Origin of the sequence: Parvibaculum sp. (genome assembly GCF_002684405.1) — a bacterium.
Lineage (GTDB): Bacteria > Pseudomonadota > Alphaproteobacteria > Parvibaculales > Parvibaculaceae > Parvibaculum.
The window spans coordinates 1-46,889 of sequence record NZ_NYVD01000027.1; the positions used below are offsets into that span (position 1 = coordinate 1).

The 46,889-nt window shown below is 62.0% G+C and carries 40 protein-coding genes; 25 read left to right on the forward strand and 15 right to left on the reverse strand.

Annotated elements, in window-relative coordinates; translation table 11 throughout:
• On the forward strand, positions 1-985 hold a 985-nt coding region (locus CMI59_RS02285; RefSeq protein ID WP_293324151.1), incomplete at its 5' end, for an amidase family protein.
• Between the two features lie 57 nt (positions 986-1,042).
• Here the strand turns inward: CMI59_RS02285 and CMI59_RS02290 are convergent.
• The gene (locus CMI59_RS02290; protein ID WP_293324154.1) at positions 1,043-3,310 is read right to left on the reverse strand and encodes a PQQ-dependent dehydrogenase, methanol/ethanol family; all 2,268 of its coding nucleotides are present in this window, start codon (positions 3,308-3,310) and stop codon (positions 1,043-1,045) included.
• A 626-nt stretch (positions 3,311-3,936) separates the two neighbouring features.
• On the opposite strand from CMI59_RS02290, the gene CMI59_RS02295 reads away from it, so the two are divergent.
• The 14 genes from CMI59_RS02295 to CMI59_RS02360 all read left to right on the forward strand — a co-directional run bounded on the left by CMI59_RS02295 (position 3,937) and on the right by CMI59_RS02360 (position 22,651).
• Positions 3,937-5,280 carry an ammonium transporter gene (locus tag CMI59_RS02295; RefSeq protein WP_293324157.1) on the forward strand — a complete coding sequence of 448 codons (1,344 nt, stop codon included), beginning with the start codon at positions 3,937-3,939 and terminating at the stop codon, positions 5,278-5,280.
• Between the two features lie 476 nt (positions 5,281-5,756).
• Positions 5,757-6,095: a P-II family nitrogen regulator gene (locus tag CMI59_RS02300; RefSeq protein ID WP_167095723.1), complete on the forward strand. Its 339-nt coding sequence runs from the start codon at positions 5,757-5,759 to the stop codon at positions 6,093-6,095.
• 58 nt (positions 6,096-6,153) lie between these two features.
• Entirely contained in the window at positions 6,154-7,473 is a 1,320-nt protein-coding gene (locus tag CMI59_RS02305; RefSeq protein WP_293324164.1) for an ammonium transporter, read from the forward strand.
• A 434-nt stretch (positions 7,474-7,907) separates the two neighbouring features.
• Positions 7,908-9,161: an ammonium transporter gene (locus CMI59_RS02310; RefSeq protein ID WP_293324167.1), complete on the forward strand. Its 1,254-nt coding sequence runs from the start codon at positions 7,908-7,910 to the stop codon at positions 9,159-9,161.
• 254 nt (positions 9,162-9,415) lie between these two features.
• A complete protein-coding gene (locus CMI59_RS02315) occupies positions 9,416-10,672 on the forward strand; it encodes an aminotransferase class I/II-fold pyridoxal phosphate-dependent enzyme (RefSeq protein WP_293324170.1) in 1,257 nt (418 codons plus the stop codon).
• 194 nt (positions 10,673-10,866) lie between these two features.
• Positions 10,867-13,455, forward strand: coding sequence for a DNA translocase FtsK (locus tag CMI59_RS02320; RefSeq protein WP_293324173.1), 2,589 nt, complete (start codon positions 10,867-10,869; stop codon positions 13,453-13,455).
• Between the two features lie 143 nt (positions 13,456-13,598).
• On the forward strand, positions 13,599-14,336 hold the full coding sequence (locus CMI59_RS02325; protein ID WP_293324176.1) for an outer membrane lipoprotein carrier protein LolA: 738 nt from the start codon (positions 13,599-13,601) through the stop codon (positions 14,334-14,336).
• A 191-nt stretch (positions 14,337-14,527) separates the two neighbouring features.
• Entirely contained in the window at positions 14,528-15,439 is a 912-nt protein-coding gene (locus CMI59_RS02330) for a gamma-glutamyl-gamma-aminobutyrate hydrolase family protein (RefSeq protein WP_293324178.1), read from the forward strand.
• On the forward strand, positions 15,381-16,757 hold the full coding sequence (locus CMI59_RS02335; protein ID WP_293324181.1) for a glutamine synthetase family protein: 1,377 nt from the start codon (positions 15,381-15,383) through the stop codon (positions 16,755-16,757). The genes CMI59_RS02330 and CMI59_RS02335 overlap by 59 nt, the downstream gene beginning before the upstream one ends.
• 236 nt (positions 16,758-16,993) lie before the next feature.
• Positions 16,994-18,373: an aspartate aminotransferase family protein gene (locus CMI59_RS02340; protein ID WP_293324184.1), complete on the forward strand. Its 1,380-nt coding sequence runs from the start codon at positions 16,994-16,996 to the stop codon at positions 18,371-18,373.
• A 149-nt stretch (positions 18,374-18,522) separates the two neighbouring features.
• Positions 18,523-19,776 carry a glycosyltransferase family 39 protein gene (locus CMI59_RS02345; protein WP_293324187.1) on the forward strand — a complete coding sequence of 418 codons (1,254 nt, stop codon included), beginning with the start codon at positions 18,523-18,525 and terminating at the stop codon, positions 19,774-19,776.
• Positions 19,777-20,144: 368 nt separating this feature from the next.
• Positions 20,145-20,882 carry a hypothetical protein gene (locus CMI59_RS02350; RefSeq protein ID WP_293324189.1) on the forward strand — a complete coding sequence of 246 codons (738 nt, stop codon included), beginning with the start codon at positions 20,145-20,147 and terminating at the stop codon, positions 20,880-20,882.
• A gap of 36 nt (positions 20,883-20,918) precedes the next feature.
• A complete protein-coding gene (locus CMI59_RS02355; protein WP_293324192.1) occupies positions 20,919-21,725 on the forward strand; it encodes an exodeoxyribonuclease III in 807 nt (268 codons plus the stop codon).
• Between the two features lie 302 nt (positions 21,726-22,027).
• Positions 22,028-22,651, forward strand: a complete 624-nt coding sequence (locus CMI59_RS02360) for a TetR/AcrR family transcriptional regulator (protein WP_293324194.1) — start codon at positions 22,028-22,030, stop codon at positions 22,649-22,651.
• On the opposite strand, the gene CMI59_RS02365 is transcribed toward CMI59_RS02360, so the two are convergent.
• Positions 22,642-23,154, reverse strand: coding sequence for a PaaI family thioesterase (locus CMI59_RS02365; RefSeq protein ID WP_293324197.1), 513 nt, complete (start codon positions 23,152-23,154; stop codon positions 22,642-22,644). The two genes, CMI59_RS02360 and CMI59_RS02365, sit on opposite strands and share 10 nt — an antisense overlap.
• Complete coding sequence (locus CMI59_RS02370) at positions 23,141-23,668, reverse strand: cyclic nucleotide-binding domain-containing protein (protein WP_293324199.1); 528 nt, start codon at positions 23,666-23,668, stop codon at positions 23,141-23,143. Before CMI59_RS02370 ends, CMI59_RS02365 begins: the two co-directional genes overlap by 14 nt.
• A 150-nt stretch (positions 23,669-23,818) precedes the next feature.
• Between CMI59_RS02370 and CMI59_RS02375 the strand changes: the two genes are divergently transcribed.
• Both CMI59_RS02375 and CMI59_RS02380 read left to right on the forward strand, forming a co-directional pair.
• Positions 23,819-24,292, forward strand: a complete 474-nt coding sequence (locus CMI59_RS02375; RefSeq protein WP_293324202.1) for a thioesterase family protein — start codon at positions 23,819-23,821, stop codon at positions 24,290-24,292.
• Positions 24,293-24,404: 112 nt separating this feature from the next.
• Entirely contained in the window at positions 24,405-24,569 is a 165-nt protein-coding gene (locus CMI59_RS02380) for a hypothetical protein (protein ID WP_293324204.1), read from the forward strand.
• A gap of 14 nt (positions 24,570-24,583) precedes the next feature.
• On the opposite strand, the gene CMI59_RS02385 is transcribed toward CMI59_RS02380, so the two are convergent.
• The gene (locus CMI59_RS02385) at positions 24,584-25,270 is read right to left on the reverse strand and encodes a response regulator transcription factor (protein ID WP_293324207.1); all 687 of its coding nucleotides are present in this window, start codon (positions 25,268-25,270) and stop codon (positions 24,584-24,586) included.
• A 13-nt stretch (positions 25,271-25,283) separates the two neighbouring features.
• Complete coding sequence (locus tag CMI59_RS02390) at positions 25,284-27,083, reverse strand: tetratricopeptide repeat-containing sulfotransferase family protein (RefSeq protein ID WP_293324210.1); 1,800 nt, start codon at positions 27,081-27,083, stop codon at positions 25,284-25,286.
• A 378-nt stretch (positions 27,084-27,461) separates the two neighbouring features.
• Here CMI59_RS02390 and CMI59_RS02395 point away from each other — a divergent pair, with 378 nt between their 5' ends.
• Together CMI59_RS02395 and CMI59_RS02400 are read left to right on the forward strand one after the other, a co-directional pair.
• On the forward strand, positions 27,462-28,292 hold the full coding sequence (locus CMI59_RS02395; protein ID WP_293324212.1) for a hypothetical protein: 831 nt from the start codon (positions 27,462-27,464) through the stop codon (positions 28,290-28,292).
• Between the two features lie 40 nt (positions 28,293-28,332).
• A complete protein-coding gene (locus CMI59_RS02400) occupies positions 28,333-28,866 on the forward strand; it encodes a L,D-transpeptidase family protein (RefSeq protein WP_293324215.1) in 534 nt (177 codons plus the stop codon).
• On the opposite strand, the gene CMI59_RS02405 is transcribed toward CMI59_RS02400, so the two are convergent.
• Entirely contained in the window at positions 28,863-29,561 is a 699-nt protein-coding gene (locus CMI59_RS02405; RefSeq protein ID WP_293324218.1) for a YggS family pyridoxal phosphate-dependent enzyme, read from the reverse strand. The two genes, CMI59_RS02400 and CMI59_RS02405, sit on opposite strands and share 4 nt — an antisense overlap.
• A 31-nt stretch (positions 29,562-29,592) precedes the next feature.
• Here CMI59_RS02405 and CMI59_RS02410 point away from each other — a divergent pair, with 31 nt between their 5' ends.
• Positions 29,593-30,258, forward strand: coding sequence for a thiamine phosphate synthase (locus CMI59_RS02410; RefSeq protein WP_293324220.1), 666 nt, complete (start codon positions 29,593-29,595; stop codon positions 30,256-30,258).
• Here the strand turns inward: CMI59_RS02410 and CMI59_RS02415 are convergent.
• From CMI59_RS02415 to CMI59_RS02425, 3 genes are all read right to left on the reverse strand, one after another.
• A complete protein-coding gene (locus tag CMI59_RS02415; protein ID WP_293324222.1) occupies positions 30,249-31,088 on the reverse strand; it encodes a sulfotransferase domain-containing protein in 840 nt (279 codons plus the stop codon). The genes CMI59_RS02410 and CMI59_RS02415 overlap by 10 nt on opposite strands.
• 51 nt (positions 31,089-31,139) lie before the next feature.
• Positions 31,140-31,979, reverse strand: a complete 840-nt coding sequence (locus CMI59_RS02420; protein WP_293324224.1) for a sulfotransferase domain-containing protein — start codon at positions 31,977-31,979, stop codon at positions 31,140-31,142.
• Positions 31,980-32,102: 123 nt separating this feature from the next.
• Positions 32,103-33,284, reverse strand: coding sequence for a porin (locus CMI59_RS02425; protein ID WP_293324226.1), 1,182 nt, complete (start codon positions 33,282-33,284; stop codon positions 32,103-32,105).
• Between the two features lie 761 nt (positions 33,285-34,045).
• Between CMI59_RS02425 and CMI59_RS02430 the strand changes: the two genes are divergently transcribed.
• The 4 genes from CMI59_RS02430 to holA all read left to right on the forward strand — a co-directional run bounded on the left by CMI59_RS02430 (position 34,046) and on the right by holA (position 39,008).
• The gene (locus CMI59_RS02430; protein WP_293324229.1) at positions 34,046-34,666 is read left to right on the forward strand and encodes a DUF3576 domain-containing protein; all 621 of its coding nucleotides are present in this window, start codon (positions 34,046-34,048) and stop codon (positions 34,664-34,666) included.
• 132 nt (positions 34,667-34,798) lie between these two features.
• Complete coding sequence (leuS, locus tag CMI59_RS02435) at positions 34,799-37,414, forward strand: leucine--tRNA ligase (RefSeq protein WP_293324232.1); 2,616 nt, start codon at positions 34,799-34,801, stop codon at positions 37,412-37,414.
• A gap of 13 nt (positions 37,415-37,427) precedes the next feature.
• Entirely contained in the window at positions 37,428-37,970 is a 543-nt protein-coding gene (lptE, locus tag CMI59_RS02440; protein WP_293324235.1) for an LPS assembly lipoprotein LptE, read from the forward strand.
• A 9-nt stretch (positions 37,971-37,979) separates the two neighbouring features.
• Positions 37,980-39,008, forward strand: coding sequence for a DNA polymerase III subunit delta (holA, locus tag CMI59_RS02445; protein ID WP_293324238.1), 1,029 nt, complete (start codon positions 37,980-37,982; stop codon positions 39,006-39,008).
• Between the two features lie 54 nt (positions 39,009-39,062).
• Here the strand turns inward: holA and CMI59_RS02450 are convergent, their stop codons facing one another.
• The 6 genes from CMI59_RS02450 to CMI59_RS02475 form a co-directional block, all read right to left on the reverse strand.
• Positions 39,063-39,971 (reverse strand): ParB/RepB/Spo0J family partition protein, encoded by a 909-nt coding sequence (locus tag CMI59_RS02450; protein WP_293324241.1) that lies wholly within the window; start codon positions 39,969-39,971, stop codon positions 39,063-39,065.
• A gap of 248 nt (positions 39,972-40,219) precedes the next feature.
• Complete coding sequence (locus CMI59_RS02455; protein ID WP_293324258.1) at positions 40,220-41,104, reverse strand: ParA family protein; 885 nt, start codon at positions 41,102-41,104, stop codon at positions 40,220-40,222.
• Between the two features lie 109 nt (positions 41,105-41,213).
• Positions 41,214-41,798 carry a 16S rRNA (guanine(527)-N(7))-methyltransferase RsmG gene (rsmG, locus tag CMI59_RS02460; RefSeq protein WP_293324244.1) on the reverse strand — a complete coding sequence of 195 codons (585 nt, stop codon included), beginning with the start codon at positions 41,796-41,798 and terminating at the stop codon, positions 41,214-41,216.
• A gap of 87 nt (positions 41,799-41,885) precedes the next feature.
• Entirely contained in the window at positions 41,886-43,751 is a 1,866-nt protein-coding gene (gene mnmG / locus CMI59_RS02465) for a tRNA uridine-5-carboxymethylaminomethyl(34) synthesis enzyme MnmG (protein ID WP_293324247.1), read from the reverse strand.
• A 140-nt stretch (positions 43,752-43,891) separates the two neighbouring features.
• Positions 43,892-45,211 carry a tRNA uridine-5-carboxymethylaminomethyl(34) synthesis GTPase MnmE gene (mnmE, locus tag CMI59_RS02470; RefSeq protein WP_293324250.1) on the reverse strand — a complete coding sequence of 440 codons (1,320 nt, stop codon included), beginning with the start codon at positions 45,209-45,211 and terminating at the stop codon, positions 43,892-43,894.
• Between the two features lie 29 nt (positions 45,212-45,240).
• Positions 45,241-45,534, reverse strand: coding sequence for a DUF6489 family protein (locus tag CMI59_RS02475; RefSeq protein ID WP_293324253.1), 294 nt, complete (start codon positions 45,532-45,534; stop codon positions 45,241-45,243).
• Between the two features lie 84 nt (positions 45,535-45,618).
• Between CMI59_RS02475 and CMI59_RS02480 the strand changes: the two genes are divergently transcribed.
• On the forward strand, positions 45,619-46,889 hold a 1,271-nt coding region (locus tag CMI59_RS02480), incomplete at its 3' end, for a thioredoxin domain-containing protein (RefSeq protein ID WP_293324256.1).

Below are 46,889 nucleotides of genomic sequence, written 5' to 3' on the forward strand. Positions count from 1 at the left end.
CTTTTCCGGCCTCGGCGTGAACCCGAATTTCGGCACCCCCGCCAACCCATGGGACGACAAGGTGGAACGCGCACCGGGCGGATCCTCCGCGGGCGCCGGCGTCTCGGTCGCATCCGGCCTCGCAGCGGCGGCCATCGGCACGGATACGGGCGGCTCGGTGCGTATCCCCGCCGCGTGGAACGGGCTTGTCGGCCTCAAGACCACACATGGCCGCGTACCGCTCGCCGGTACCGTTCCCCTGTCCCACACCTTCGACACGGTGGGACCGCTGACCCGCGACGTCGCCGACGCCGCCGCGCTTTTCGGCCTGCTCGCCGGGACAGGAACGCCGGACCTGGAGGGGCACGAACTCGGCCGGACCGTGCTCTGGCTGCCCAAAGGCGTGGCGGGCGATATAGGCTGGCAAGGGCTCGAAGACGGCATCGCCGCGGCGGTCGATGCCGCGCTCCACAAACTCGTCGCCAGAGGCGTGCGCATTGTGGAGCATGACCTGCCAGAACTCGACGAGATCAACGCGCTGGCCTGGTCGCCGACCGAAAGCCGCCTCGTGGCAGACGCCTATGCGCTGTGGGGCGAGATGCTGCGCGCCAATGAGGACAGGATCTTCCGACCGGTCTTCGAGCGCGTGACGGCCGGCGAAGCCCTGAAAATCGCGGACCTGATGCGCGCCGATGCCAGGCGCGAGAATATCCGGAACCTCTATCTTGCCCGTACCGCCGGCGTCGATGCGGTGGTGATGCCCACCGTCGCCATCGCGCCGCCGCCCATCGCCGAGCTGGAGCCCGGCGGCGACGCCTATGGACAGGCAAACCGCATGGCGCTGCGCAACACCACCATCGGCAATCAGCTCGGTCTTTGCGCCGTCACGCTGCCCGTTGGCCACGATGCGAAAGGCATGCCCGTCGGCTTGATGCTGCAGGCCGCGCCCGGCCATGACGAAAAGCTGCTGCGCCTCGCCAGAGCCATCGAAAAGGCGCTGAACTAGACAAAGAAAAACCCCGGAGATTGCTCTCCGGGGTTTCGTTCATAAGCGGATGAACCGTCAGTTTGTCGGCTGCGTCCGCGCCCTGTCTTCCAGCGCGCGCTTCTGGACATAGGCCTTGATGGCGTCGGCCTCTTCCTCGCTGATGAGATCGGCAAAACTTGCCATGCCGCGATCCTTCAGCATGCCGCCCCGCACGATGTCCTGGAAGTGCTCGCGCGTTACTTCGTTCATCCGGCGAAGGTCCGGCGTGATGCCGGTGCTGATCGCCAGGGCACCGTGACAGACCATGCAGTGCCGGGCGAAAGACACCTCGCCCTCGCGCACGGTCGCCTCGTCGGCGGTAAGCGCCGGCCAAGCCGGAATGGACTGGTCGCGCATGGCGAGCTTCGGCAGCTCTTTCGTGCCACCCAGCTTGAAGACGAGCATGCGCCCGTCATTGCCATACTTCGCCGCCGCCGAGGTGCGCGCATCGCCCGAGGCGATATTCACGCCGCCCCAGCCCGCCAGCACGGCGAGATACTGCGTGCCGTCGATCTCATAGGTGACGGGCGGCGCGACGATGCCGGTCTGGATATTCTGTGTCCAGACTTTCTCGCCCGTCTTCGCGTCATAGCCGTAGAGATAGCCGTCCGCCGTACCCTGGAAGACAAGACCGCCCTTGGTGGCCAGCACGCCGCCATTGAGCGGGGCGGGATATTCCACCTGCCACGCGACTTCGCCCTTCACCGGATCCCATGCCTTCAGGAAGCCATGGCTCTCCGGAATTTCGCCGAGCGACTTGATCGCGTCCACATAGTCCGCCCAGTCGAGACCGGTGTTCCACCAGTTCTGCTCCGGCGTGTATTTCTTGTCCTTCTTCCACTCCGAAGACAGCGAATAGATGCCGGCAATGTCCTGCGTCGGCAGATAGACGTAGCCGGTGTCCGGGCTGTAGGCCATCGGATGCCAGTTATGACCGCCATTCGCGGACGGCAGGATGAACTGCGTCTTGTCCTTGTAGTGGGCATTGTCGGTTTCGACCGGACGGCCCGTCTTCATGTCGATATGGCTCGCCCATGTCACGGTGACGAAATTCTTCGCCGACAGAAGTTCACCCGTCTCGCGGTCCAGCACGTAGAAGAAACCGTTCTTCGGCGCATGCATGAGGACCTTGCGCTTCTTGCCGTCGATATCGAGATCGGCAAGCATGATCGGCTGGGTAGAGGTGTAGTCCCAGTTGTCGCCGGGCGTCTCCTGATAATACCACTTCATCCGGCCGGTATCGGGATCGAGCGCAAGGATCGAGGCGAGATAGAGATTATCGCCACCGCCCGGCGAACGAATTTCCCGCGTCCAGGGCGAACCATTGCCCGTGCCGACATAGAGCGTGTCGAGGTCGGGATCGTAGACCATCGAATCCCAGGCCGTACCGCCGCCGCCGATCTTCCACCATTCGCCGCCCTTCCAGGTGGGAATGGCTTTTTCGAGTTCGGGGTTTTCCACCGGTTTGGAAGGATCTCCCGGCACCGTATAGAAGCGCCAGGCCTGTTCGCCCGTTTCGGCGTCATAGGCGGTGATATAGCCACGTACGCCATATTCGCCACCACCATTGCCGATCAGCACCTTGCCCTTCACGATGCGCGGCGCGCCCGTGGAGGTATAGGGCGCACCCGGCACCGTGTTCTTCTTCCAGACGACGGAGCCGTCGCGGGCATCGAGCGCGAAGAGGCGGCCGTCGAAGCTTGCGACATAAACCTTGCCCTTCCACACCGCGACGCCGCGATTGACCACATCGCAGCAGCCATAACGGCCCCATTCACCCGGGACTTCCGGATCGAAGGTCCACAGCTCTTCGCCGGTCTTGGCGTCGAGCGCGGCCACCTTGCCCCAGCTGAGCGAAATGAACATGCGTCCGTCGACCACGATGGGCGAGGCCTCGAGACCGCGCACCGTACCCGTGTCATAGGACCACGACAGCGACAGATCCTTGACGGTGTCCTTGTTGATCTGGGTCAGCGGCGAGAAACGCTGCTCGTTATAGTCGCGGCCATAGGCAAGCCAGTCGCCCGGACGCTTGTCCGCATTGATGATCGTGTCGCCGTCGATGTCGCCGATAATTTTCCCGGCCGCATCACCGGCGGTCTCATCCGCGCCGGCCTCCTCACTCGCCACGGCCGGTTGTTCGGCCGTGCCGCTTGAATCGGTATCCGTGACCGCCGTCTGTTCCGCGGTTTGCTGCGGAGCGTCGTCGCTGCCGCCGAAAATCAGCCAGCCGATCACGACGATCAGCACCAGCCCTGCGACAGCATTCACCGCCACGGGCCACTTCTTCGTGGAATCCGCCATAGTCTCCCCGTCCTGTTGTCCCTCACCCGCCGCCGTGACGGCGCACAGGCTGCTTTTTCTTATGCGGAGTTGCACTCCGCCTTTTGTCCAGAGAGTAGCGCAACCGCCGGGAGGCGCAAATGGTTCGGCGGCAGATTGACGCAGCAATTTGCGCACAAAAATTATGCAGAACGACCAAATTGCGCCCAATTTAGCCAATCCGCCGCGTGAGGCGAAGCGCGCCAAGGCAATAATGACCGTCTTTTCAACAGCTTACCTGAAACGGTCGGGACAGGAGACCCGACAGCGCGGCCGAACACCGTCTGCAACCTCAGCAAGGGACACTCGGGTAAGGCCGCCATCGGGACCATCGGAGACGCTGATTTATCGCCCCCTCGCCCTTCCGGAGGGCGGCATGGAGACAGGCCCAAAAATTAGGCAATATTGCCCGGGTTACATAATGGCAATCAAGCGGTAATGTAGAAAATTCCCTTATTCTACAGTGAGTTAGATGTGCACAACAATTCGGCACGCTTCTTGAGATAGGGACCTGACAGGCAATGTGCCGGGAGGCACATTCCTTCTGATCAGAGGCGCGCAAAAAGACAGGCCCGGTGAGGCTTGCCGCAGCCAAGGAGCACAATTCGATGAAAGAAACTCAGATTCTCGTCAGGGGGTTGCGGCAGGCGGCCACCCGGACCGCGCTTGCCGCGGGAACGGGAGCCTTCGTACTGCTTGCCGGCGCGGGTAGCGCCTTCGCCCAGGAGGCCGAGGCCCCGACCATCAGCGCAGGCGACACCGCCTGGATGATCACCGCCACCGCGCTGGTGCTTTTGATGACCATTCCCGGCCTGGCGCTCTTCTATGGCGGCATGGTCCGCAAGAAGAACGTCGTGGCGATGACCGCGCAGAACTTCGTCATGGCCGCGGTCGGGACCATCGTCTGGATGGTGGCCGGCTATTCCCTCGCCTTCACCGATGGCGGCAGCATGAACGCCATCATCGGCGGCCTCGACAAGGCGTTCCTGTCGGGTGTCGGCGTGAATTCCGTTTCGGGCACCATTCCCGAAACCGTCTTCATGATGTTCCAGATGACCTTTGCGATCATCACACCGGCGCTGATTACCGGCGCCTATGCGGACCGCATGAAGTTTTCCAGCATGCTTCTCTTCATGACGCTCTGGCTGGTCTTCATCTATTCGCCCGTCACCCACTGGGTGTGGGGCGGCGGCTTCCTTGGCGCCGACGGCGTGCTCGATTTCGCCGGCGGCACGGTGGTGCATATCAATGCCGGTATCGCGGGCCTTGTCTGCTGCCTCGTCCTCGGGCCCCGCAAGGGCTATGGCCATGACAACATGGCGCCGCACAATGTGGTGCTGACCATGATCGGCGCCTCGCTTCTGTGGGTGGGCTGGTTCGGCTTCAACGCCGGCTCCGAGCTCGCCGCCGATGGCCGCGCCGGCATGGCGATGGCCGTGACGCAGATCGCAACCGCCGCGGGCGTGCTGTCCTGGATGTTCGCCGAATGGCTGGTCCACAAGAAACCGACCCTGCTGGGCATGTGCTCGGGCGCAGTGGCGGGCCTCGTCGCCATCACCCCGGCATCCGGCTTCGTGGCCCCGGGCGGGGCGCTCTGGATTGGCCTTGCCTCCGGTGTGCTCTGCTTTTTTGCCGCGACCAGCCTGAAGAACGCGCTGGGTTATGACGATGCGCTGGACGTTTTCGGCGTGCACTGCGTGGGCGGTATCGTCGGCGCGGTCCTGACCGGCGTCTTCGCCTCCGCCGCGGTCGGCGGCACGGCGGGCGGCCTGGAAGGCAACTGGCCCCAGCTCTGGATCCAGATCAAGAGCGTGCTGATCACCCTGGCCTATTCCGGTATCGGCAGCTTCATCCTGCTGATGATCGTGAAAGCCATTCTTGGTCTGCGCGTCACGCCGCAGGAAGAGACCGAAGGCCTCGACATCACGCTGCATGGCGAGACGATCCACTAAAGCCGATCCGGCCGGCAATGCGAAACGCATAATTCCGGACACGGATATTCAGAACAGGGAAAGGGCGCTTTTCGGAGCGCCCTTTTTCATGCCCGGCTTATTGCACGATCCATTGAGACGATTCTTGTGCTGCCGAAAAAGGAGTCAGTTGTTCATGGCATCATCCGGGTGCACACTTTTTGTGCAACCTAGCCCGGTTTCATGGCCTCTGCGGGGGATTATTTTTCCTTTCGCAATTCACCGCGAGGATTCAGGGGGTCGATTCAAAGACTTACCAAATAGTTCATGTCCGGCACGGTTTTTGAAGATGCCTTTGCAACCCGCTCCCGCTTGCTTGCGGCAAATGTCCGGTAAGCCGGACCTGGGAGATGAAGCCCGGCAGGGATCATGAGGGGAACGTCGGCACGGCCAGACATACGCATCATCAGTCACGCGTATGACCTGCCCGGCCAAATGAGAGAAAGAGGAAACTCGATATGAAGCTCGTTATGGCAATCATCAAGCCGTTCAAGCTGGACGAGGTCCGCGAGGCGCTCACCGCGCTTGGGGTCCAAGGCCTGACGGTGACGGAAGTAAAAGGGTATGGCCGCCAGAAGGGTCAGACGGAAATCTATCGCGGCGCCGAGTATGCCGTGAACTTCCTGCCCAAGCTGAAAATTGAAGTCGCTGTGCCGACCGATCAGGCCGACAAGGTCGTTGCCGCTATCAGCGGTGCCGCCAAGACCGGTCAGATCGGCGACGGCAAGATTTTCGTGAGCTCGGTGGAACAGGTGCTGCGTATCCGCACCGGCGAAACCGACGCGGAAGCCCTCTGACCGTGCCGGGTTAGACGGGTACTCCCTGGGGAAGGCAACCTCGAAAGCGAGAGGAATTATGAGCAAGAAGACCAATTTCATGAAAATAGCGGGAGTGGCGGCGATCGCGTCGATCGCCGTGGCATCGCCCGCTTTTGCGCAGGAGGAGCCGTTTACGCTCTCCTCGCCCGAGACTGCGTATATCTTCAATACGCTGTCCTTCCTGATGACGGGCTTCCTCGTCATGTTCATGGCAGCCGGCTTTGCCATGCTGGAAGCTGGCCTCGTCCGTTCCAAGAACGTGGCGATGCAGTGCACAAAGAACATCGCCATCTACGCGATCGGCGGCATCATGTACTACCTCGTCGGCTACAACCTGATGTACGCGGGTGTGGACGGCGGCTATTTCGGTTCGATCGCCTTGTGGGGCGTGTCCGACAGCATGCCGACGGATGGCGCAGGCTACGCCTCTGCTTCCGACTGGTTCTTCCAGATGGTGTTCGTGGCAACCGCCGCGTCCATCGTGTCCGGTACGCTTGCCGAGCGTATCCGCCTGTGGCCGTTCATGATCTTCACCGTGTTCCTGACCGGCTTCATTTACCCGATCCAGGGCTCCTGGCAGTGGGGCGGCGGCTGGCTGAGCGAAATGGGCTTCTCCGATTTCGCCGGCTCGACGATCGTGCACTCCTGCGGCGGCTGGGCGGCTCTGATGGGTGCGCTGGTGCTTGGCGCGCGTATCGGCAAATACGGCCCGAACGGCGAAGTGAACGCCCTTCCGGGGTCCTCCATGCCCCTCGCCACGCTGGGTACCTTCATCCTGTGGCTCGGCTGGTTCGGCTTCAACGGCGGTTCCCAGCTTGCGCTCGGCACCTTCGCCGACGCCAATGCTATTGCGACCATCTTCATCAACACCAACATGGCGGCTGCTGCCGGCGTAGTGGTGGCGATGGTGCTGACGCAGCTGATCTACAAGAAGGTCGACATCACCATGGCGATGAACGGCGCGCTTGCCGGCCTCGTTTCCATCACGGCTGAACCCCTCACCCCGACCCTCGGCTCGGCTGCCATCATCGGCGGCATCGGCGCCGTAATCGTGGTGCTGACGGTTCCGCTCCTCGACAAGCTCAAGATCGACGACGTTGTGGGTGCGATCCCGGTCCACCTCTTCTGCGGCATCTGGGGCACGATGGCGGTTCCGATCACCAATGGGGACGCGAGCTTCGCGACACAGGCGACGGGCGTGATCTCGATCGGCATCTTCGTTTCGCTGGTCAGCCTGGTTCTGTGGCTGGTCCTGCGCTTCACGATCGGCATCCGCTGCTCGGAAGAAGAAGAGCTCATGGGTCTCGACAAAGCCGAGATCGGCGTCGAAGCCTATCCCGAGTTCAGCCAGGCGTAACGCGCGGCTGAAAAGACAGAAGCCGGCGTCGCCCACCCCTCTGCCACCGACTCTCCGGGTGGCGCCGGCAACACTGGAGCCCGACGGTCCCCGTCGGGCTCTTTTTATTTGCCCTGCCGAGGACGACGACAGCCTCCCGACGCCCCGAGCCGCCGGGACAAATGCATATTAATTGATCGATATGCCTATATATCGGGTCCAATTATTAGGCGTATTTTTGCGACCGCCTCTCCCCCTTTATCTGAAAAACTCCCAAAGTCCGCGGAATTCCGCGCTTGCCCGGAAAATGGGCAGGCTGGCATGCCCTTTGATTGTGCAGAGCGACCAATAAAAAGGCTGGGCACCCTGCTGCATGGCGGGCGCAACACCGGCTTGGGGAGAAACGGTCCGGCATTTCCGTTCGGACCGACGGTGGCACCGAAGGAGAGCATTTCATGAATCCGGTCGAGAGCGCGCCCGCAGCCCTGACAGGGGCGATGTCGGGCGGCGATGTCTTTTTCATTCTGATGGGCGCCATTCTGGTGTTCGCCATGCATGGCGGCTTCGCCTTTCTCGAAGTCGGTACGGTCCGCCACAAAAACCAGGTGAACGCGCTGGTGAAGATCCTTGTGGATTTCGCCGTCTCGACCGTCGCCTATTTCTTCATCGGCTACATGGTCGCCTATGGGGTGAACTTCTTTGTTTCCGCGCATGTACTCTCCGGCGCCACGGGCAGTTTCGCGCCACAGGGCAAGGATCTCGTGAAATTCTTCTTCCTGCTCACCTTTGCCGCCGCCATTCCCGCGATCATTTCCGGCGGCATCGCCGAACGCGCCCGCTTCTGGCCGCAAGTCGGCGCCACCGCGATCCTCGTCTCGCTGGTCTATCCCTTCTTCGAAGGCATCGTCTGGAACGGCAATCTGGGCATTCAGGACTGGATGACCACCGCCTTCGGCGCGCCTTTCCATGACTTCGCGGGCTCCATCGTCGTCCATGCCGTGGGCGGCTGGATCGCGCTCGGAGCGGTTTTGATGCTCGGCGCACGCTCGGGCCGCTATTCGCGGACGGGCAAGCTGCATGCCTTCCCGCCTTCCTCCATTCCCTGGCTCGCGCTCGGCTCCTGGATGCTTTGTGTCGGCTGGTTCGGCTTCAACGTCATGTCCGCCCAGTCGCTCGAAGGCGTTTCCGGCCTCGTCGCCATGAATTCGCTGATGGCCATGGCCGGCGGCATTCTCGCAGCCCTCATCGCCGGCAGGAACGACCCCGGCTTCGTTCACAACGGTGCGCTGGCGGGCCTGGTGGCGGTCTGTGCCGGCTCCGACATCATGCATCCCATCGGCGCTCTCGTGGTAGGCGGTGTGGCTGGCGCCATCTTCGTTGTCATGTTCGAGGCCTGTCAGGACAAGCTCAAGATCGACGACGTGCTCGGCGTCTGGCCACTGCACGGGCTGTGCGGTCTCTGGGGCGGCGTCGCTGCGGGCATCTTCGGCCTGGAGCAGCTCGGCGGCATGGGCGGCGTCAGCTTCACGGCACAGCTTTTCGGTTCGCTCGCAGGCGCGGTCTATGCGCTGGCGGCCGGTCTCGCGGTCTATGCGGTCTTGCGGGCCACAATCGGCATCCGGCTGGACCAGGAGGCCGAACACAGAGGCGCCGATCTCTCCATTCACATGATCGGCGCCAACCCGGAACAAGAGGTGGCGGCCCGCTGACGCGGCCGCCGCCAGGCCTGCCCCGGGGCTTCGGTTAACGCCTTTTTAAAAGATTGCTTTGGATTTTGTGGATAACCCACGAGGAATCCACAGAGTTTTCCACCTCAAGGGTCGGTCGGTAGCGCTGGACCGCCGATGCGGGGCTGTTTAAGATCGCCCACGCTTCGCGGCCCGAAGCGCTCCCGAATCCCGCCGCCCGCCACCGGGAGGGCAACCGAAGCACTCTTTCAACAGGCTTGAGAGCCGGCAGCGTCATGACCGACACGGAGATTCACGGCCAGAAACGGACGGAGCAACGACCGGAGAGCCGGTCGCGCTTCGACGCGCTGCCCGACAGCCCCTTTCCGCGCCTCAACGCGCTGATCGAGGGAATCGAGCCGGGGAAGCCGCCGCTGATCCTTTCGCTGGGCGAGCCTCAACACCCGTTTCCGGATTTCGTGCTGAACGAGATCAACGCGAATGCGGCCCTTTTCGGCAAATATCCGCCGATCATGGGGACGCCGGATTTCCGCAAAGCCGTGCAGGGCTGGCTGCAGCGCCGCTTCGGCGCAGGCGACGCACTCGACCCGGATACGCAGATCCTGCCCGTCAACGGCACGCGCGAAGCGCTCTTCAACATGGCGCTGGTGGCGACCCCGCCGGAAAAAAACGGCCAACGGCCCGCCGTGCTGATGCCGAACCCCTTTTATCAATGCTATGCCGCCGCCGCGCTGGCCGCGGGCGCGGAACCGGTCTATCTGGCCGCGACGGCCGAAAACCGCTTCCTGCCGGATTTCCACGCGCTCCCGGAGGACCTCCTCGCACGCACGTCGGTCATCTATTTCTGCAGCCCGGCCAATCCGCAGGGCGCGGTCGCGGATATGGACTATCTGAAGAGCCTCATCGCACTGGCACGCGAATACGACATCCTGCTTGCGCTCGACGAGTGCTATGCCGACATCTATGATCGGGACCCGCCGCCCGGCGCTCTTCAGGCCGCGCTTGAGCTTGGCCCGGAAAAACCCGGCGCAGACCCTTTTGACAATCTGATTGTCTTTCATTCGCTGTCGAAGCGGTCAAGTCTGCCTGGCCTTCGCTCCGGCTTCTGCGCGGGCGGCAAGGCCTTCATGACGCGCTTCCGCGCCTTCCGCAATATCGGCGCCCCGCAGGTGCCGTTGCCGATCCTCGCCGCCTCCACGGCCGCCTGGAACGATGATGCGCATGCCGCCGCGAACCGCGACCTCTATCGCCGCAAGATCGATCTCGCAGAGAGCATTCTGGGCAATCGTTTCGGCTTCTATCGCCCTGCCGGCGGCTTCTTTCTCTGGCTCGATGTCGGCGATGGTGAGCGGGCGGCGCGCGAACTCTGGGCGCGGGGCGGCGTGAAGGTATTGCCGGGGGCCTATCTCTCGCGCGAAGATTCAATCGGTTATGAAGGCGCGAATCCGGGATCGGCCTATATCCGCGTCGCGCTTGTCGACAATGAGGAGAAAACCGGCGAAGCCCTGACCCGCATGGCGGAGGTGTTGTGAGCGTCTCCTCCGAGCGTGGCAAGAAGACAAAGTCCGCAAACCGATCCACCTCCCGCAAACCCGCGACTGCCAGAAACAAGGCAGGCAAGGGGAAAACCGCCAAGGCGGCGGCGCGGGGCAGCCGGTCGCGCGGCACCGGCACAACACGCGGATCCGCAGCCCGGTCCGCCCGCAACAGGACGAACGGAACAGGTTTGGTAAGACGTTTCCTTGCGAACCCGCTGAGCTACCTGCCACCCGCGATCCGCGATTTTTGCGCGAAGCGGCTGCAGGAACTGGCCGGCCTCACCCTCGCCGGGCTGGGGCTTTTCGGCCTTGTGGCACTGGCAAGCTTCTCCATCGACGATCCGAGCTTCAACAACGCAACCTCCAATCTGCCGGGCAACTGGATGGGATTGCCGGGTGCCTACGCATCCGACGTGCTGCTGCAGACGCTGGGCCTGGGCGCGCTTTTCTTCCTGATCCCGCTCATCGCCTGGGGCTGGCGGCTTCTATCGCATCGCGCACCCGGCCATCCGGTTTTCCGCGTCGCAGCCTGGCTGGGCGGCACGCTCACCGCCGCCTGCTTCTTCGGCACCATGCCGCGGCTTTTCGACTGGCAGCTCCAGTCGGGGCTGGGCGGATTTCTCGGCGACATCTTCGCCGCTCTGGGCCTGAGCCTTTTCGTCAATCTCATCGGCGAAGCCGGCGCCTTCGTGCTGACCGCCATCATTATGGGCCCTGTGGCTGTGCTGGCGCTCGGCTACGCAATCGACATGCGGCGCGAGGATGTCGCAGCCCTGTTCAGCCGGTTGGCCGATGCACGGTCCGGGCGCGCGCAAACCCGCCGCGAAGAACCCGCCGGATACCGCGCCGGCGCCGTCAGCCGTCCCCGCCGCCGCGTGGTGCAAGCGGATGACGAGGACGAGGGGGAGGAGGACGACGAGAACATCTTCAACCGGCCCGACCTCGAACCCGGCCGTCTGCGCATGGCGATCTGGACCCTGTCGGACAGCGTCACCGATTTCACCGACCGGCTGCTGCGCCGGGGCGATTTTGCGCCTCTGAGCGAAGAGGAACGCGAGGCCGCACGCAACAATACGGGCTTCGGCCGCCGCGACGCCGATGAAGAAGAGGAAGAAACGCCGCCGCGCCGCAAGAAAGCATCCGCACGCCGCGCTACGAACGCTCAAAGGGTAGAGCCGACCGTTTCAAGGACCGCCCCCAAGGTGAGCCGCACGGCACAGAAGAAAAAGACATCCAAGCGCGCCGCAGCCGAAGCGCAGCCCTCGCTCGCACTCGATCCGGATAGCCCCTATCAGCTGCCGGCGCTTTCGCTTCTGACCCCGCCGAAAACGGGCGGCGGCGCAAAAATGAGCGACGAAGCGCTGGAACAAAATGCGCGCCTGCTGGAATCCGTGCTCGACGATTTCGGTATCAAGGGCGAGATCATCAATGTGCGTCCCGGCCCCGTCGTCACGCTTTATGAGCTGGAACCCGCGCCGGGCATCAAATCCTCCCGCGTCATCGCGCTCGCCGACGACATTGCACGCTCCATGAGCGCCGTCTCCGCTCGCGTCGCCGTCGTCTCGGGCCGCAACGCCATCGGCATCGAGCTGCCCAACGCCAAGCGCGAAATGGTCTATCTGCGTGAGCTGCTCGAAACGCAGGAATATGAGAGCCACAATTCCAGGCTGGGCCTCGCACTCGGCAAGAATATCGGCGGCGAAGCGGTCATCTCCGACCTGTCGCGCATGCCGCATCTGCTGATCGCGGGCACCACCGGCTCCGGCAAGTCGGTGGGCATCAACACCATGATCCTGTCGCTCCTCTACAAGCTGCCGCCGGACCGCTGCAAACTCATCATGGTCGATCCCAAGATGCTGGAACTCAGCGTCTATGACGGCATTCCCCATCTTCTGGCCCCCGTGGTGACCGATCCCAAAAAGGCGGTGGTCGCGCTCAAATGGGTGGTGAAGGAGATGGAGGACCGCTACCGGAAAATGTCAAAGGTCGGCGTCCGCAACATCGAGGGCTACAACAACCGCGTGAGCGAGGCCGCCGCCAAGGGCGAGGTGCTGGTGCGCACCGTCCAGACCGGCTTCGACAAGGAAACCGGCGAGGCGATCTACGAGGAAGAGGAAATGGACCTCCAGCCCATGCCCTTCATCGTCGTCATCGTCGATGAAATGGCCGACCTGATGATGGTCGCGGGCAAGGAGATCGAGGCCGCCGTCCAGCGTCTGGCGCAGATGGCGCGCGCCGCCGGCATCCACATGATCACTGCGACCCAGCGCCCCTCGGTCGACGTCATCACCGGTACCATCAAGGCGAACTTCCCGACCCGCATCTCCTTCCAGGTGACTTCCAAGATCGACAGCCGCACCATTCTCGGCGAGCAGGGCGCCGAGCAGCTTCTCGGTCAGGGCGACATGCTCTACATGGCCGGCGGCGGCCGCATTCGCCGCGTTCACGGCCCCTTCGTCTCCGACGAGGAGGTGGAGAAGGTGGTGAACTTCCTGAAGAGGCAGGGCGTGCCGGAATATCTCGACGCCATCACCGCCGAACCCGAAGGCGATGGCGACGGCCTGTCGCTCGAGGGCGGCGGCTCGGGCGACGAGCTGTACGACAAGGCCGTGGCAATCGTCGCACGCGACAAGCGCGCCTCGACCTCCTACATTCAGCGGCGTCTGCAGATCGGCTATAACCGCGCGGCCCGACTGATCGAAATGATGGAGGAACAAGGCGTGGTCAGCCCGCCCAATCATCAGGGCAAACGCGAAGTTCTGGTCGGCGACCACTGATAAAACAAATATTTCCCGAGCCGGTTTACCTCACCTTTATCCCAGGGGTTCCATCATAAATTCCCGGGAAAGCCGCCGGATCGCCCATAGAACGCCCAATGGATAGCCAGATTTTGCCACAAACCATTGCTAGCTTTGATCCCATGTCGAAGCAGCATCACATCCCAGGTGAAAACAACCGCGCCCGTCAGGGCTGGTTTTATGCTGCCGCCGTGATCGGGCTCGGCATACTGACTTTTGCCGTTCTGAGCGCAGGCACGGCCTCCGCCAATGCCGAAACGCGGGCCGACGCGCCGCGCGAGGAGACCGCCGCAACGACGGGCAAACTAAGCCCCGCCGATATCGCCGCCGTGAAGGAGGTCGATGCCTATCTGAACGGCATGAAGCGCCTTCAGGGTGACTTTCTCCAGATCGGGGCGGACGGCTCCATGGCACAGGGCAAATTCTTTATCCGTCGCCCCGGACGCGCCCGCTTCGAATATGATCCGCCTGCAAACCAGCTCGTGGTGGCCGACGGCTTCTGGGTCGCGGTGAAGGAGGGCGATGCACCCGCCCAGCGCATTCCACTGAGTTCTCTGCCTTTCGCACCCATTCTCGACGAGAAAGTCGATCTCCTGGCCCAGACCAACGTGCTCGACGTCGAAAAGGCGCCGGGCGTGCTGCGTATCAAGTTGACCGGCAAGGATGACGGACTGCCCGGCACGGTGACGCTGGTTTTCGACCAGCCCAACCTTCAGCTTCGCCAATGGGTGGTGACGGATGCGCAAGGTCTCCAGACCACGGTGGCGCTGCGCAATGTCCGCGCCGGGGTGGAAGCCGACAATGCGCTCTTCGTCCTGCGCGACGACCAGCGTCCCTCCATCGGCGGCTCCAAGAACTGACAACCGTCCAGACTCGGCTGTCATCCCGGCTATAGCCCCCGAAATCGTCTAATATCCTCGACACCTCCGGTCCGGCGCGTCGTGAGCCTGCTTGACCGGCCCTTGCTCCGCCGTGGTAACCTGATCGTCTCATGAGCCAGAATTCATCCGTATCGAGACCGGCCCGAAAGCGTCCCGCCAAAAAACGTCCAGTGGTTGGCATACCCTGCGACGTGAAGATGCTCGGACCCCATCCGTTCCACGCCGTCGGTGAGAAATACATCGCCGCCGTGGACAGCGCCGCCGATTGTCAGCCCGTGTTGCTGCCCTTGCCGCGCGCGCCGCTCGATGAGGACGTGGATCTCGACGAGATTTTCGCCCTCTGCGACGGCATCTTCCTGCCCGGATCGCACTCCAATGTGCATCCCTCGCATTATGACGGCGCCGATCCGCGCGAAGGCGTGCTGCTCGACCCGCAACGCGATGCGCTGACGCTCTCGCTCATCCGCGCCTGCGTGGACAGGGCGGTGCCGCTTTTCGTGGTCTGCCGGGGTTTCCAGGAACTCAACGTCGCCTATGGCGGCACGCTCTTCCAGCATCTGGAAGAAAGCGAGGCCGAAAAGGGCTATGCGACACGCTTCGACCATCGCGAGGACAAGAACGCATCGCTCGACGAGCAATATGCCGCCGCGCACAAGGTTGCGCTGGAAACGGGCGGCACCTTCGAGCGCATTCTCGGCACGACCGAAATCGACGTGAATTCGCTGCACGGCCAGGGCGTGAACCGCGTGGGCGAAGGCCTTCTCGTCGAAGGCCGCGCGCCCGACGGCACGGTGGAAGCCATGCGTGTCGCCGGCGCAAAAGCATTCGCCATGGGCGTGCAGTGGCACCCGGAATGGCACTATTGGGACAATCCCGTATCGCAGGCGCTGTTCGGCGCCTTTGGCGATGCGGTGCGCGAGGCCGCGGGCATGGCGCCCGAGCCTCCCCGGACCGGAATTTCCGGGCCCGACGAAAATCACGGCAGTCATCCGGGGGACGCCGCAAAGGAAAATCAGGTGTCGTATGGCGGCCAGCAACAACAGCAAGCCGGAAACACGCGAAGAACTGATCAAGTGGCTTAAAGACCACCGGATCACGGAAGTCGAATGCATGGTGTCGGATATGGCCGGCATCGCCCGGGGCAAGATCCTCCCGACCCGCAAATTCGTCGCCAGCCTCGAAGACCGCACGCTTCGTCTGCCGGAATCGATTTTCGGCCAGACCGTGACCGGCGACTATATCGACAGCGACGTGCTGGACGATCTGGAACCCGACATCACGCTCGATCCGGACGCAAAGACCGTGCGCGTCGTACCCTGGTATGACGAGCCCACCGCGCAGATCATTTGCGATGCGAACTACAAGGATCAGTCGCCGGTACTCATCGCGCCGCGCAATGTGCTGAAAGGCATCCTCGATCTTTACGAAGAGCGCGGCTGGAAACCGGTCTGCGCGCCTGAAGTGGAATTCTTCCTCGCCGCCAAGAATATCGATCCCGACTATCCGCTGGAGCCGCCCATCGGCGCCAATGGCCGTCAGGAAAGCGCACGTCAGTCCTACGGCATCGACGCGGTGAACGAGTTCGATCCGATCTTCGAGGACATGTACGATTTCTGCGAGGCGCAGGATCTCGACATCGACACGCTGATTCACGAATCCGGCGCGGCTCAGGTGGAAATCAATTTCGATCATGGCGACCCGCTGGAAATCGCCGACCAGGCATTCCTCTTCAAACGCACCATGCGCCAGGCCGCGCTGCGCCACGGCATCTATGCGACCTTCATGGCCAAGCCCTATGAAGGCGAGCCGGGCAGCGCCATGCACATCCACACCTCGATCGTGGATGCGGAAAAAGGCGACAACCTGTTTGCCAGCAAGCAGGGGAGGGACACCAAACTCTTCCTCTCCTTCATTGCGGGCTTGCAGAAATTCCTGCCCGCCGCCATGCCGCTCATCGCGCCCAACGTGAATTCCTATCGCCGCATCGTGAAAGACCTCGCAGCTCCCATCAACACGCATTGGGGGCATGAGAACCGCACGGTGGGCCTGCGCATTCCGGATGCGAAGCGCTCGGGCCGCCGCGTCGAGAACCGCGTGCCCGGCGCCGACGCCAATCCCTATCTCGCCATCGCGGTGACGCTGGCCTGCGGTTATCTCGGCATGGTGAACGAGCTGACACCGACCCGCGAGATGAAGGGCAATGCATATGAGTCGAAGCGCTACGCGCTGCCGCGCCATTTGCTCGACGCGCTCGACCATTTGCGGACGGCAACCGAGTTGCGCGAAGTCCTCGGTCAGCGCTTTTCGCAAGTTTACATGGATGTGAAGAACACCGAGCATGAAGCCTATCAGCAGGTCATCTCCGCCTGGGAGCGTGAGCATCTGCTGCTGAATGTGTGAGGCATTCCGGGGCGAAGGACGGGACTCGCACCCTTGAAGCGCTTCGGATAACATCATGCGCATGCAGCGTTTCATTACTCAGATCGGCAGCCGGACCGGCTTCATGCGCAAGCGCGACCTGCTGATCCTGTGCGCCCGCATCGGCTACAACCCATAGGCCCGCTCCGGCGCGCGGGGACACGCTCGCGCGTTCTTTTCCGCTGATTTCTTATTCTCTTCGGACCCGGAGCAATCTCATGTCTCAAGCTGCCCCCTCCAACCAGACCAAGCGCTGGCAGGAAATCGACGCCCTTCACCACCTGCATCCCTTCACCACCCATGCGGACCTGGCGCAGACCGGCGCCCGCGTCATCACCCGCGCCGAAGGCGTCTATCTCTACGACTCCGAAGGCAAGCGCCTGATCGACGGCATGGCCGGTCTGTGGTGCGTGCAGGCGGGCTATGGCCGCGAGGAACTCGCCGAAGCCGGCTACAAGGCGCTGAAAGAGCTGCCGTACTACAACGTCTTCTTCCAGACCACGACGCCCTATGTGGCCGAGCTTTCCGAAAAGCTCGCCGAGGTCACGCCCAAGGGCATCGACCGTTTCTTCTTCGCCAATTCCGGCTCGGAAGGAAACGACAGCGCCGTGAAGGCGATCCGCTATTTCTGGAACCTCGAAGGCAAGCCCAACAAGAAGATCTTCATCGCCCGCAAAAAGGCCTATCACGGCGTCACGCTCGCCGCAGCCTCGCTTTCGGGCCTCACCTCCATGCATCCGCAGGCCGACCTGCCGCTGCCGGGCTTCGTTCATGTCGAATGCCCCGACTGGTATGCCGAGGGCGGCGACATGACGCCGGAGGAATACGGCCTCAAGACTGCAAAGAGCCTTGAAGACAAGATCCTCGAACTCGGCGCGGAAAATGTCGCGGCCTTCGTCGCCGAACCCATTCAAGGCGCGGGCGGCCTCATCATCCCGCCCAAGGGCTATTGGGAAGAGATCCAGCGTATCTGCCGCAAATACGACATCCTGCTGCATGTGGACGAGGTGATCTGCGGCTTCGGACGCACCGGCCAGTGGTTCGGCTCCGACACCTTCGGTATCGAGCCCGACATGATCAACATGGCCAAGGGGCTGTCGTCCGGCTACCAGCCCATCGCGGCGCTGGGCTTCGGCGAGCGCGTCGGCAACACGCTCTTCAACTCGCCGCAGGAATGGTCCCACGGCTTCACCTATTCGGGCCACCCGGTCTGCGCGGCGGTGGCGCTCGCCAATCTCGAGCTCATCCAGCGCGAAAAGCTGGTGGAGAAGGCGGGCGGCGAAACCGGCACCTATTTCCAGAAGAAGCTCGCCGAGCTGGCCGACCATCCGCTGGTGGGCGAGACGCGCGGCGTCGGCATGCTGGGCGCCATCGAGCTGGTGAAGGACAGGGCGACCCGCACCAAATTCCCCGATGACGCCAATGTCGGCGGCCAGTGCCGTAATCATTGCTTCAGGGAAGGTCTCATCATGCGCGCCATCGGCGACACCATGGTGCTAAGCCCGCCGCTGGTCATCTCGAAAGGCGAAATCGACGAACTCTTCGAGCTCGCCCGCCGCTGCATCGACCTGACGGCGAAGGATCTCGGCGTCCTCTAAGGCCCAAAAAGCCTCAAAAAACCCCGGCGGACCTTTCTGTCCGCCGGGGAAAACATTCCGAAACCTTTACATCGCATTCTCGTGCCCATGACCGGGCTGCCCGCCCGCTATTGAGGCCGGGCGGCAAAACCGCGAACGGGGTGACGCGAATGACCGAAATTTCCGCTCAGGGTGCCGCCTCGATGCGGTTCCGGGAGAAGTTTCTCCTCGTTGTCGCCGCGCTTCTGGCGCTGCTGCTCGCCATGGCCATCGGCCGCCAGATGCTGGTGGAGACCGGCTATACCAACAGCTATGCGGCACTTGCGGACGCCTTCCTTCATGGCCGGCTCGATGTCGACAAATGTTTCGACGGCGACTGCGCAAGCTTCAACGGCAAGAACTATGTCGTCTTTCCGCCCGTGCCTGCTCTGGTCACCATGCCTTTCGTCGCGGTATTCGGCCCCGGCTTCAGCCATTTCATGATCATCGGCCTCGCAGCGACGCTTGCCTCGCTCTGGCTCTGGTGGCGCATTCTCGAAACGATGGAAGTTCGGCGGGAAACCGCTGTCTGGCTGCTCCTGGCGCTCGCCTTCGCAAGCCCGCTCTTCTACGTCACGCTCCGCACGGACAAGGTTTGGTTTTTCGCCCAGAGCATCAACTTCCTGCTGGTCTCGGCGGCATTGCACGAAGTCATGCGAGGGATGAGCCTCGTACGCGCGGGCCTGTTCATCGGCGCCGCCTTTCTCTGTCGGCAGATGTCGATACTGCTTGTGCCGTTCCTTTTCGCCTTGTCACTGAAACCGGAGGAACAGCTCATTTCCTTCGGCAAGGCGCACATCGTGCGGGCTTTGAAACTGGGCCTGCCCGTCGCCGCTGCGGTCGCCGTCTACCTCACCTATAACTGGGTCCGCTTCGGCGATCCGATGGAGACCGGCTATATCTACATCGCCTCGCCCGATGCAGAGACCTGGTCCCTGATCAATCATCGGCTGACGCATATCGGGCTCTTTTCGAAGGACTATTTCCTTTTCAATGCCCTCTATCTCTTCGTGCAGGGGTTCCATGTGCAATGGGGCGGGCCGGATCTTCTCGACATGGTCGGCCTCGATCCGATGGGCACCTCGATTATCGCAGCAAGCCCCTTCGTTCTGCTGGCCTTCTTCGCGCCGGCCAGAAGGCCCGTCATCATCGGCGCGCTCTGCGCCCTGCTGATTGCCGGGGTCACGCTCTTCTATCACGGCAACGGCTACTCCCAGTACAACACCCAGCGTTTCACGCTGGACTGGATGCCGGTCATGATGTTCGCCTTGGCACTTGCCGTGAAAGAGCCGATCCGGCCTGTTTTCGGGCTGCTGGCGACCTATGCGATCGCACTCAACGTGGCGGCCGTCGCCATATTGGCGATTTCGCCGTCCGGGTCGTAAAGTCCGGATCGTGAAGCGCCAAATACCCGAGTTTTTCACTGGGTGTGACGCCCTGTCACAGGCCTTTCAGGAAATCCTGGGGTTTTCGTTCTGGCACACAAATTCGTAAGTCATTGGTTGTTAACAATAATTCATGTTACGGCCTTTTTAACTCGAAATTACCGATTACCCATAAATCCCCATTGAAACGCTCAGGCTTGAAGCCTAAGTAATCTCTACAAGGCCGGGACACTTAAAGTTCGCGTCTGGCAAAGCCCCCCGATGCCTCACGCGAAAGTCCTGACCAAGGCGTCGGAATCCCCTCCCGGCGCCCCCGCGCAAGAAGACGCGCGGTAGCGCCCCGTCTCCCCCCGGCGGGGCGCTACTTTATGCGCCGCGCCGTCCTCGTTTCGATTGCAGGGCGCACCTTTTATGCCGCTACCGGTTCCAGCCGCTTTCCGCTTCCCGCCTCGATCTGTATAAGCGAGGCCATGTCTGACGACTTCTATTCCAACGACAATGAGCCGCCGGGCCAGACCTTCACCATTTCGGATGCCGAACTGGAAGCGCTGGAAGCCGAGCTGCCGATCCTGGCGGGCCTTCGGCGCTTTGCCGAAGAAGCCGTGAACCTGCCCTGGTTCACCGATCTCGGACGGCCGCTGGACAAGGAAACGCGGGCGCTTGCGCGTTCCTATCTCGACGGGCTCGGCTTTCCCGATGCCGAGGTTGCGCGCATCCGGAACTGGGAGGAGGCGGCCGACGCGGCCATGACCTTCGACATCGAACCGCTTCAGTGGGAAGCGGAGGAAAGCCTGCGGGCAGCGCTCGCGGCCGAAGCCGTCGACCGCGTCAGCGAACAGGGCCTCTCCATCGCCATGACGCATGTGAGTGCGCTTCTGGGTCAGCGCATGCGCCAGGCAGTCGGCGACGCCGCCCATTTCTGGGATATCGGCGACGAGGGGCTGTTGAACGCCGCCGCGGGCGCCGCGCTCCAGTCCGCGCATAATGCCGCGCTCGCTCTCATCGCGGAGGAGGATCACGACCATCCCTTCCGGCGCAAATTCACGCTTTTTGCGCGCGGCCGCTGGCCCATCGGCATTGCCGGGCTTACGCTCAATCTCTTCTGAAACACCCATTCATTTCGAAAACGGAGCCTGTCGCCCGTGGAGTTCAAACTCGTAACCTGGAATATCAATTCCGTCCGTCTGCGGATCAACCACGTCGAGAAACTGCTGGCCGAACATGCGCCCGACGTGCTGTGCCTGCAGGAGATCAAGTGCACCGACGACAACTTCCCCTACAAGGCGCTGAAAAAGGCCGGCTATGAGCACATGGCCGTTTGCGGCCAGAAGGGCTATCACGGCGTCGCCACGGTGAGCCGCATTCCCTTCACCGCGACAAGCTCCCGCGAGTTCTGCGAAATGGGCGACAGCCGCCATGTGTCGGTCGATCTGGACGTGCCGGGCGGCCTGCGGATCCACAATTACTACGTGCCCGCCGGCGGCGACGAGCCGGACCCGGAAAAGAACGAGAAATTCGCGCACAAGCTCAACTTCATGGGTGAGATGCGGGACTGGTACAAAGGCCATCGCAACAAGTCGAAGGCGCGCATGGTGCTGGTAGGCGACCTCAACGTCGCACCGCTCGAGCACGATGTCTGGGGCCACAAGCAGCTTCTGAAAGTCGTCAGCCACACGCCCGTCGAGGTCGATCTGCTGAACGAGGTCATCGCGTCCCACAACTGGGTCGACGTCATGCGCCAGTTCGTGCCGGAGCATGAAAAGCTTTATTCCTGGTGGAGCTATCGCGCCAAGGATTGGGAAGCGTCCAACCGCGGCCGCCGCCTCGACCACATCTGGGTCACACCGGCTCTCGCCGACGCACCGACATCCATGCAGGTTCTGAAAGAAGCGAGAGGATGGGAGCGGGCCTCCGATCATGCGCCGGTAATCGCGACGCTGCGGCTCTAGGCTGTGGGGCAGCCCTTATTATAGGGGGATGCCGTCTCGGTGCCCGCTCCTGGGGTTCCTCACGTCCAGCCGGTTTTTGACGCCAAATAGGGGGAAAGCGCCACCCGGTTCTTATTAGGGTGAGGCCCCTAAAGTAGGGTATTTGCCCTAGACGTGCAAGCCCGGATTTTGGCCGGTTTCCGCTAATGACAAGTTTGTGAATTAGCGCCGAAACTGGCACAAATGAGGGAAGCTCGGGCCCGGCCGCGCGCGGCGTGATCCTCGCTGGACACAGGGCGGATAACAAAAGCAAGAAAATCCCCATGGCACCCAAGACCAAGGACAGAATTGTTTCCAGCAGCCTCAAGCTCTTCAACGAGCTGGGCTATGACGCGGTCACCACCGCGCGGATCGCAGAGGAGGTGGGCATCTCGGAGGGCAATCTCTGGTACCACTTCCGCACCAAGCGCGACCTCGTGCGCGCACATCAGCTTGCGCTCTTCGCCCAGATCGACAAGCGCAACGCGATCGACAGCTCGCCCGAAACCGTCCTGGAGGACTATGCGCGCTATAATCGCGTAATGTTCGAGGAGGTCTGGGCCTATCAGTATCTCTATCGCGACCAGGCCGAATATGGGCGCGCGTCGCCGGATCTCGAAAGCCGCATCTCAAGCATCTACGACATGACCACCCGGGCGGTGATCGTCTTTCTGCATGACATGATCGAGGCGGGACATCTCACCCTGCCGGAAGACGAGCTGGTGCCGCTCGCCGACAATGTCTGGATGGTGGTGCGGTACTGGCCAAGCTTCCTGCGCGAAACGCGCAATATTCTCAAGCTCGACAAGGCAGCGCTCAACGCGGGCATCCGCCACCATTTCGCACTGTTCGAAACGCATCTGAGCCAGCAGGCGCGGGACTTCTTCGAAAAAAACGGCTACGCCTGAGTGGCTTTTTCCGTCTCGCCCGCCTTCTTTTCCTTCCGCTTCAGCGTCACGAATGTTGCCGTGGAACTCGCGGTCGCCAGCAGCGTTCCGTCCGGCGCATAAAGCTCGCCTTCCACAAAGCCGACCGACTTGCCTTTCTTGATGACCCGCCCCCGGCCATAGATGCGGCCCGGCCGCGCGGCATTGAGCATGGAGACCTTGAGCTCCAGCGTCGGGCTGATCTGACCCCATTCCAGATCGAGACCGACGGCCAGGCTCATCACATCGTCCAGCATCGCCGCGACCATGCCGCCCTGAATGCCGCCCCAGAGATTGCAAAGCTGCTCGCCGGCCTCGAACAGCACGTCGACGGTCAGCGCCTCCCGGCTCACATCGATGATGTGGAGCCCCAGATACTCGCTCGCGGGCGCCCGGCGCTTATAGAGTGCCTGAATATTCGGCGGCCAGTCGGCCTTGGGCTCTCCTGCCGGCTCACCCCATTGCGGCGCATCAGTCTTCGTCATCGGGACCGCTCCCCTCCCCTTGTTCTTTTGCCGCCGCCCGCGAGGCGCGGGTGACCGGTTTTGCCGAACCGAGCCGCGCCTTCAGGCGCCATAGATCGTCCTGCAACTCGTCCAGCCGATCGGTCATATGCGCCGTGACAAGCTGCCCCATCTCCGGAAATTCCGAAATGAGCCTGTGAAACGTGTCGCGCCGCAGCCGGACCGCTTGAAGGGCAGTCACCGCGCGGGTCGTCGCTTCCCAGGACCTGGGCTCGATCAGGGCCGTTTCGCCGATGAGGTCTCCGCTGTCAAGCCTGAGCGCCCGGCGTTCGCCCCGTTCCTCGAGAAACATTACCGCTTCGCCCTCCAGCACCAGAAGCGCGCCGTCGGCGGGCGTTCCCGCCTCGCAAACGGTCGCGCCCGGCGCAAAGGAGAGCGCTTCGGCGGAAAAGGCGATCACTTCCAGTCTCACCCTGTCGAAACGGGAAAACAGGGCGTGACGCCGCAGCTTGCTGACGATGGTCTCCAGGCTCATGGGGCGAGCATAAAGCGTCGCGGCGGAATGTGGATACCGGTTTTCGGCAGAGGCTCGCGAGAGGACAAGAGCCGTCCTGTTTGCGCTCCGGCAGGGGCCCGGCTAAGAAAGCGGGAGCGATTTCAGCCCCGACAGCACGGACCCGGTACAGTGCCAGAAAACAAGAACGATACGATCCGATGGGACTGGCCTCAGCCCTACATCCATGAGGTGGAGGTGCAGCCCCAGCACATCGACGATTTTCAGCACACGAATAATGTCGTCTACCTCACCTGGATGGCCAAGACCGCCTGGGAGCACTCCAAGGCACTGGGACTCGACTTCGAGGCCTATGCGTCTGTCAATCGCGGCATGGTGGTCCGCCGTCATGAACTCGAATATCTGGGCGCGAGCCATGAGAGCGACCGGATATGGGTCGCAACATGGATTACGGGAAACGATGGCAAAATTCGTCTCCGCCGCCGCTTTCAGATGGTCCATGCGGAAACCGGCAAGACGCTGCTGCGCGGCCTTACCGACTTCGTCTGCATCAACATCGAAACGGGCAGGCCCACCAGAATGCCGGAAAATTATGTCGCCACCTATGCGCTGACGGTAGACGAGGCATCGCGCGAAACCTTCTGACCGCCCTTCTCCACCGCCCCATGCGGCGAATTGCCATCTGCACATTGGAAGCAGAAAAAGTCATTTACTCGGAAACACCCGATCAACTGGTTTTCCGAAAGGCCCACGAGTAATGGACCGTCCCGATTCCCTGACCCTTTTTTGCATCAATCTTCTGCTGGCACTATTGATTGCCGTCTATTTCTTCGGCGCGAGCGCACTGCTCGTCTTTGCGCTGATCGCCACGCCCATCGCACTTGGCATCATCATCACGCTGTCACTGACCGTTTCGGCCTGACCTGACAAAGGCCCTCACGGCATCAGCCGGTAACCGCCGGTCTCGGTCACGAGAATTTCCGCATTGGACGGATCCTTCTCGATTTTCTGGCGCAAACGATAAATATGCGTTTCGAGCGTGTGGGTCGTAACGCCCGAATTATACCCCCACACTTCGGCCAGCAGCGTGTCGCGTCCGACCGTCTTCGCACCCGCGCGATAAAGAAACTTCAGGATCGCGGTCTCTTTCTCCGTGAGCCGGACCTTCTTCTCGTTCTCGTCCAGCAGCATCTTGGCGCTGGGCCGGAAGCTGTAGGGGCCGATCGTGAAGACCGCGTCTTCGCTTTGCTCATGGCTGCGCAGATGCGCCCGGATACGCGCGAGCAACACGCCGAAGCGGAACGGCTTGGTCACATAGTCATTAGCCCCGGCATCGAGCCCCAGGATCGTATCGGAATCGGTATCGGCGCCGGTCAGCATGATGATCGGTACATTGATGCCCGCGCGCCGCATCAGGCGGCACAGCTCGCGGCCATCCATATCGGGCAGGCCGACATCGAGCAGCACGAGATCGAAATGCCCGTCCTTGGCGAGCGCCAGCCCTGCCGCGGCCGCCGCTGCTTCGGCGCAGGAAAACTCTTGATAGAGTTCCATCTGTTCCATCAGCGATCCACGCAGCACATCGTCGTCATCGACGATCAGTATTTTCTTTGTCGCGCTCATCTTCATCCGTGTGTCAGAGGGAATAGCCGAACCGCTCGATATGCGGTTGGAGGATCGGCATGACCGGCTCCATATATTTCTCGTAGCGTCTCCAGCGCTCGGCGGCCCGGTTGTAGATAGGTTCAGTCACCTGGGCATAGGAGGGGGTACGGATACTTCCCCGCTGGCGCGCATGCGCTGCCGGATCGGAGACGGCCTCATGCCATCCGAGCCCGAGGAAATCGAGCGCCGGCTTCACCTCGCCGCGAAGATCCGTGATCAGATTTTCATAGCGTACTTCCTGAACCTGAAGCGGCAGGATCTCGCGATAGCGGGCCCACAGCCCCATCACCTTGTCATAGAGCCGCGCCGCTTTTTCCAGCGTGACGAAATTCAGCATGGAAGCGTTGGGCACGAAATCCTGCATGAAACAGGACAGGACGCAGCTTGCGGGATGGCGCAGTGCGAAGATGAATTTGGCGTCCGGAAACACCCGATGGATGAGCCCCGCATGCACCATGTCGAGCGGCATCTTGTCCACCACCACATGCCGCGTGAAATCCACGCCGTGCTTTTCCGCTTCTTCGTAATAAAGCTTTGAAAGCCTGTCGCGATCCTGTTCGCGCAAATCAGCGAGCGATCCCGGATAGCCTGCTTTTTTCGAGCGAAGATTCTCGACCAGCGCCACAAGCGTAGGTCGTTCTTCCAGCGCCTGCACCTCGGGATGCGCATCGAAAATCTGATCGAGCAGCGTCGTGCCCGAGCGCGGAAAACCGACGAGAAAGACCGGCGCGGCGCGATGACCCGTTCTCACGCCAGAACCCGTGATCGACTGCCATCCCGCAACGAAATCGGGAACGAAACTTTCATGCAGCTCATCGACCTGACGGACATAATCCTCTGGATCGATTCCGACCGTTTTGCCGAATTGTGCACTCTCCCGGTTCTGCTTCTCAAACCAGCCGACAGCGGCATCCGCATCGCCCAACTCGTCACAGGTCAGCCCCAGTTCCGCATAGAGGGCTCTGCGATTCTCCGGCTCGAACTTGTCCAGATCCGCCGCTTCCAGCCGCGTCCGGATATCGAGAAGCTTCTCCCCATCCTTGCGGAACTTGCGCCGCGATGCTTTGGCCCAGCTCTTCAATGCCGTCGCATTCGGCTTACCGTTTGCCAGGGCACGTTCGGTCCACTCGATGGCAAGATCGAGCTCCGACAGCCTTTCATGCACCATGCCGATGAACGCAGAGAGTTCCGCCGGTGCAGGGTCGATCCGTTCCAGCGCGGCGTGACAGAATTCCAGCGCCTTGCGAAAGCGTCCGGCATCCACTGAAGACTGCGCCGCCCGTAGATAAGCGGAAAGACGGCCCGGATCGATCTCGATCGCTTTCATGAAATCGGCCAGCGCCGCGTCATGGTCGAAACAGAGCTGATTGAGCGTACCGCGCTCCAGACGCGCGTCCTGATTACGCGGATCGATTTTCAGCGCCTCGTCATAGGCTTTTTCAGCCAGAGAGTATTTTTTTTGCGCGCGCCGGGCATTGCCGAGATTGATCCAGAGCGAGGCGGGCACGGTCGTCCTCTTTTTCCGCGCCGCGTCCACCGCCTGCCGAATGAATTTCTCACCCTCGGCGGCCTTGCCTGTCTCGTAGAGAATAAGCCCAAGGAGATGCAGTGCATCGGGGTAGTCCGGATCGGCCTGCAATATGCGCTGCGCCACTTCCACGGCCTCGCGCATGCGGCCCTGACCGTAAAGTGCCGCCGCCTGCTGGATCGCCGCCAGAAGCTGTTGCGGATCGGCTTGCGGCGTCTGCGCTGGTCGCGGTGCAAAGCCCATCGCCCCCCCGGCCGCGCCCGGCAAGGGCACCGTCCCGCCACCCAAGCCGGTAGGGCCGGAGCGGCTGGCGCCCCCCTGCCCCGGCCGGCCGACGGGAAGTCCCGGAAGTGATTTGGACGGACGCTTTGCCATGTCTTCGTTACCCTTTTCGCCGTTCGCCCCGCCAATCTGCCACAGCCCGCCACAGGGCCAAAGCACGGAGCCCCTCGGCCGGGCGGATAGGCAAGATCGAACGTTAGCCCGGCAAATACTGCCCTGCGGACCACACGCACAATTCACAATTGCTTGAATATACGGGAATTTCTCTGCTGTCGGCCAATGGCCCGCCTATTGCGTGGGAAAGGCGTAAACACACTGATCCGCGAGAGCGCAGCGCGCATGACCGATTTCTCCGCAGCCACCGTCAAACCCGGTTTTCAGCCGCAGGCGGGCAAACACAATATGGCCTCCCGCGCCTTCGAGGCGTTGCGCGCGCAGCATGGCGCGTCGGACAGCGCACGCTTGTCGTCGGCCACGCAGGATCTGGACTTCGGCGACCTCCTCGACATCGCCAATCCGCTGCAGCACATCCCCCTCGTCTCGGAGGTCTATCGATCGCTGACCGGCGACAGCATCTCCGATAGCGCCCAGGTTGTTGGCGATGCGCTTTATGGCGGCCCGCTCGGCCTCGTATCCGGCGTGTTTTCCAACGCCATTCGGACTGCTGAAGGCACCTCGCCGGGCCAGGCGTTCGTCGCGGCGATGGACGGCGAAACGGGCGCCGCGCAAAACCCAGCGCTGGCTGAAACCCACACCAAACGACAGGAAGTCGCCACCGCCTACCGCCTCGGTACGCCCTGGCGGGAGGCCTCCGCGAACCCAGCGCCGGCCAAACCCATCCGTCAAGCCGCAGCTCAGGCGACGCAAGACCGGACTGCCAGCGCAGACCGAACGGCCGGCAAAGGCAATCCGCCGATCCCCCAACTGAGCCCGGCGGGTTTCAATGCCATCCTTTCCGCCTTTGGCGACAAAACCGCAACCGCCGGCCTGAAAGAGGACGCCGGCTTACATAAGGGCGCGAAAACCGCGTCGGAACCTGCCAAGGCCCGCCTTGCCGCCGCTGACCCAGCCCCCGTGCCGCCATCGGGTTTCGCCGCGGCCATGGCGAACGGCCTCGACAAATACCGCAGCATGATGGACATCCGGGATCGACAGGCGGCCCCGCAATAGGGATATGGCTTTGCGACGTCCGAGCCCTTAATCTTCCGCCATGGACAGGCTGAGCGACATAAACGTAACGGCAAAACCGGGCGCCAAGACGGGCCGGTTGACGGCGGGAAACCACGACTTCCCCTGTGCCATTGGCAGGACCGGGCTTGCCGGAGAAAAACGAGAAGGCGATGGCGGCACGCCGATCGGCACCTTTCCGCTTCGCGAGCTCCGCTACCGGCAGGACCGCCTGGCCGCGCCGGAAACAGGCCTGCCCCTGATCCCTATCGGGCCGAAGGATGGCTGGTGCGACGCATCCGCCGATCCTGCCTATAACCGGCCCGTGGACTTCCCCTATACCGCCAGCGCCGAACAGATGTGGCGCGATGACCACCTCTACGATCTGGTGATCGTGGTGGGCTATAATGACGATCCCGTCGTGCCCGAGGCGGGCAGCGCAATCTTCATTCATCTGGCAAAGGAAAAGAATGGCGAACTCCAGCCCACCCAGGGCTGTGTCTCGCTGCGCCTCGACGACATGCTGGCGCTTCTGGCACGCATTGACGACGAGACGGTAATTTCTATTTCCGGTTAGGGCCGGGTCCGGCTGCCGAAAATGGCACTCCCAACGCGCACATGAGTCGCGCCGCAGGCGATGGCGGTTTCATAATCGCCGCTCATCCCCATGGAGAGTTTCTCCAACCCGTTGCGCCGCGCGATCTTTTCCAACAACGCAAAATGCAGCGCCGGTTCTTCGTCGACCGGCGGAATGCACATCAGGCCCTCGACCTCGATTTGCCATTCGCCCTTGCAGGACGCGATGAAGTCATCGACCTCGGCAGGCAGCAGCCCGGCCTTCTGTTCCTCTTCGCCCGTATTCACCTGAACGAAGAGCCGAGGAAGCGACGCGCCCTTCTCGCGCTCCTTCACCAGCGCACGCGCAAGCTTTTCGCGATCGAGCGTGTGCATGACGTCGAAAAGGGCCAGCGCCTCTTTCACCTTGTTGGTCTGCAGCGGACCGATTAGGTGAAGTTCGATATCGGCGAAATGCTCTTTCAGTGCCGGCCACTTGCCCTGCGCTTCCTGCACACGGTTCTCGCCGAAAACACGCTGTCCGACTTCCAGCACCGGCAGAATGGCTTCCGCATCGAACGTCTTGGAAACGGCAATCAGCGTCACCGCCGCCGGATCGCGTCCGGCCTCGCGCGCTGCCGCGGCCAATTTCTGCCGCACCCCGGCCAGGCGCGTCACCGCCGTTTCCTCTTTATGCGCCGCGTCGTTCCGTGCCATTTATACCCTCTCGTTCAGGAGGTCGAAGCTAGTGCCGCAAGGCTCCGAAAACAAGATATCCACGCCCAGCGCAGCCCTCATCGCGCGCGCGGCGCATCGCTTTGGCGCGCATGGCGCCCCCGCTGTGATCGGCATGACCGATCCCGCCCGCCTGCCCGATCCGGAACGGGCACTGGCCGCCCTGCCACCCGGCAACATCCTTATCTGGCGTGCCTATGGTGAAGCCCTTTCCCGTCGGGACGTCCGCCATGTCGCACGGCTTGCGGAAAACAGGAACTGCCTCCTGCTGCTGGCAGGCCAGCCGCGCCTCGCCATGCATGCCCATGGCATGCATCTCGCCGAGCGCCGGCTTATCGATCCGTTCACAGATGGTTATCTGATGGATAGGCGGAGCCACCGGCCCGATTTCATCGTCACCGCCGCCGCCCATTCCGAAGTTGCAATCCGCCGCGCTGCAAATACGCAAGTAGATGCCGTTCTGATCTCGCCGGTCTTTGCAACGGAGAGCCATCCGGGCGCGCCCCATCTCGGCGTGATCCGCACAGCGTCGCTCGCCCGTAATGCCTCGGCCCTTGGCCTTGCTGCCTACGCATTGGGAGGCATCACGACGGAGAGCGACGTTCGGCGGCTGACGCAAACCGGCGTTACCGGCATCGCCGGGATCGGCGTTCTGCAGGCGGGAAACCGTCAGGCGTAATCTTCCGGGATATACCCGAAGCGTTCCATCTGTTCGCGATGATCGGAAATGATCCGGCGGATCTGTTTTTCGGTCAGCTCTTCGCGCCACTGGCCGACCTGCCCCTTGCGGAAAAACGATTCCGCATGATCCGGCCGTTCGTTGAACCCTTCCTCTTTCTCCAGAGCCTTGAGCGTTTTGAAGGACGAATTGGCAATAGCGCGTTCCAGCCGCTCCGGCGGCGTATTCAAACCGAGGAACCGGACAACAGAACCAAATGCCTCAGTCGGTTTCTCGAGCATATCCTCATATCTCAATACGAGAAGTTGCGGACTGGGATGCTCTGTCCAGCTTCTCACATTCTCCGACCACGTATTATAGCGTTCGGGAACATGGCTATCCGTCTTTGCGACGCCACCCTCCGAGCTACCCATGATCTCGATTGTTTCGTCAATAGGTCGAGCGAAATGATCGCGCGCCGACAAGACCACATCTAGAGGATTGCGAACCATATAGATGGCGCCGGCAGTCACGTTCAGATTGACGAGCGGATACCCAAGCCAATCGCCCATATAGTTATGAGTCTTGACGAACACGGAGTCCGGACTGGCAAACGTGAAGTCTGCCTGAACAGCGCTCCGGATCTTCATGACATCCTGGAGCGTGACCTTCTCCCACGGCTTCTGAATACGCCGGCGATAATGCGTCGACGTAACCTCACTGATGCAAAATCGCGTCAGTTCATTGAGGCTTACAGGCTTTTCCGCATTCATCAGAAAATTGTGAAGAAAAGTCCGCATCCAAGTGTTGCCGGACTTGGGATAGGACGCGAGCCAGATTAGCCCTCCCATGTTTCTTCTCCTTCCCTCCGCATTCGCCAATGAACGATAGTCAGTCGGTCGTCAGGCATAATCTTTCGGTACATAGTCGAACCGCTCCATCTGCTCCCGGTGGTTATCTATCACGCGGCGAATTTGCTCGGGCGTCAGTTTCTCTTTCCACTGCTCCGCCTTGCCTTCTCTGAAAAACTTGTCCGAAGCTTTTGATTTCTCCTGAAAACCCGACTTTTCTTCCTGAGCTTTCAATACCTTGAACGACGAAAACTTGATGGCACGCTCAAGTCTTTCAGCGGGCGGTTTGAGCCCAAGGAATCCCGCCACCTGCTTGAAGTGTTTACGTGGTTTGCGGATCAGATCTTCGTACCGCACCACGAGCAATTGAGGGTTCGGATTTTGCGTCCAGCTCTGAACATGAAACGACCACGAAGAAAGATATTCAAATACGTGACGATCATTTCCACCGGTCATGGCATCCGGGTCGGACATAAAATCGATTGCTTCGTCCGTCGTAAGACCAAAATGATTGGCGGCGGAAAGCGTAATATCGAGAGGATTACGGACGATATAGATAGCGCCGGCGGTGACATCCATATTGTGGATGGGATAGCCAAAAGACTCGCCAAGGAAATTATGCGTCTTGACGAAAACAGAGTCGGGAAAAGCTGTCGTGAAGTCTTGATGGACAATCGGCCGGATGGCTGCCAGCTCTTCGGGGGTTAGATCGCCGACAGTTTTCGGCGCACGTGGCGCATACCAACTCGCGTCGGACTCCCCCAAACAGAAATCCGCCATCCTGTTGATATCGACCGGCGTCGAGCCTCCCCTCAGCAAGTTATGCAGGAAACTCCGCATCCAGGTGTTGCCGGATTTCGGATAGGAGGCGAGCCAAATTAACGCGCCCAACGATTTCTCTCCCGTTCACTTCTTGTTTGTGGTCCGGCCCATTATCGAAATCGAAATAGGACCGTACAAACAAAAAGAGAGCGGGCCGAAACCCGCTCTCCAAAAGTCTTGGTTTCGTTCGGATTAGAACGAAACGGCAAGCACGATACCGCCCGACGTCGTGTCGAAGGTCTGCGCACCCGCAGCAGCCTTTTTGCTGTTGAACTGGACGTCGAGACCGAGGTCGACACCAGAACCCAGCGAGTAGCCGCCACCAACCTGCCAAGCCTTCGACTCGGCACCATTGGAACCGAACGTCGAGGTCGCGGAAGAGTCGTCCTGGCTTTCCAGGTAGGCAACGCCAACCGTCCACGGGCCCGTGCCGTAGGACAGACCGACGGTCCAGGTCTTGACTTCGGCACCGGCGTCGGCCAGCGAAGCGACCGGCGTGAACGCACCGTAGTTGGTCGGACCGGCAAGGTCTTCGCTCTGGTACCAGGCACCGCCGAGCGTGAAGCCCATGTAGCCGAGGCTTGCGCCGAAGCCGTATTCCTTCGGATCGGTGTTCGAAGCATTGCCGTCGCCGTCCGTGTAGAAACCGTCGACGCCAAGGTCGACGCCACCGATCGTGCCGGCATAGTTAGCCGCGACTTCGAACACATCCGTCGTCGGGCCAACGCCGCCGCCGCCGGTCAGCTTCGGCAGAACAGTCAGACCGTTCGCGTTCACACCCGTGGTGCTCTGCGTCACGTCAGGCGTGTAGGACACACCGAGCTGGAAGCCGGCAAAACGCGGCGTGAAGTACGACACCTTGTTCGCGTCCGTCGCCATCAGCGAGAAGGTCGTGTTACGGGAAAGACCCGCGCTGCCGACACCGTTGTAGATGTTCGGGGAGTCGACACCGTTACCCGGCACGAACCACGGAGAGGTGTAGTGCATCTTGTAGGCGGCACCGTCCACGCCACCGATTTCGAAACGACCGAAGCCGCCTTCGAGGTAGGCGAAGAGCTGGCGGAACGTCACGCCAGACGGCGCACCGGCATTGGCAAGAGTGTTCCAGTCGCTGCCGAGCATCATCTTGGCGTCGACACCGGCGGTCATGCCGTTGTCCAGCGTGCCTTCGGCGATGATGTCGATGTTACGGGCAACAACGGCAACCTTCGTGTCCTGGTAGGACGTGGCGCCGGTGGAGTCCGCGTCAACGACGTAGAAACCGGTCACGACGGAACCGCTGACCGAAACGGAAAGCGGGTCGCCGGCGAGAGCCGGACCGGCCACCAGGCCGGCAGAGACGAGAGCGGTCGTCCCCAGAAGAATCTTTTTCATGTGTTCCTCGCAGTAGCAGCTAGTGCTGGTCCATTTACAAACCGCCGGGGTTGTCTGAGGCATGCGGGATAAGGAGTTTTCCCCCAACGCTTGCCCAGTCCGCCCGACCGGATCGCAACATTCGCCGGGCCGACAAGGTGCCCCCCGAGCGCGTAGGCTGATTAATCCGTCGATAACCCTCAGGGTCAAGCGCACCCGCCCTTATGACGATGGAATGTCGGTAGATGTTGCCGAAACAGCACAAGCAGGCCCAAGGTAGTTAACGAACCGTTAACGCAAAAGGGTCGCCTCCACCTCCAAACCGCTTGTGCCACAAGGATGTTTTGCCCCCGTGGCGCAATTTACAACACGAATCAGTACCCCTGATCGGCCCTTTCGCCGTCAAGAAAGCGTCATGGCATGTGGTTATTGCGCAACATATAGGCGACATGCCCAGGCAGTTTGCCTGAAATCTCAGCACACGCGGGGGGCTTGGCGAGCAGGAATACCCGAGATGGCGCGGGGCGCGAAAAAGACGGGCGCCGCTGTGGCGTGGGCGTAACGTATCCCGCGCCTTCCCGTGCCACCTCATTTCGCAAACTTAAGGCGCTGCGTGATTGCGGAGAACCGCCATGTCTCGCTATAAAGGCCCGCCTGCAACGGCAAACAGGGCGCTTGCGGGCGGGAGAACGGGTCCAAGGCCGAAGGCGGCGGACATATAATCACGGCACCGGCCGCATCAGACGGCCCGGGGGGCGTAAACAAGAGGCTTGCCGGAACTCATGACCAAGACCGTTGAACGACGCTCGCTGCGTGCAATTTCCGCGACGGGCGGGAAGCTGAGCCACGTCATCCGCTTCGCATTGGCTGCGGCCATTCTGATGACCGCGTCGGTGAGCCTGACCGCCTGCGGCGTCTTCAGCGGCGGTGAACGGCAATATCCCGATACCACCGGTCGCACCGGCCCGACTACCCCCGCGCCCAAGGAAGGCGACCGCCAGACGGTCTTCGGCGAAGGCGGCCTCAACCTCTTTGGCGGCGGCGGCTCCGGCGACAATACGGGCGGCGGTATCGGTGTGAACTCCTATCTGTGGCGCGCCTCGCTCGACACGCTGAGCTTCATGCCGCTTGCCTCGGCCGACCCCTTTGGCGGCGTCATCATCACCGACTGGTATCAGGACCCCAAAGCTCAGGGCGAACGCTTCAAGGTCACCACCTATATTCTGGACAAGCGCCTGCGCGCCGACGGCGTGAAAGTAGCCGTCTTCCGTCAGAAAAAGGACGACAAGGACAACTGGGTGGATACGCCGGTCGATCAGGTGACTGCCACCAAGATCGAAAACGCCATTCTGGTCCGCGCCCGCGAGCTGCGCATGCGCTCGGTGGACAACACCGGCAACTGATCCTTTTCCCGCACCGCGCGGCAAGCTATACCTTCCCCGCCCGCCCGGTTCCGCCGGGCGGGCGGTCCGCTTTTGGGCCTCAACGTCTCCGTCCCATCTTTTCCACCCCTGACCAGCAATCGATCTATCGGAATGTCCAGCCGCTACAATCCCCGCACCAGCGAACCGAAATGGCAGAAGGCCTGGACCGAAATGGCCGCCTTCCGCACCGAAGCCGATAGCGGGGACAAGCCGAAATACTATGTGCTGGAGATGTTCCCCTACCCGTCGGGGCGCATCCATATGGGGCATGTCCGCAACTACACCATGGGCGATGTCATCGCGCGCTACCGCCGGGCCCGCGGTTTCAACGTGCTGCACCCCATGGGCTGGGATGCCTTCGGCATGCCGGCGGAAAACGCCGCCATGGAAAAGGGCGTCCATCCCAAGGAATGGACCTACGCCAATATCGCGGCCATGCGCGAGCAGCTGAAAGCCATCGGCCTCGCCATCGACTGGGAGCGCGAATTCGCAACCTGCGATCCCGAATATTACGGCCGCCAGCAGGCACTCTTCCTCGACCTGCTGGAGGCAGGTTTCGTGACCCGCAAAAAGAGCACGGTGAACTGGGATCCGGTCGACAATACCGTGCTGGCCAATGAGCAGGTGATCGATGGACGCGGCTGGCGCTCCGGCGCGCCGGTCGAACGGCGCGAACTCGTGCAATGGTTCCTGACCATCACCGATTTCTCCGAAGAGCTGCTTGCCGGGCTGGAAACGCTCGATCGCTGGCCCGAAAAGGTCCGGCTGATGCAGAAGAACTGGATCGGCAAATCGGAAGGCGCCCGCGTATTCTTCCCTGTCCAGGGGCTGGCGGACGAACCGGATTACGCGCTGGAAATTTTCACGACCCGGCCCGACACGCTTTATGGCGCTTCCTTCTGCGCCGTGTCCCCGCATCATCCGCTGGCGCAGAAACTCGCTGCGGACAATGAAGAACTGCAGGCCTTTATCCGCAAATGCGATCAGCTCGGCACCTCCGAGGAAGCGATCGAGACGGCGGAAAAAATGGGCTTCGATACCGGGCTCACCGCGCACCACCCGTTCATTGAAGGGCATACCCTGCCCGTCTATGTCGCCAATTTCGTGCTGATGGAATATGGCACGGGCGCCATCTTCGCCTGCCCTGCGCATGATCAGCGCGATCTGGATTTCGCCCGCAAATATGGCCTCGACGTCATTCCCGTCGTCGCACCCAAGGACAAGACCGGCGAAGAACTCGACGCCTGGCTGGCCGAATTTGCCGCCAGGGCCGAGGAGGCTTTCACCGGCGACGGCGTGGCGGTCAATTCCGGCTTCCTGAACGGGCTCGATGTCGCCGCGGCCAAGCGCGCCGCCATCGAAAAGCTCGAAAGCCTGAAGATCGGCGAAGGCACGGTGAACTACCGCCTGCGCGATTGGGGCGTGTCGCGCCAGCGCTATTGGGGCTGCCCCATTCCCGTCATCCATTGCGATGAGTGCGGCACACTGCCCGTGCCGAAAGATCAGCTGCCGGTGACGCTGCCCGACGATGTGACCTTCGATGTGCCGGGCAACCCGCTCGACCGCCACCCGAGCTGGAAACATGTCGACTGCCCGTCATGCGGCAAGCCTGCGCGCCGAGAGACCGACACCTTCGACACCTTTGTCGACAGCTCCTGGTATTTCGCCCGCTTCACCTCTCCGCATGCGGAGGGTCCGGTGGACAAGGCGGCGGCGGAGCACTGGCTGCCGGTGGACCAGTATATCGGCGGCATTGAGCACGCGATCCTGCACCTGCTCTATTCGCGGTTCTTCACGCGCGCCATGCGGAAGGCCGGACAGCTCGATCTCGCCGAACCCTTTGCCGGGCTTTTCACGCAAGGCATGGTGAACCACGAGACCTATCGCGACGCCGACGGCAAATGGGTCGCGCCAACGGACGTCGTTGTGGACAATGTCGACGGCAAGCGGTCTGCAAAGCACGCCGAAACCGGCGCGCCCGTCTCGATCGGCTCGGTCGAGAAAATGTCGAAGTCGAAGAAAAACACGGTCGACCCCACCGATATCATCGACCAATACGGCGCCGACACCGCGCGCTGGTTCATGCTGTCCGACAGCCCGCCCGAACGCGACGTCCAGTGGACGGATGCCGGCGCGGAGGGCGCCTGGCGTTTCACCCAGCGTTTCTGGCGTCTGGCATCGGAGGGCGCGGACGAGCTTTGTCCCGCCGGTACGCCGATGCCGGAGCTCGACGACACGGCCATGGCGCTGCACCGGACCGCACATCAGGCCCTCGCCTCGATCACCGAGGATATCGAGCATCTGCGTTTCAACCGGGCGGTTGCCCGTATCTACGAACTCGCCAATGCGATTTCAGGCTTCAAGACGGAAAACGAGGCCGGGAAATGGGCCCGGCGCGAGGCGCTGGAATTCATGGTGCTCTGCACTGCGCCCATGATGCCGCATCTGGCCGAGGAGTGCTGGTTGGCACTCGGGCACGAGACGCTGATCGTGGAAACGCCCTGGCCGGTTGCCGATCCGGCGCTGCTGGTAGATGATCGCGTTACGATGGCGGTACAGGTAAACGGCAAACGGCGCGACGAGCTGACCGTGGCCCGCGACGCAGAAAAAGAAGACGTGGAGCGCGCCGCGCTCGCGCTTGAGAAGGTGGAAAGGGCGATCGATGGAAAGACGGTGCGGAAAGTCATCGTGGTACCGGGCAAGATCGTCAACATCGTCGCCAATTGAACGCCCGCGGCCCGTGTATAGGCTGACCAGGCTGGCGCCGCTTCTGGCGCTGCTGGTTCTCGGGCTGGCGCCCGGTCTCACCGCCTGCGGCTTCAGTCCGCTTTACGCCACGCGCGACGGGGATCTGGGCGCAAGCCTGGCCAATGTGAGCGTCGAAGCGCCCGACACCAGGCTCGGCCGCGATCTGAAATACACGCTGATCGACAATCTTCAGGCAGCGGGCAAATCATCCGCCGCGCCTCAATATGTCGTAAAGCTCGCGCCGCGCACCTATGAGGAAGACGTGGCGATCCAGCAGGACGCCTCCGTCACGCGCAAAAATATCGTGCTTTTGGTGAGTTTCACGCTGACCCGACAGGGCGAGGACAAGCCGCTATATAGCTCCCTTGCCCGCTCGCGAACCTCCTACAACCGTGTGGATTCCGAATTCGCCAATATCATCGCTTCGGAAGACGGCCTGCAGCGCAGCACCGAAATGGTGGCCGAAGACATCAAGTTGCAGCTAGGCGTCTATTTCGAAGGCCACAGGACGGCGAAGCAGACGACAGCGAAATAAGGCGCATCCTTGAAAATCAGACCGGCAGAAGCAGACCGTTTTGCCGCCGGACCCGGCGAGGCTATCCGCGCCGTTCTCGTCTACGGCCCCGATAGCGGATTGATCCGTGAACGGATGAACAAGCTCACCGCCTCCGTGGTGGAAGACCCTTCCGACCCTTTTCGCCTTTGCGATCTGACAGACCAGGAACTTCGGCAGGATCCCGCCCGCCTGTCCGACGAAGCGGCGGCGATCTCGATGCTGGGCGGCCGGCGCGTTATCCGGGTGCGCGGAGCCGGCGACAGCCTCGCCAAAACCATCGAGAGTTTTCTCGCCCATCCCGCGGGCGATGCGCTTGTGCTTGTCGAAGCGGGGGAACTCGGGCCGCGATCGAGCCTCAGAAAACTCTTTGAAGCGACGGAAAATGCCGCCGCCCTGCCCTGTTACGCAGACGATGCACGGGCTCTCGAAACCTTCATCCGCGACACGCTGTCACGCGAAGGGCTGCGCGCCGAGCCCGCCGCGCTCGACTATCTCATGGGCCATCTGGGAGCGGATCGCGGGATCACGCGCAACGAACTCGAAAAACTCGTCCTCTATATGAGCGGTGGCGAGGATGTAACGCTTGAAGAGGCGCGCGCCTGCATCGGCGACAATGCCGCCTCCAGCCTTGACGATCTTGTCGACGCCGCGACATCGGGCGATCTTGGGGCGCTAGACACGGCTTTGGCACGCGCCCGGGCAGCCGATGTCAATTCGGTTGCCATATTGAATGCCCTGACCCGTCATTTGCAGCAGCTTCATCTGGCGCTGGCGCGGGTGGAAAAAGGCGGCGACCGGTCCGCAGCGCTCAAATCCATGCGCCCACCGGTTCATTTCAGCCGCCAGGCGATTGTGCAGCGCCAGCTTCAGCTCTGGTCGCGCAAGCGGCTCGACAGGGCGCTCGAGCTTGCGCTGGATGCGGAAAATCTTTGCAAGACGACAGGCCAACCCGACAACTCGGTTTGCGGCCAGACCCTGCTGCGCATCGCACAAGGTGCCCGGGCCGGCAGGCGCTAGGCCGGAGTATAAGCCGGTAGGTGCGAAATTCAGGAAAAGGCCGAGAAAGACCGGTCAGCCCATGGGCTGCGGCTTGTGACCGGCCAGACGACGGCAGACTTCATCGAGCTGTTCGAGCGTCTTGTAGGAAATCTTCACTTCCCCGCCCTTGTCGCCCTTGTAGAGGATCTCCACGGCCAGACCGAGATGCTCCGAAACGCTGCGTTCCAGCGCAGCCGTATCGGCATCCTTCTGCATGCGCGCGGATGATCCCGCCGATTTTCCGCTCCGGGCGCTGTCGGGTTTACGGGTCAGCGCTTCGGCGCCACGCACACTCAACCCCTTGCTCACGATTTCCTGCGCAAGTTTAGGCGCGTCGGAATGACCGATCAGCGTACGCGCATGGCCAGCGGTTAGCTTGCCTTCTTCGACCAGGTTCAGAACAGGCTTCGGCAGCGAAAGGAGCCGAAGCGTATTGGCGACATGGCTGCGGCTTTTGCCAATGAGCTTGGACAGCGTGTCCTGCGTATACTCGAATTCCGCCATAAGCCGTTCATAGCCCGCCGCTTCTTCCACCGCGTTGAGATCTGCGCGCTGCACATTTTCGATGATGGCGATCTCGAGAGACTCGGCATCCGTCAGTTCCTTGACGATGACCGGCACCTGATGAAGCTGCGCGCGCTGCGCAGCACGCCAGCGGCGTTCGCCCGCGACGATCTCGAAGGCGTCGGATTGGCCGGACAGCGTCCGCACCACGATGGGCTGCAATATGCCTTTCTCGCGGATCGAGTTCGACAGATCGGCGAGCTCTTCCTCGCGAAAGCGATGGCGCGGTTGAAACGGGTTCGCGCGCAGCGAGGTGATCGGCACTTCGCGAATGCCGGTCGGCTTCGGCGCCTCGGCATCGCCCAGCGCATAAGCGGTATCGTCGCCGATCAGCGCAGCCAGACCACGCCCAAGCCTGCTCGGTGCTTCTTCAGCCATCTCGTCTTCCCTCTCCAATCCCGCCGCGAGTCTTCCCGGCGCGGGGCCCGATGCCATATGCGGTATGGCCGGAACGATTGACCATAAACGGCGGAATAACTGGCCTGATTATGGTCCGAAAACGTGCATCACTACCCGGTATGACCGGATTCAGAAGTCAGATCAGAGACTTGTAGTGTTTTGTTAAGAGTCTTCAGATCCAACATTAAAAATCTTCACGGACCTATTGTCCGCACACGGAGATTCGGCTAAGCCGCCGCATTTTTCCGCAAAATTCGCTCGCGCTGGATCATCTCCGCGGCAAGCTTCATATAAGCCTTGCTGCCCGCGCAGCGATGATCGTAAACCAGCGCCGGCTTGCCATAGGAGGGCGCTTCGGAAATCCGCACATTACGCGGGATCACCGTGCGATAGACCTTCTCGCCGAGATAGCTGCGCACATCCGCCTGTACCTGCTCCGACAGCTTGTTGCGCTGATCGAACATGGTCAGGATAACACCCTGGATTTCAAGCCGGGGATTAAGGCTCGTCTTCACCCGCTCCACCGTGCGCAGAAGCTGGCTCAGACCCTCCAGCGCGAAGAACTCGCATTGCAGCGGAACCAGCACCGCATCGGCCGCGACCATCGCATTGATGGTGAGCAGATTCAGCGAGGGCGGGCAATCCACCAATATATAAGAGTAGGGACGCGAGGTGCTTTTCATCTCCGCCTCGCTGCCTTCGCGCACCTTTCCGTGGCGAGGCATACGCAGCAAGGCATCGCGCAACCGGTGCGAGCGGCGCTGCACGGTCGCCAGCTCAAGTTCGGCGCCCAGCAGATCCATGGTCGAAGGAATGATGTCGAGACCGGGCACCTTGGTCGGCACGATGGAATCTTCCGCCAGCGCCGAGCCGATCAGCAGCTCGTAGGAAGACACCTTGCGCTCGCCGCGCCCGATGCCGAGCCCGGTGCTTGCATTGCCCTGCGGATCGAGATCGACCACCAGCACCCTTTCGCCAACGGCGGCCAGCGCAGTGCCGAGATTGATGGCGGTCGTGGTCTTGCCCACGCCGCCCTTCTGGTTGGCGATCACCAGCACCCGCGGACGATCCGTGGACGGAGTAACCGCGCGGTCAGACCCGGTATGGCTCATCAGCGTCGGCGCATCTTCACGGGCCACCGGCTTGTCGCGGTCATCCGGGCTGTCGGACGAAATATTGTGGGTGGAGCTGTCCGCAGACGGAACATCTTCCATCCGATCTTCATCGATCTGCACCATGGAGGCCTCTTAGCTGCAGCACCGAGCCACTGGGGTCCGACAGGCTGGGTATGACGGTTTCTTCAAATATCCAACCTTTACGCGCCGAGGTCAATTCGTCTTCGAGCCCCTGCCCCTTCAAAAACAGTCCAATTGTCTCCGGGCCGAACAGCGGGTGCGCCCACTCTATAATACGGTCCATCGCAGCCAGCGCTCTGGCGGAGACCACATCAGGCTTCAGATCGGTCTCCCGCGCGAAGTTTTCGATCCTGGCGGTGTGGACCTCTGCCGGCGCGCCCGTCTCCCGGATGACCTCCCGCATAAAGATGCCTTTGCGCTGGTCGCTCTCAACCAGATGCATCCTGAAGCCAGGTCGATCCCGCAGTAGGATGGCGATCACAAGCCCCGGAAACCCGCCGCCGCTGCCTAGATCGATCCAGCATCGCGCACTGTCCGGCGCCAGATTGGCGAGCTGGGCGGAATCCAGCATATGCCTCTGCCAGAGCTGGTCGAGAGTGGATTTGGCGACCAGATTGATGGATCGCTGCCACTTGAGCAGCAAGGACTCGTATTGCGCGAGCCGCTCCATTGTTTCACGTGAAACATGCGTCGCAGCCGAAAAGGATTCCGCATCAACGACTTGCACTAGATTTTGGGGCATACCCGATCATACCCCTCAAGCGCTGCGCGATTGTGTGTTTTGTTTCACGTGAATCATTACGCTGGTCAACGCCGCCGGCGTCATCCCGTCGATACGAGCCGCCTGTCCCAATGTCGCCGGGCGTGCAGAGGACAGTTTGGATTTCGCCTCGTTCGACAGGCCATGAACGGCGCAGTAATCGAGGTCGAGCGGGAGGCTCATCCCCTCGTCCTTCCGGAAAGCGCGAATATCCGCCTCCTGCCGCTCCAGATAACCCGCATATTGTGCCTCGATCTCGATTTGCTCCGATATATGGGAATCGAGTGAGCCAAGCTCAGGCCACACGCTCGAGAGCCGCGTCATATCGATATCCGGATAGGCGAGCAGATCGACCACGTCGCGCACCACGCCATCCTGATTGATCTTGAAGCCCCGCTTGTTCAGCTCGTTCGGCGACAAGCGCAGCGAGCGACACAACAAGCCCGTCTCTTCCAGCGCCAGGGCCTTTTCCTGATACCGGGCTGCCCGGACATCGCTGACCACGCCTGCGCCGATCCCGACCGGCGTCAGGCGCTGGTCGGCATTGTCGGCGCGCAATGTCAGACGATACTCAGCGCGCGAGGTAAACATCCGATAGGGCTCGGATACGCCGCGAGTGATGAGGTCGTCCACCAATACGCCCATATAGGCCTGCGCCCGGTCGAGAATGAGGGGATCTTCGCCCTCCTCGGCCAGTGCCGCATTGAGCCCGGCGATCAGGCCCTGCGCGGCCGCCTCTTCATAGCCTGTCGTCCCGTTGATCTGACCCGCCAGATAGAGCCCGGGGAGCTTTTTCGTTTCCAGCGTCGCCTGCAGCTCGCGCGGGTCGATATAGTCATATTCGATGGCATAGCCAGCCCGCCGCATCACGGCGTTCTCTAGCCCCGGAATGGTCTTCAGAAAGGCGAGCTGAACGTCCTCTGGCAGAGCCGTGGAAATTCCATTGGGGTAAACCGTGTCGTCATCGAGTCCTTCCGGCTCCAGGAAAATCTGGTGGCTGTCGCGTTCGCGGAAACGCACCACCTTGTCCTCGATCGAAGGACAATAGCGCGGCCCCACCCCTTCGATCTGCCCGGAATAGACCGGAGACTGGTGGAGGTTCTCCTCGATGATCCTGTGTCCGGCTTCGGTCGTTCGCGTGATCCCGCAGTCGATCTGCCGCGTCGCGATCTTGTCCGTCAAGAAAGAGAACGCGACCGGCGGCTCATCTCCCGGCTGCATCTCGACCGTATTCCAGTCGATCGTTCCGCCATCCAGGCGCGGCGGCGTCCCGGTCTTGAGGCGGCCCAGCCGGAAACCCAACCCGTAAAGCCGCTCCGACAGGCCCAGCGCCGGCGCCTCCCCCACCCGTCCAGCCGGAATGCGCTTCTCGCCCAGATGGATCATGCCCCGGAGAAAGGTCCCCGTGGTCAGGACCACCCGTCCGGCACCGAATGTCCGTCCGTCCTCGGTTTTCACGCCCGAAACGCGGTCATGGGTCACGATAAGATCATCGACTCCGCCTTCGATCACCTCGAGGTTCGGATGGTTCAGGATCTCGGCCTGCATCGCATTCCGATAGAGCTTCCGGTCGGCTTGGGCACGGGGACCCCGCACCGCCGGACCCTTTCGCCGGTTCAGCAGCCGGAACTGGATGCCCGCCGCATCCGCGACACGCCCCATCAGCCCGTCCAGCGCATCGATCTCCCGGACCAGATGCCCCTTCCCCAACCCGCCAATGGCAGGGTTGCAGGACATCTCGCCAATCGTCGAAACCTTATGGGTGACAAGCGCGGTCCGGGCGCCGGCGCGCGCCGCGGCCGAGGCCGCCTCGCAACCGGCATGGCCGCCGCCAATCACGATGACGTCGAAATGCTGGGACATGGGCTTTCAGACAGAAATTATGGGCGGAACAGCCGCCGGTCATTGCCCGAGAAATAGACTCAAGATTGTCCGCAGGTCAATGGATGAGGCGCAGCTATCGGAAATCGCGGACTCTGTTTCACGTGAAACATCTGGTCCCGTCACTTCCCGATGCAGAAATCCCGGAAAACGATATCCAGCAGATCCTCGACATCGACACGGCCCGTGATCCGGCCCAACGCGCGGGCCGCGAGCCGTAAATCTTCGGCGACCAGCTCTGTCTCCCGACCGGCACGAAGACCGTCCTCGACCCGATCCAGGCCCGCAAGACACGCCTGAAGACCTTCCCTGTGTCGAGATCGGGTGATGATAGGGTGAGCTTTGAGCGAGACAGCGCTTGAGACCCGGCTAGACAGAACTTGCTCCAATATGTCGAGCCCCCCGCCCGTCGTCGCGGAGACGAAAAGCGCATCGGCCTCCTCCGGGGCGCCGAGATCGATCTTGTTGACGAGCCGGATATCCCCCTCCCGGGCATTGGCGAAATCCCCGGTCAAGCCCCCCGCTCCATCGCAGGCCTCGACCACGATCCGAAGATCGGCGGCCTCGGCCCGGGCCAGGGCACGACGGACCCCCTCGGCTTCGATATCCCCGGATGCCTCCCTGAGCCCGGCGGTATCGGCAAGCGTCACGGGGACCCCACCAAGATCGAGACGGACTTCGACCACATCCCGGGTTGTCCCCGCCTCGGCGGAAACGATCGCCGCCTCACGCCGGGCGAGCCGGTTGAGGAGGCTCGATTTCCCCGCATTGGGCGGACCGACAATGGCAACCTCCACGCCCTCACGGAGCCGCTCGCCCCGATGCCCGTCCTTCAAATGAATCGCAATATCGGAGCGCAGCGTCTCCAGCTCCGGCCCCAGCGTTCTCAGCAGGTCGCCCGGCACTTCCTCGTCGGGAAAATCGATCTCGGCTTCCGCATAGGCCAGGAGGCGCATGAGCCGTCCCCGCCAGTCCTCGTAGAGACGGCCCAGCGCGCCTTCCATCTGGTAGAGCGCCTGCCGCCGCTGGGCTTCGGTCTCGGCATCGATGAGATCGGCGAGCCCTTCGACTTCGGTGAGATCGAGTTTGCCATGCTCGAATGCCCGCCGGGTAAACTCCCCTGGCTCCGCCGCGCGCAAGCCCCCAAGCCCCGACAGCGCGTCGACCGCCGCCGCAACCACGGCACGCCCGCCATGCAGGTGCAGCTCAACGACATCCTCGCCGGTAAAACTTGCGGGCGCACGGAAATAGAGAACCAGCGCGCGGTCGATCGCCACGCCGCTCGCCGGATCGCGCAAGCGGCGCAGCTCAGCCATGCGGGGCTCGCCCGGCCCCCTGCCCGTCAGCGCTTCGAGCGCATGAGCGGCCTCCGGCCCGGACAGGCGAATGACCGCAACGCCGGCCCGTCCGGCCGCGCTCGAAAGAGCATAGATCGTGTCCAAGAAATCGGTTCTCCGTCAGAAGGGGAAATTCACTCGCCCTTCTGGTCCTTGTCTTTCGTCGTCTTGTCTTTTGTCGTCTTGCCGCCCGGCCCCATCGCGTTGCGGGCCATGCCCCAGAGCAATTCCTGGAACTGCTCCATGGACTGGGCGCCCATCGGCATGATGCCTTTCATGATCTGCTCGGGATCGACATAGGTCATATTGCTGGCGAGCTGCTTTTCGAGTTGCGCGAGCAGCCTCTCCTGCATGGGTTTCAGATCCGGCAACCCCATCAGAGTCCTCGCCTCTTCAGGCGTCATATCGAGGTCGATCTTTACTTTCATGACTCTTCCATCCATCGACGCGGGCGCACATAACCCCTAAATCGGGGGTAGCAATATAAACGAGTGAACATTCCGGAAGCCCCCATGTCACGCAATTTTCTCGCCGACGAGACGAGCCCCTATCTCCTGCAGCACAAGGACAATCCCGTTCACTGGCGCCCTTGGGGAGAAGACGCGCTGGCCGTGGCGCGCAACGAGGGAAAACCGATCCTGCTCTCGGTCGGCTATGCCGCCTGCCACTGGTGCCATGTCATGGCGCATGAAAGTTTCGAGGACGAGGACGTGGCCGCGGTGATGAACCGCCTCTTCGTCCCCATCAAGGTCGACCGTGAGGAACGGCCCGACATCGACACCATCTATATGAACGCGCTCCACATGCTGGGCGAACAGGGCGGCTGGCCGCTCACCATGTTCCTGACGCCGGATGGCGAACCCTTCTGGGGCGGCACCTATTTTCCCAAGGACCCAAAATACGGTCGCCCTGGCTTCATCCAGGTCATGGAAGAAGTCGCGCGCCTCTTCCACGAGGAGCCCGGCAAGATCGAGCAGAACCGCGCCGCGCTGGCAAAATCGCTTGCCGCCCAATCGGCCGATGCAAGACCCGGCGAACCCACCGCGCAGGTCCCCGACTTTGTGGCCGGCAAATTCGTCGAGCTGATGGACCCTGAAAATGGCGGCCTCAAGGGCGCGCCGAAATTTCCCCAGACCGGAATCTTCTCCCTCCTCTGGCGGGCGCATCTGCGCGGCACCCCTGCCCCGGACGGCCATTCCTTCGAAGCGGCCACGACGCGTGTGCTCGACCATATGGCCGAGGGCGGTATCTACGATCATCTGGGGGGCGGCTTCGCACGCTATGCGGTGGATGAACGCTGGCTCGTCCCGCATTTCGAAAAGATGCTCTACGACAACGCCCAGCTCATCGAGCTCTATACGACCGTCTGGCAGGAAACGGGCAAACCTCTCTACGCCCGCCGCATACGCGAAACGGTTGAATGGCTCAAGCGCGAAATGCTTCTCCCGGAGGGAGGCATCGCCGCTTCGCTCGATGCCGACAGCGAGGGCGAGGAAGGCAAATTCTATGTCTGGAGCGAAGCCGAAATCGACGAGGTCCTCGGCGACGACGCGCCCCACTTCAAACAGGCTTATGACGTGAGCGCCGGCGGAAATTGGGAAGGCACCAACATTCTGAACCGCCTTCACCATGCCGATACCGCTTTCACGGAAGAGGAAGAGGCCGCCCTCGCCCCCTTGAAGCAAAAGCTCCTCGCCCACCGCGCCGCCCGCATCCGCCCCGGCTTCGACGACAAGGTGCTGGCGGACTGGAACGGCCTGACGATCGCGGCACTGGCCCGCGC

Excerpts from the sequence above, each read along its gene's own strand:
- CMI59_RS02415 (WP_293324222.1), bottom strand. The coding sequence starts at position 31,088 with ATGGGAGGGCTAATCTGGCTCGCGTCCTATCCCAAGTCCGGCAACACT.
- mnmG (WP_293324247.1), bottom strand. The coding sequence starts at position 43,751 with ATGTCCCAGCATTTCGACGTCATCGTGATTGGCGGCGGCCATGCCGGT.
- CMI59_RS02315 (WP_293324170.1), top strand. The coding sequence starts at position 9,416 with ATGACCGACACGGAGATTCACGGCCAGAAACGGACGGAGCAACGACCG.
- CMI59_RS02360 (WP_293324194.1), top strand. The coding sequence starts at position 22,028 with ATGGCACCCAAGACCAAGGACAGAATTGTTTCCAGCAGCCTCAAGCTC.
- CMI59_RS02475 (WP_293324253.1), bottom strand. The coding sequence starts at position 45,534 with ATGAAAGTAAAGATCGACCTCGATATGACGCCTGAAGAGGCGAGGACT.
- CMI59_RS02395 (WP_293324212.1), top strand. The coding sequence starts at position 27,462 with ATGACCGATTTCTCCGCAGCCACCGTCAAACCCGGTTTTCAGCCGCAG.
- CMI59_RS02295 (WP_293324157.1), top strand. The coding sequence starts at position 3,937 with ATGAAAGAAACTCAGATTCTCGTCAGGGGGTTGCGGCAGGCGGCCACC.
- CMI59_RS02405 (WP_293324218.1), bottom strand. The coding sequence starts at position 29,561 with ATGGCACGGAACGACGCGGCGCATAAAGAGGAAACGGCGGTGACGCGC.
- CMI59_RS02345 (WP_293324187.1), top strand. The coding sequence starts at position 18,523 with ATGACCGAAATTTCCGCTCAGGGTGCCGCCTCGATGCGGTTCCGGGAG.
- CMI59_RS02335 (WP_293324181.1), top strand. The coding sequence starts at position 15,381 with ATGGCGGCCAGCAACAACAGCAAGCCGGAAACACGCGAAGAACTGATC.
- CMI59_RS02430 (WP_293324229.1), top strand. The coding sequence starts at position 34,046 with ATGACCAAGACCGTTGAACGACGCTCGCTGCGTGCAATTTCCGCGACG.
- CMI59_RS02450 (WP_293324241.1), bottom strand. The coding sequence starts at position 39,971 with ATGGCTGAAGAAGCACCGAGCAGGCTTGGGCGTGGTCTGGCTGCGCTG.
- CMI59_RS02310 (WP_293324167.1), top strand. The coding sequence starts at position 7,908 with ATGAATCCGGTCGAGAGCGCGCCCGCAGCCCTGACAGGGGCGATGTCG.
- CMI59_RS02370 (WP_293324199.1), bottom strand. The coding sequence starts at position 23,668 with ATGAGCCTGGAGACCATCGTCAGCAAGCTGCGGCGTCACGCCCTGTTT.
- CMI59_RS02350 (WP_293324189.1), top strand. The coding sequence starts at position 20,145 with ATGCGCCGCGCCGTCCTCGTTTCGATTGCAGGGCGCACCTTTTATGCC.
- CMI59_RS02390 (WP_293324210.1), bottom strand. The coding sequence starts at position 27,083 with ATGGGCTTTGCACCGCGACCAGCGCAGACGCCGCAAGCCGATCCGCAA.
- CMI59_RS02290 (WP_293324154.1), bottom strand. The coding sequence starts at position 3,310 with ATGGCGGATTCCACGAAGAAGTGGCCCGTGGCGGTGAATGCTGTCGCA.
- CMI59_RS02455 (WP_293324258.1), bottom strand. The coding sequence starts at position 41,104 with ATGAGCCATACCGGGTCTGACCGCGCGGTTACTCCGTCCACGGATCGT.
- CMI59_RS02425 (WP_293324226.1), bottom strand. The coding sequence starts at position 33,284 with ATGAAAAAGATTCTTCTGGGGACGACCGCTCTCGTCTCTGCCGGCCTG.
- CMI59_RS02300 (WP_167095723.1), top strand. The coding sequence starts at position 5,757 with ATGAAGCTCGTTATGGCAATCATCAAGCCGTTCAAGCTGGACGAGGTC.
- leuS (WP_293324232.1), top strand. The coding sequence starts at position 34,799 with ATGTCCAGCCGCTACAATCCCCGCACCAGCGAACCGAAATGGCAGAAG.
- CMI59_RS02400 (WP_293324215.1), top strand. The coding sequence starts at position 28,333 with ATGGACAGGCTGAGCGACATAAACGTAACGGCAAAACCGGGCGCCAAG.
- CMI59_RS02325 (WP_293324176.1), top strand. The coding sequence starts at position 13,599 with ATGTCGAAGCAGCATCACATCCCAGGTGAAAACAACCGCGCCCGTCAG.
- CMI59_RS02385 (WP_293324207.1), bottom strand. The coding sequence starts at position 25,270 with ATGAGCGCGACAAAGAAAATACTGATCGTCGATGACGACGATGTGCTG.
- rsmG (WP_293324244.1), bottom strand. The coding sequence starts at position 41,798 with ATGGAGCGGCTCGCGCAATACGAGTCCTTGCTGCTCAAGTGGCAGCGA.
- CMI59_RS02305 (WP_293324164.1), top strand. The coding sequence starts at position 6,154 with ATGAGCAAGAAGACCAATTTCATGAAAATAGCGGGAGTGGCGGCGATC.
- CMI59_RS02380 (WP_293324204.1), top strand. The coding sequence starts at position 24,405 with ATGGACCGTCCCGATTCCCTGACCCTTTTTTGCATCAATCTTCTGCTG.
- CMI59_RS02340 (WP_293324184.1), top strand. The coding sequence starts at position 16,994 with ATGTCTCAAGCTGCCCCCTCCAACCAGACCAAGCGCTGGCAGGAAATC.
- CMI59_RS02365 (WP_293324197.1), bottom strand. The coding sequence starts at position 23,154 with ATGACGAAGACTGATGCGCCGCAATGGGGTGAGCCGGCAGGAGAGCCC.